Origin of the sequence: Halomonas sp. HP20-15 (assembly GCF_033446685.1) — a bacterium.
Classification (GTDB): Bacteria; Pseudomonadota; Gammaproteobacteria; order Pseudomonadales; family Halomonadaceae; genus Modicisalibacter.
This window is the reverse complement of the sequence record NZ_JAWQLY010000009.1, coordinates 172,036-218,322: the sequence shown is the minus strand read 5'-3', so window position 1 is coordinate 218,322 and position 46,287 is coordinate 172,036. Positions and strand designations below refer to the sequence as shown.

The following is a 46,287-nucleotide window of genomic DNA, read 5'->3' as shown; positions in this document are numbered from 1 at the left end:
GGAACTCGGCGGCCACTTCGCGGATGATGTGGATCGACTCGGCTTCGAGCTGCTTGAGGTGAGTCTGGCGTTCGGGGGAAAGCATCTCGGCTTGCGACCTCTCGTAAGCAATGGGCTCCCGCATCGGCCAGCGTGAAAACGACGCACCAAGCCCGGACGCAGGAAGACGAACGGGGATACGTTACCGAGCGAGTGACGATAACGTCAAAGAATTAAGAAACATTCCTTAATCGCATCAAGGAATATAAAAAGTCAGCTGTCGATGCGCTCTATCCAGGTATTGAGCCCCGACGCATCCAGGTCGACCACGCGCAACCCCGGGCGCGAGGCCTCGTCGATGGCGAACTCCGGCGAGCCGGCGAGAAACTGGTCGGCCGTCGCCGGGCAGCCGTAGATGACGATCTCGCCCTGCATCGAGGCATGGCGCGCGGTGAAGGCCTGGTGGATGTGTCCGAACAGGATCGCCCGCACCTGCGCGTAGGCGGCAAGGGTCTGCCAGAAGGCCTCGCGATCGGTCAGGCCGATGGCATCCATCCACGCCGAGCCCACCTCGACCGGCGGATGATGCAGTGCCAGCAGGGTCGGCCGGTCGTCCTCCTCCAGGGCCAGCGCCAGGGCCTGCAACTGGGCCTGGCCGAGTTCGCCATGGGCCTGGCCATTGACGTGGGAATCGAGCAGCAACAAACGCCACTCGCCCAGGTCGACCTCGTCGAGCAACTCCCGCTCCTCGGCCATGTACTGCGGCCGGTCGTGATTGCCGGGCAGCCAGAACCAGGGACACTCCAGCGCCGAGAACGCCTCGGCGGCGTGGCGATAGGAGGCCGGCGACTCGTCCTGACTGATGTCCCCGGTCACCAGCAGCAGGTCGGGGCGCAGCGAGCGCGCCCGCTCGAGTACCGCGTGGAGCTGGCGATGCGGCACGCCCATTCGCGAACGGGCTGCGGGATCGGCATGCAGGTGGCAATCGGTGACTTGGACCAGCCGCATTCGTACGTTCACTCCATGGCTCGCGAGAGCGTATCGCGCCCTAGGTACGGAATACGCACCGGGCGTTCCGACGAGGGCCAACAACAGGGGAAACCGGCAGCCACGCGACGCTCGCGACCCGCCGAAAGTAACTAGCGCGTCGCCGAAAGGTCGATCGCGCGGCCGTGCGCCAGGCCATGCTCGAGCCATTCGCCGAGAAAACGGTTGAGCTGGAGTTTCTCGTCGGGCTGATGCATTCGCGGGTTGGGATAGCGATAACGCCCGCTGAAGTGGCGCTGGCGCTGGAAGTCGGTGACCTCGGCCATGCGCACGTCGTGATAGAGGTGCACGTTCATGCGCGGCGAATCGATGATGCCGTCGAGCACCCCGGTCTGGGCCACCCGCACGATGGTCGTGTAGGGCGCGCGCTCGGCGACCTCCAGCCACAGCGTACCGAAACAGCCGGCGCCGGCGGTCAGCGGCACCTCGCGCACCTCGCCGGCCTCCAACTCGCCAAGCAGCCGCGTCAGGCGCAGGTAGTTGGCGGTACATTCGCCCTGCAGCGTTTTTAGGTCAGTGACATACGCGGTTCTGGCCACGGCTTATCTCCTTGCTCGCAATGAGGCCCTTTCGCGTGTCAGCCAGAGGAAGGCGATCAGGCACATAGCGTTATCCAGCCGCCCCGCCTCGAGCAACTCCTGGGCGCGGGCGAATGGCAACACATGTACCTGGATGTCTTCGTCCTCCTCCTCCAGGCCATGCACGCCGCCCAGTTCGCGGCTGTCGACGAGCCCGCAGAACAGCGTGACGCGTTCGTCGCTGCCCCCGGGACTGGGATAATAGCTGTACAACTCGATCAGCTCGTCGATGTGACAACCCGCCTCCTCCATGGCTTCACGGCGCGCCACCTCGGCCGGGTCCTCGCCGGCTTCGATCAACCCGGCGACGGGTTCGAGCTTCCAGGGACTGAGCGGATCGTCGAGCGCCCCGGCACGCAGTTGCTCGACGAGGACCACGCTATCGCGCTCGATATCGTAGAGTAGCACGCCCACTGCGTCGCGGCGCACGTGCACCTCGCGGTCGAGCACGCGGCTCCAGCCACCGTGAAACAGGCGATGACGCAGGTGGCGGCGCTCGAGGCTGAAAAAGCCCCGATAGAGCGACTCGGTTTCCAGCTGCTCGACATCGGCACCGGTAAAGCGCGCGACGGCCTGCGAATTGTCGTCGGTCATGGGCTCTCCAATCGGCCGGGGCGTTCTCCGGGCGCGGACACAATGCGCCCCATTATCCCGGGCCGATGGATGGATTCCAAGTCGCGCCTCGATTAAGCCGCCCGTCGCGGACGCAACGGACCGGCCTCGAGCAACGTCAGCCCTGGCGCAACTCGCCCAGCAACCGGCGAATCTCCTCGCGCAGCCCCGCATCGGACGCCTCCCGTCCAGGGCGCCCGGGCGCCGCATCGGCGCGCTGGGCATACTCCAGCGCCGCGGCGTCGCGCCCCTGCTCGTGCAGGAAGTCGGCGTAGAAGTACAGCGTGTCGATGCCCTGCGGACGGATCTCGACGGCTTTCTTGAGCAGTCGCTCGGCCTTCTCCTCGTCGCCGAAGCTGACCGGCCAACCCGGCACCTTGGCGTAAAGCGTGCCCAGGGTGACGTAGGCCGAGCCGTCATCGCCGCGGGGATCGATCTCGATCGCCCTTTCGAGCGCCGCGCGCGCCTGCTTGGCCAGTCCCAGGGCACCCAACCCGCCCTTGGCGCGCGCCTGCGAGGCCAGGATGATGCCCTGCCAGGTCAGCACCCGGGCATCGCCAGCCCGCGCCGTTGCCAGTTGGTCGACATCGCCGGCCAATTGCGCGAAGGCCTTTTCCTGGGCGTCCCCTTGCATGTGGTAGTTGATCTGCGCCCAGCGCTTGATCAGCGGATAGACCGGATCGGGCTGCGCCATGACGCCCCCCGCGATTCCCGACAATATGACGGCCAACACGGCCGCTCCCAACAGACGTTTACACAGCATCGCTCGACTCCTCGACAATCCGCCAGCGGCGGTGACACGAGCCAACCGGCTCGTCGCGCATCCTACTCACCAGCAACATAACGAACGTTTGTATGATTCACTATGCGGTCTTCGTCGAATCCTCGGCACAGCTTGGCCTTCGCGGCCGGGTTGCGTAGGCTGGCCGGATTACCGCAAGCCGCTATGACGACCCGATGCCATGAAAGGCCGCAACATGACGCGCTGGCGCGATCCCGCCAAGGATCCGCGCCAGGAAGCCAAGAGCAACCTGATCACCCCGGAAGGCCACGCCCGCCTCAGCGGCATCCTCGACCACCTGTCGCGGGTGCGCCGTCCCGAGATTTCGGCCAAGGTCGGCGAGGCCGCCGCGCTGGGCGATCGCAGCGAGAACGCCGACTACACCTATAACAAGAAGGAACTCAACCGGGTCATCGCGCGCATCCGCTACCTGGGCAAGCGGCTCGACGAACTGCAGGTCGTCGATCGCCTGCCGGCGGATACCGGTCGGGTGTATTTCGGGGCTTTCGTTACCCTGGAAGACGAAGACGGCGAGGAGCTGGCGATCCGCATCGTTGGTCACGACGAGACCGATACCGCCAAGCGCTGGATCAGCGTCGACGCGCCGCTGGCCCACGCCCTGCTCGGCAAGGCACTCGACGACGAGGTCACGGTCGCCGCGCCGGGCGGCGAGACGAGCTACATCGTCACCGCCATCGACTACCGCGACCCTCAACGCTGAGCGAGCGAGAGTCAGCGGCGTATCGCCCGATAGACCCGAAAGCGCCGGTCGTCGGCGAGAATCGAGAAGCGCCCGAAGGCCGCCTCGAGACGGTCGGGATACGGCAGGAAGGCATTGGCCACCAGCAGCAGGCTACCGCCGCGCTCGAGCCACGCGGGCGCTTCGGCGATCAACCGCGCCACCGGTCCGTAATCGATCGATCGCTCCTGATGAAACGGTGGGTTGCTGACGATCGCCGCGAAGCGTTCCCCATCGGCCAGGCCGTCGTAGACGTCGCTCTGCACCACCGCGCCATTCGGCGTATCGGCCGCCAGGCCGTTGAGAGCCAGCGTGCGCCGGGTCGCCTCCACGGCGAAGGCGCTGACGTCGAGCGCGGTGACCGTAGCGCCGCGTTGCGCCAGGCTCGCGGCGATGACCCCGTCGCCGCAGCCCACATCGAGCACGCGCTCGCCCCGGCGCCCCAGCTCGTGGGGCAGATGCTCGAGCAATAACCGCGTACCGTCGTCGAGCTTGCCGTGGCCGAACACCCCGGGATGGCTGGCCAGCGTAAGTCCGGCCGCCTCGAATTGCTGCCACACCGCATCGGGATCCAGCGCGACCGGCCCGACGCGCGTCTCGAACAGTGTGCAACGGCGCGCGCTGTCGAGCTTGCGGCACCCCAGCCCCAACGCCGCCAGCACCTTGAGCACCCGCTTGATGCCGCCCTGGTTCTCGCCCACCACCTGCAGCGGCGTACCCGCGGGCAACCGGTGACACAGCGCCAGCAGCCACCATTCGCCCAGCGCGTGGGCCTTGGGCCAGAACAGCACGGCTCCGGGCGGCGTGTCGAGCTCGGCGTCCAGCGCGTCATACGCCCTCAAGCCGCCGGCCCGCCACTGTCGGACCAGCGTGAGATCGGCGCTCCACAACGGCCCCGGCGCCTGCGCCGTCAACCAGGAATCGGTCGGCGGTGCCACCCACAGCCAGCCTCGATAGTCGCCGGCTTGGCGCTCGAGCAATTGGCAGACCGGGGTCGTCGCGCTCATTTCACACCTCCGCGGGTTTCATTCGCCGGGACAGGCCGGTCGGGTTTGCGCACGTGGTAGAGCAGGTAGCGCCCCAGCCGCCAGTGCGGGTCGACGTCGCAATAGCGCCGCTCGAGCTCGAACAGCCGGGCCAGCGTCGCGGCGTCCGGGTCGCGCTCGCGCAGGTAATCGTGAAAGACCCGGATACCGGCGACATGCTCGACGACCAAGCCTTCTTCGGCGAGCCAGCCGCTGACCTCGGCATGCGTCAGCGGTGAGATCGGGGTCAAGCGCTGGCGCTGGCCGGTACCCGCCAGCCGATCGTCCAGCGCCTTCTCCAGGTTGCCCTTGACGATGTTCGAGAAGCGCAGCGCGTCGCGGTTGAAGATCATCAGCGAGAGCTGCCCGCCCGGCGCCAGCAGCCGACTCAACGCCGCCAGCGCCTGGCGCGGCTCGGCGAGCCATTCGAATACCGCGTGACAGACGACCAGCGGCCACGGGCCGGGAGCGGCCTCGCCCAGCGCCTGAAGCGGTAACTGCCTGAAATCGATTGGCAGCCCGGCATGCGCCTCGCGCGCCCGCTCGAGCATCTCGCCGGAGGGTTCGGCCAGCGTCACCGGATGGCCGCGCCTCGCCAGCCAGGCGCTCATCTGACCCAATCCGCCGCCGACATCCAGCGCCGGCTGGCCGCACAGCGTCAGGGTGCGGGGCAACAGGTCGTCGAGCAGCGCCAGGCGCAGCTCGCCGCGCGGCTTGCCATACAGGCTATCGGCGAACTTGTCGGCCAGGCCGTCGAATATGCGGTCGTGAGCGCTCACCGTTTGCCTCTTGTCCGAGAAAAGACGCCAGTCTAGCGCCGCCGCCCGCGGGGCTCTACCCACCGGCGAATTCGCGCTCAAGTCTTCGCTGCCACGGCCGATAACCAATCGATTGCCAGAGGATCGCCGGCTGCACAGGAGTATCACCTTGGGCCAATTGCCTCCCCTGCTGGAACCCGTTGTCAAAGTGCTGGAACTGCCCGGCATCGCCATTTCGATCATCGACGGCGAGGCCGCCGATTTTCCGGTGCTGTACGTCAACGCCGGCTTCGAGCAGCTCACCGGCTATTCCCGCCAGGAGGCGCTGGTTCCTGCGCGCAGCGTTTTCGTCACCTGCGACAGCGGAAGCAATATCGAGACCTGGCTGAGCGAGGCGTTGGCCAGCCGCGCGCCGGCGACCCACACGCTGGCGCTGTGTCGTCGCGACGGCGGCCAGCTCTGGGACGAATTGACTCTGTCGGTAACCGAGAGCGCCGATGGGCATCGCTACGTGATCGCTACCCATCGCGACGTCACCGATCAGCGCCGCCAGGGGCTCGCCAAGGCGGTATTCGACAGCACCCACGACGGCATCATCATCACCGACGCCGAGCGGACGATCGTCGACACCAACCCGGCCTTCACCGCACTGACCGGCTACGAGCGCGCCGAGGTAATTGGCAAGAAGCCGCATATCCTGTCATCCGGCAAGCACGACGCCACCTTCTATCAATCGTTGTTCGCCGCGGTGGACAAGCACGGCTTCTGGTCCGGCGACATCTGGAATACCCGCAAGGATGGCAGCCAACTAATCGAGAATTCGACCATTTCGGCCGTGCGCAATGACGCCGGCGAGGTGATCAACTATGTCGGCGTGTTCCGCGACATCACCCAGCAGCGCCTCAACCAGGCGCGCCTCGAGCGAATGGCGATCTACGACCCGTTGACCGGGCTCTACAATCGCGAGCATTTCACCGTGATGCTCGAAAGCCACCTGGCCGGCCTGCAGTTCGTCGAGAGCGGCCTGTCGGTGCTGTTCATGGACCTCGACGACTTCAAGCCGATCAACGACAGCTACGGCCACGCCGCCGGCGACGAGTTGCTGGTCGAGGTCAGCCGGCGACTCAAGCGGCTGATGCGCAGTACCGACATCGTCGCGCGTTTCGGCGGCGACGAGTTCGTCATCGCACTCGGCGGCATGGGCAATAGCGACAAGGCGTTCAAGGTCGGGCAAAAGATCATCGACGACCTGACCCAGCCTTTCCTGCTCACCAACGGCGAGCTGGTCAACGTCTCGGTCTCGATCGGCCTGGCCTTCACCAGCGACTACCGGCAGAGCCCGCCGACCCTGATCGACAGCGCCGACCATGCCATGTACGAGGCCAAACTTGGCGGCAAGAACCGCATCGCCAAGGCGCAACGCTTCATCGAATCGCGCAGCCAGGACGCCTTCCAGCGGATCCGCGACGCCTTCGAGAACGGCGAGCTCGAACTCTACTATCAGCCGATCATCGACCTGGCGAGCAACCAGACGCACAGTTTCGAGGCGCTGGCCCGCTGGCGCCATCCCCAGAAGGGGCTGCTCGGGCCGCAGCATTTCATCGAGGTGATCATGCACTCCTCGCTGAGCCTGCCGTTCGGTCAGTGGCTGGTGCGTGAGGCCGGCTACATGGCCAAGCGCCTCCAGGACGCCGGCCACGCCACCCCGGTCAGCATCAATCTGTCCCAGGATCAGATCGAAACCGGAAGCTTCCTGCGCGCCATCGTCGAGACCCGTGACGCGCTCAAGCTGACGGTGCCCTACCTGACCATCGAGGTGCTGGAATCGAGCCATTTCCACGATCTGGACCTGGCCTGCAGCCAGTTGCTAGAGGCGCGGCTGTTGGGCACTTCGATCGCCCTCGACGACTTCGGCTCCGGCATTTCCTCGATTACCTACGCCAACCACCTGCCGATAGACACGCTCAAGATAGACCGCAGCGCGATCAAGAATCTCGACTCCCGCGAGGACCAGCGGCAATTCGTCGGCGGCATCATCGAAATGGCCCACGCCATGCAGCGCCAGGTGCTGGCCGAGGGCGTGGAGCGCGACAAGCAGCTCGAAAAGCTGCGCGGGCTGGGTTGCGATCTGGCGCAAGGCTTCCTGTTCGGCGAGCCGATGCCGGTGTCGCTGTTGATCGAGCGCTACCTGAGCGCGGACGCACGCCCCGCTTACCCCCTGAAAACCGCCCTTTCCCCCGAGCAGCCCGCCTGAGCGAGAAGGCCTTGGCGGCGCAAAGGTTTATCTCGTGCTGTCAGACGCTTATAATGCGCCTCGTTCGGCGCGTGGACCGATTGCGCTCGGCAAGCCTGCAAGCGAAGCCCCTATAGCTCAGCTGGATAGAGCATCCCCCTCCTAAGGGGAAGGTCTCAGGTTCGAATCCTGATGGGGGCGCCAACAAAATCAACACTTGTCTCGAACGCGGCGCCGAGAAGTAATTATCTTACCGAGCCGACCCAACAAGATGGCTCGATAGAGCCGGACACGTGCGGCATCAACGCTGCACCAAGCCCCACACTCAATTCCCACTCATCCCAAAGGGCCTTAATGCTCTGGCCATTTCATACCATGGCGGTCGCCCAGCACTGCCAGACAATCATCGATGCAGACGATCAAATAGTTCCATCGAGAGGATAACGTCAGTGGCTTGGCTGCGTCACGCCCGCTACCAAGCTTAGTTTAATACATACCGATAATGATAATCTTAATGGCGGGCATCAACTCGAATGCTAATTAGCTAGTGACTCTGCCAGAAGATGGCCGCCCAGAGTTCGAATATACGCTAAGCGCAGTCACTGCAACTAATATCAGCCCCATCCCTAGAATTTGCGGTCCCACCAGGCTTTCATTTAAAGCAACGACGCCGAACAGCGTCGCAGTGACCGGTTCGACCATTGCCACAATTGAGGCCACGGCCGGAGCAGTGTGATTCAGGCCGATAATATAAAGGACGAAAGATAATCCTGCGCCCAGCACACCTAGCACCGCGAACAGCGGCCAATCCTGTGTACCCAGAGCCGCAATCGTCTGGCCGGTATCGCTCGGCCAGATAAGAATAATGGCAAGTACCGCAAACGCTATTGAGAGAATAGCCTGGGGGCTACCGTGCGCCGCCGCATATTTGAAACCGAAAATGAATATCGCATAAGCCAGCCCAGCGAGCAGACCGGCCACTACACCAAGCGCTGTAACACCGCTAGCACCGACGTCGTAGATTTGTGTAAGCAACATGATACCGAGCATTACCACCACAATCGCGGCCCACTTCAGCGGAGTGGGGCTTTCCAGTTTTAGAGCGAAAGACACGAGATACACGAACACCGGTGCGCAGTACATCAACGTAGCCGCAACCGCAACGCTACCGTGCGAAATGCTCAAGAAGTAGAATGAGAAGTTGCCTGCTACGCCGATACCGGCAATGACTGACCAGAACCATAGCCAGCGATTTGCCAGCCCACTACCGTGTGGGCGCAGCATTAGCCAGACGAGGACGCACAGCAGTCCGATCGCGCCCCGGTAGAAAGAAACCACGAACGCGTCCCAGCCATCGGCCATAAGGATTCCGCCAATCCCGCCCGACAAACCCCAAAAAAGAGCCGCCAACGCCACGAAAACCGTACTCGCACCCACCATTTGACCTCGCCTGTTGATGTAGAAATAAAACGGTTGGCGACGGGATCTCAGCACTACCGCGCAAGCCGCTGACCATCTGCCGCCATGAGGGACGGTGTGAAAGCCCTTAAAGCGTTACGCCCCTACCGCCTAGAGGCGTAACGGAAATGGACCCGACCGCCGAGTGCTGCCAAGGGCTTTAGGAGATCCCGCTCCTGGCCGCTGCAAGCAGGGCGTCGGTCACGGCCCGAGTGTCGGCCAGGGCCGCCTGTACGCCAAGCAGAGCCACTGTCGTATTGCTGCCTTCCAATACCACGAAGAGGCGTCGCGCCAGTCCTTCGTGGTGGTCCAGCTCGTCGCTTTTCACTGCGGCCTCGAGGCGTGCCAGCAGGTCGGTCTTGGCCGCCGCCGCCAAGGCATGGATCTCGGTGCCATGCTCGGCGAACTCGCCCATTGCCTTGGCCATGATGCAGCCATGCTGGCTGTAGCGCTCCAACCAGCGGCCATGCGCCTCGACCATGGCCCGTGTCACCTGGCCTGGCGAAGCCGAGGCTGCAGCCGCATCGAGGCTGGCAATGAAACGTTCATGGCGGGCCTTCAGTACCGCCGTTATCAAGGCCTCCTTGGAAGTGAAGTGGTTATAGAGCGTCATGCGTACCACTCCAGCGGCAGCCACGATGCGGTCGACACCAGTGGCATGGAATCCCTGTTCATAAAAAAGTCGCTCGGCTGTGGCGAGCAGCTGGTCGCGCTTGGAGGCTGGCAACGGCGATCGCTCCTATATAGACCGATCTATCTAAATACGAGCCGCCTATAATGTCAAACGAGAGCCGCCTTCGCGAGCAAAAAGAGGGACGGCGCTGCACAACGGGCCGGCCAGCGTGGATGACGGGCGGCCAGTAAGCCTCCTCTTTGTTGCGAACGACACTTTCTACGTGGGCGAGATAGCAGGCAGGGCCCGCCCAAAGCGTCGGTCACCGTTGTCATCGGCGATGCGCCTTCGTACATGACACACTCTTCAATCGGAGGCGGCACGACCCTGCCGATACCCCGGGACAATGCTCAACAGCCGTAGGATTCACTTAGGCCATCCTGGCGCCGCCGGACGATACTCGACTATTTACCGGTCATGACTAGATGCCCGGCGGCCGTGAGCCTGAGAGGGAAAGCACGGAGCATACACAGCGCGAAACGATGAAAGGCAAATTCACTGCCTAGAATGCGGCCACGGGAGCATGTTCGAGGACAGGCAGTCATGATGAGCCGCTGTCTTGCTTGCTCAATGTTCACCTGAGAACATCTTCGCTAGCCACCAGCCCCCCACCATCGCCACTAGCATGGCTACGAGGGGAAAGGTTAACCCGGCGAGAGAGGCGAACGCCGGTCCAGGACAATAGCCGGATAGGCCCCAGCCGATGCCGAACAATGCTGCCCCACTAATCAAGCGTCTATCCACATCACTTCGTGTCGACAATTGGAACATTTCAGCGAACAAGGGGCGAGGGTAACGCAACACCACTCGGTAGCCGATTAATGTCGTAAATACGGCTCCACCCAGCACGAACATTAAGGTCGGGTCCCAATTACCAAATACATCAAGAAAGTTAAGCACCCGAGCCGGATCAGTCATGCCTCCGATCGCTAGGCCCAGCCCAAACAACAACCCCGCGAGATAACCCATCAATGTTTTCATGAGCCTCCCATGAAGACATGACGCACGATAAAGACAGTAACCATTGCTACAGTGAGAAAAACCAATGTCGCGATCAATGAACGAGGCGAGAGCCGCGCTAGGCCGCATACCCCGTGACCGCTAGTACAGCCACTCCCCAGGCTTGTTCCCACACCGACTAGCAACCCTGCAACAAGCATGCGACCGACACCTCCGGCAGGCTGGCCAATCACTTCGCCAGGCGCCCCCGCCACATTGCCCAATCCACCCCACAACATTACAAGCACAATCGGGCCGCTGATTAGGCCTAGTAAAAAGGCAAAGCGCCAGGCGCTATCGCCCTTTGGCCGAGCAGTGACGAGTGTTCCAATAATACCGCTGATGCCTGCTATGCGTCCCAGCGTTGCCATCAGCCATGTGGCGGATAGACCGATGAGAATACCGCCGATCAGCCCATGTACGGCTCCATTCCAGTCCACGTTATCTTCCCCAAGTCATAATCAGGTTGAACCTCAGCCGGTCACCCATACTGGCCGGCTATGCTCGCTATGGATAAGACAATAGAACGCTAGGCCGTCATAATTTATTGATTGGCACCTTAAGGTAGACCTGACCATTGGCTTCTGGCGGCGGCATCTTTCCAGCGCGCATGTTGACCTGTACAGAGGGCAGGATCAGCCGCGGCATGCTGAGGGTGGCATCTCGCTCGGTGCGCATACTGACGAACTCCTCCTCGCTGATGCCCTCGTGCACATGAATGTTGTGGGTCCGCTGTTCCTTCACCGTGGTTGCGTGCCGATACTCCTCTCGCCCCGGTGCCTTGTAGTCATGACACAGGAAGAGCCGGGTCTCGTCCGGCAGCGCCAATACCTTTTGTATGGAGCGGTAGAGCGTCCGCGCATCACCACCGGGGAAATCGCAGCGGGCGGTGCCATAGTCGGGCATGAACAGCGTGTCACCAACGAAAGCGGCATCGCCGATCAGATACGTCAGGCAGGCTGGTGTGTGCCCCGGGGTATGCAGGACCTGACCTTCCAAGCTGCCAATAGAGAAGCTGTCACCCTCTTCAAATAACTGATCGAACTGGCTCCCGTCACGAGCGAAGTCGCTACCGGCATTAAAAACTTTACCAAACATAGCCTGGACATCGACGATCTTCGCGCCGATGCCGGTCCTGCCGCCTAACGTTTCATACAGGTAAGGGGCCGCAGAAAGATGATCAGCGTGAACGTGTGTTTCGAGGATCCACTTCACCTCAAGGCCTTGTCCGCGTACGAAGCCGACTATCTCATCCGCGGAGCGAACATCGGTGCGTCCGGCGGCATAATCGAAATCGAGCACCGAGTCGAGAATGGCGCAGGCCCTACTTTCGGGGTCCTGGACCACATAGCTGAAGGTATTGGTCGGCTCGTCAAAAAAAGGGGTAACGACTGGGTGACCCGCAAGGGCATGCGTTGTGTACTGTGTGGGCATGACGTTAATCTCCCCCGAGCCAAGAGACCGCGCATTGCGCATCGAAGATGCACGGCAACAAATGACCATTTGATATATGCTAATAACTTTATTTGGATACCCAAAGAATAGCCCAATGCGTCAACATTTAGATGCGTCATAGAGTCGCATCTGCTTGGTGTCGTAAAAGTCTTGACCTATTTGGCTAAAACACAATACTGCTCTTGCCTGTCACAAATCGATTCGTTGGCCATATGACGGAATCTCGGCCTCAATACCATTTTTGGCCAAGGCGGCCTTGAGCGCCTGCTGGGCTCCCGCCTCGCCGTGTACGAGGTAGAAGCGTGGGCGATTACGGAAGGTCCCGGCCCAGCCGATCAACTGGCTCTGCCCGGCATGGGCGGAAAACCCGCCAAGGGTATGCACCTTAGCTTTGACGGTGAGTTCATGGCCGAGTACTCGAACTTTCGCGGCTCCATCGACGAGCTGACGCCCTAGGGTGCCAGCTGCCTAAAACCCACCAATAACCAGCCGCGTACGGGATTTCTCCAAATTATAGCGGACGTGATGAAAAATGCGCCGCCGTTACAAATGCTGGCACCGGCGATAATGATTGCCCCGCCATGGATCCGCTTAATAAGCATTGACTCTTCAATTGTACGAGTCATGCACAGGATTGGTAAATACCGACTGGCACCATGGGACTGTCGAGGAAACATTCACCTCACCCTGAAAAGCCAGAGTCGACATAAGTGACGCGCACTCCTTAACAGCTGATGAGCTGCTAATAACAGAAAAAAGAGCAGATATGCATGGAGCTTGCCCTGCTAGCGCCATATCCGGCAGGCATTATCCAAGCAAATGATTACGCAGTTTATTTATTTAGTATTTTTCGGCGATTGGGACATCCCTTCACATCAGCTTTACTTATGATAAGGGTAACGACACTGGCCACAAGCGCCCCTAGAAGCGCCAACAGCATATCCTTCTGTGCGTCCCATATATCCCCTGCACTCCTAGGTATGCTTGATCCAGCTCACCTCCAAAAACTTCAGCTGCAAACCATTCGATAAGTTCATAAAGCGCTGCATGAGACATGATAATCGATACCGGGATGAGCCGAAGCAGTAAAGAGTCGAGGCAAAAAAGCCTTGCCATGAGCTCTGCCACAAGTGGAAGAGCAAGTAACCCATAAAGGAAATGTACACATCGATCATACTGGTTACGTTCGAAGCCAAGTTCATGATCCAGGGAAAAACCGAAAATGGCTTGCCACCATTGGTCGTATGGCACTTCGGAATAGGTGTAGTGGGCGCCGACTTCATGAAAAGTAAGAAAGAGGAAAATACTACTCCATGCGAGGCGTGACACACTTCCTCGGTACCAAACCCAGGCCAGCACAGGGATTGCCGTAAATACCAGCATATTCTCAAGCAACCAGTCGGATCGATAACGAGGCGCAACTGCCAGCCATGTCCAGAAAGCCACGAAGCCGATGAACAAACAAGGTGGATACCAGTCAAGCGTCAGGATCCGGTACCTTGCGCGTCTCCACCAGCTCACAAGGACGATTCTCATGCGCAACGGCTTAACCAACTGACTCGCTGTATTAGCATTTTCTCGCCTTCCAATACGATCAAGAGACCCACACCGATAGCGATGACCATTATTCCGTCCGTGATGCCCAACGGACGGGTATCAAATAAAACATTCATGACCGGCAGGTAAGTGAATGCGAATTGAGCCAGGACAACCACTGCAACAGCTATCAGTACGGCGGGGGTCCCCAACACGCCGCGCCAGTTGAACGAAGTCATGTGCAGGTAGCGCACGTTGAAGAGATAGAAGACTTCCAGTACCACGATCACATTGACCACTAGCGTGCGGGCCATGGCCAACTCGTCTCCTCGCCCCAGCGAGTAAAAGAAAACGCCCAACGCCACAGCCAGGAACAACAGTGACACGAGCATGACGCGCCAGATTAAAAAAGGGGTAAGCAACCCCTGCGCAGCAGGTCTGGGCTGACGCTGCATGACATTGGGCTCGGCGGGCTCGAATGCCAGGGCCAGGCCGAGCGTGGCTGCCGTGACGAGATTGATCCACAGAATCTGAACCGCTGACATCGGCATGGCGAAGTTAAACAGGATCGCGGCAACGACGGCCAATACCTCGCCACCATTGGTCGGCAGTGTCCACGCCGCCACCTTGCGGATATTGTCGTAGACCACCCGGCCTTCATTCACGGCGGCGACAATGGAGGCAAAGTTGTCGTCGAGCAGGACCATCTGGGACGCCTCCTTCGCCGTGTCGGTGCCCTTGTGCCCCATGCCGACCCCGACATCCGCCTGCTTCAACGACGGCGCATCATTGACGCCGTCTCCGGTCATCGCGACGATGGCGCCGGTCGCTTGCAGCGCCTGGACGATGCGCAGCTTATGTTCGGGGCTGGTCCGGGCAAAGACGCTAGTCTCAGCGACGATAGCGGGCAGGTCGCTCTCCGAAATGTCATCGAGATCACGTCCGGTGAGTACGCGAGGATTATCGCCGAGGCCCAACAGACGGGCGATGGCCGCCGCAGTCGCCGCGTGATCGCCGGTGATCATCTTCACCGCAATCCCGGCGGAGCGACACTCGGCGATGGCGGCCACGACCTCCTCACGCGGCGGATCGATGAACCCCACCAAGCCGATGAAGGCCATTCCCTCTTCAAGATCGGGGAAATCTACGTGGTCAGTGTCAGGTTGCACCGACTTGTCGGCGAAGCCAAGTACACGCTCGCCCTGGGAGGCCGCTTCCGCGATCAGTGCGGTCCAGGCGTTCCGATCCAGCGGCACAGTCCCCTCACCCTCCGTCTGGACAGTGCATAGCTGTAGCAGTTCGTCGGGCGCGCCCTTGACGAAGATTCGACGTGCGCCCGAGGCATTACGGTTGAGCGTGGCCATGAAGCGATGCTTGGCATCGAATGGAATCTCATCAAGGCGTGACCACTCCTGGCGTACACGCTCGTGCTCCACCCCAGACTTGATCGCCAACGCCACCAGTGCCCCCTCCATCGGATCGCCGATGACATGCCAATCTCCACCAGTCTGGCTCAACTGGGCATCATTGCAGAGCAACCCCACCCTAATCAGCCTGTCACTGTCCGCCAGCCGCTGAACCACCTCGGCGTTATTCGCCGATTCGATTTCCAGCCGCCCTTCCGGCACATAGCCCGAACCGGTCACCCAGATTCGGCCACTGGGCACGGCCAGGCGTCGCGCTGTCATCTCGTTGCGGGTCAGCGTACCGGTCTTATCGGAGCAGATAACAGAGGTAGCCCCGAGTGTTTCCACAGCGGGTAGCTGCCGGATTGCGGCGTTACGCCGTGCCATGCGCTGCACACCGATGGCCAGCGTGATGGTAATGACCGCCGGCAGGCCTTCCGGGATGGCCCCCACGGCCAACGCCACCACCGCGATCAGGGCCTCCGGCCAGGCATAGCCGCGCACCAGCACCGCAAAGACGAACAAAACGACCGCCGCGGCCAGCGTAATCCAGGTGAACTGCATACCGAAACGATTGATCTGGCGCAGCAGCGGCGTGGTCAATGGCTGGACCTCGCGCAGCAAAGTATTGATTCGCCCGATCTCGGTATCGCTGCCGGTGGCAACGACCACCCCTGTAGCCTGACCGCTGGCAACCAGAGTACCCGAGTACGCCATGCAGTGACGGTCGCCGAGCGCCGCCTCCTTAGGCGCCGGAGTCTCGCGCTTTTCTGCAGCCAACGACTCGCCGGTCAGGATGGCTTCCTCGATCCGCAATGAACTGGCCCGGATGAGGCGCAGATCAGCGGGCACCCGATCCCCTGCCTCCAGCGATACGATGTCACCCGGAACGATCTCATCGACTGGCACCTTAACGCGTCGGCCCTCTCTTACCAGATGGGCATGCGGAGCGATCAGGTTACGGATCGCATTGAGCGCCTTTTCCGCCTTACCCTCCTGAACAAAACCGACCACGGCGTTGACCAGCACCACGATAACGATGACCGATGCATCGACGTAATGCCCCAGCAACAATGCCGCGACCGCCGCCGACAGCAGAAAATAGATCAGCGCGTTATGAAATTGGGCGAGCAAGCGAAACAGTGGATGGCGGCCAGCCACCGCCGGCAACTGGTTGAGCCCGTATATAGCTTGGCGACTAATCGCTTCGTTCTTCGTCAGCCCGGCAGGCGATGTTCCCAAGGTCGCAAGAATCTCGTCGACATGCTTGGCATGGGCATCGCCATGTACGGATGCTGTCGCGGTATCAGCCGGGCGCACGGCAGAGGCTGTCTCCATGCCTACTCCAAAGGTAATCGATACATTGAGCGCAATGGCGTTCTGCCATCAGAGGTCCAGAGTGACCGTTACGATCTCCATCTCGTCTGCAGCAGGTTGGATCGAAAACCCTAGCTCCGCCGCCATCTGACGCATGGCATGGTTTTCTCGCAGTACATCGGCAAATACCTGACGTATGCCGGTAGCACGGGCATAGTCAAGAATCTGCTCCATGAGACGGTAACCGAGTCCGGTTCCCTTCATGTCACTACGCACCATGATCGCGAACTCGGCTTTCTCCTTGTCGGGGTCGGCAGACAGGCGGACAACACCGAAGATTTCCTGCTTGTCTAGCGGCATCGCGACGAAGGCCATTTCGCGGTCATAGTCGATCTGGGTCAAGCGAGCCGCGAAAGCATGATCGAAGCTCCTGATCGCCGCAAAGAAGCGCAGCCGTACATCGTCGGGGGAAGAATGGCGAAGCATTTCGACCAGTGCACCTTCATCTTCTGGGCGAATCGGGCGCACGAAATAGCGCTGCGCATTGCTTGTCTCGATGATCTGCTCGAGCTGCTGAGGGTAAGGACGAATGGCAAATGGTTTCCGCTGGCCACGGTCGGCCCTGATCGCAATACGTGCGTCCAGGGCGATCACCCCGGCAGCGTCGGCAAGTAGTGGATTGATATCGAGTTCAGTCACACGCTCCAGATCGCCGATCAGTTGGGACAACTTGATCAGCGTGAGCGTGACCGATTCGAGATCGGCCGCCGGACGATCCCGATAGCCGTGCAGCAGGCGAGAAATGCGGGTCGACTGGATCATTTCCTGCGCCAGGAGGGGATTGAGCGGTGGGAGGCCAACGACACGGTCGCCGATGACCTCGACCGCCGTACCACCCTGTCCGAACAGAATGACCGGCCCGAAGACACTGTCTTCAGCGATGCCCAGAATCAATTCGTGCGCGGCGGGACGATGAATCATCGGCTGCACGTTGAAGCCATCGACGCGAGCTCCAGGCGCGGCCCGGCGAACCGTGGCGAGCATATCCTCGGCCGCCTTGGCCACGGCACCACACGAAGCTAGATTCAGCTGCACACCTCCCACATCTGACTTGTGAGAGATATCACGCGACAGGATCTTCAACACGACCGGAAACCCCAACTGCAATGCCGCCTCGCTGGCTTCCTCGGGCGTGCGGGCCACGATGGCCTGCACCGTCGGGATATCGTAGGCCGCCAGAACTCCGGCCGCTTCCGTCTCGGTCAGGATGCTGCGACCATCCTCGAGTACGCTATCGATGATAGCGTTCGCCCCGACTCGATCGATATTGATGGCATCGGAGATGGCCGGTGGCGTCTCCATCAGGGCCTGCTGGTTTCGCCAGTAGCTGGACAGATGCCAAAAGGCCCGAATGGCCTGCTCGGGCGTTTCGTAAGACGGTATCCGCTTCGCGGCAAACAGGCGACGTGCCTCGGCGGGTGCCCCGTCACCCAGCCAGCAGGTCAGCACGGCCGGCCGCCGCGATCCGACCGTCTCGACCACGGTTTGGGCAGCTTCGAGACTATCCGCGACCGCTGCGGGACAGTTCATTATGAAGACCGCATCCGCTCCGCGCTCGGCGAGCAGAGCCTCGAGCGCGTCCGCATAGCGCCGGCCCCGCGCATCGCCGAGAATATCGACGGGATTGGCATGCGACCAAGCCTTGGGGAGTACGCCATTGAGGCGCGCCAGCGTCGCCTCGGACAGCTCAGCCAGGCGACCGTGCACGTCAGCCAGCTCGTCGACCGCCAGCACCCCGAGCCCCCCACCATTGGTAAGAATGGCCAGCCGGTCGCCCTTCACCCGAATGCCGGTGGCCAGCGTGCCCGCAGCCTGGAACAGCTCGTCGAGGGTGCCGACCCGCAGCATGCCTGCGCGCCGGAACGCGGCGTCATAGACGACATCGGAACCGGCCAGCGCGCCGGTATGTGACAGCGCCGCCTTGGCGCCGGCATCGCTGCGTCCGGCCTTGACCACCACCACAGGCGTATTGCGCGAGGCCATGCGGGCCGCCGACAGGAACTTGCGGGCCTCGGTAACAGCTTCCATGTAAAGTAGAATGGAGCGCGTCTTGGGGTCCAGGGCCAGGTAGTCGAGCATGTCGCCGAAATCGACATCGCTCATCGCACCCAGAGAGACCACATGTGAAAAGCCGATGCCTCGTGCCGAGGCCCAGTCGAGGATCGATGTTGCCACCGCGCCCGACTGGGTCACGAAGGCCACGTCGCCCTCAAGTGGCGTGAGATGCGCGAAACTGGCGTTGATCCCCCGGTGCGGCACCATTATGCCCAGGCAGTTGGGCCCGACGATGCGCATCAAGTAGGGCCGGGCCGCCTCCAGCATCGCCTGTTTGAGCGCCTTGCCATCCGCGCGTTCCCCCTCACCAAAGCCTGCCGTAATCACCACTGCCGCGCGGCAGCCCCGCTCACCAAGTTCATGGATGAGTTCCGGCACGGTGTCGGGCGGTGTCGCTATGACGGCCAGATCGGGAGCTAGCGGCAGTTCGCTGACGGAGTGGTAATTGAGGGTTGAGCGGATCGCGCGTTCGTGGGGATTCACAGTCATAATGGGTCCCACAAACCCGACTCCAAAGAGATTGCGCGCCAGCACGGCGCCCACTGAACCGGGCCGGTTACTGGCACCGACAAGAGCGATTGCGGTCGGGGCAAATAATGCGCCAAGATTGCGAATCGACATTGATCCTCTCCGATCGAGGTCCCCTCTGTGCGCCGGTTCATCGCGTACGTGCTTGAGACTAGCACGGCCTCTAAACACGAGGTGACGGAGGAATCATTGTAAGGTAGTTCTGATGTCTTTGGAGAAATAACCCACATTAAAAAGTTGACCTGAAACAATACTGGCTCAGATCTTCTGATGTTTTCATGGGGCCATGTCGTTGCTAATTTTTATTCGCACGGCAATTTTAATTTTTGGCTAGCTTTCACCTCGAATGCAGTTAGTTAGCCATAGCTATTAATTCCCGTTCATCGTCAACACAGCAGCACCGGTCAGCTTACCTTCCCTAAGATGTAGAAGAGCATCATTAGCGGCATGCAGTGGATAACATTCTACCTTGGTCCGGACCGCCGCTTTGGAAGCCAGTTTCAGAAATTCATCGCCATCTTTGCGAGTCAGGTTAGCAACAGAACGCAACTGGCGCTCGCCCCATAGCAACGCATAGGGGAAGGAAGGGATATCACTCATATGAATGCCGCCGCAGACTACCACACCGCCTTTGCGCACTGCCCGCAATGCCGCGGGCACAAGCTCACCGATAGGTGCAAAGATAATAGCCGCATCTAGTAGCACATCGGGAAGTTGATCGGAGTTACCCACCCAGGTCGCCCCCATGTGATGAGCAAACAGTTGCGCAGGATCATCTCCCGAACGAGTAAAGGCGTACAGCTCGATACCCTGCCATCGTGCGATTTGGGCTATGATATGGGCCGCAGCGCCAAAGCCGAAGATACCTAGGCGCTGCAGGTCGTCGCCACACATACTTAAAGATCGGTAACCAATCAGGCCAGCGCACATCAATGGTGCTGCTTCTGCTGCACTGTAGTCGGGGCTGATAGAAAAGCAGAACCGATGGTCTACCAAGGTATATTCGGCAAAGCCTCCATCGATCTGGTAACCGGTAAAACGGGCCCGATCACAAAGGTTTTCCTGCCCATTCATGCAATAACGGCAATGTCCACAGCTGTATCCCAGCCATGGGACGCCCAAGCGCATGCCATGCTGTAGCGTAACTCCAGAACCACAACTGACAACGCGACCAATGATCTCGTGGCCGGGAATAATGGGATAATGGATATCTGGCAGCTCTCCATCCAACAAATGCAGGTCAGTGCGGCATACGGCACAGGCTTCCACCTTAAGCAATACCTGCCCTTGGCCAGGAGTGGGAATTGGCCGGTCTCGCTCCTGAAGATATCCGTCCCGTTTCTCAAGTACCATAGCCTTCATGTAGATACCTGGTCATATAAAAGGTGGCGTCGGTTAAACTATTATCACCGACGCCATCGGCTTATTTAACTTCTACTTTACGACGCACATCCTGCTTGACTTTAGGCAAAGTGATCGTAAGTATACCGTCCTTAAATGTAGCTTCAGCGTGATGCTCATCCACATCAACCGGCAAGGCGATGGTTCTAGCGAAAGCCCCTTGCCACATCTCCGAATGGTAATATTTTTCCTTTTCTTCTTTCGCTTCACCTGAACGATGCCCTTTGATCATCAATGAGTGGTCGGTAATCTCGATATCAATTTCCTTGCGATCTACACCAGGCATTTCTGCGCGAACGATGATTTCTTTGTCGCGATCGACAATATCAACCTTGGGATTATGCTGGCCGAAAAATCCTAGGCGCTCCTTTATAAGATCATCCTTGAAGAAGGGCTTCATCCAGCTGCGTTCAAAAAATCCTTCAAGCCTGCGATCAAACTCTTCCAAGGGACTCAAGGACTGGTTAGTCGGTTCTGAGGAGGGCTCTTGGCTAGTTTGTAAAGGCTGGTTGGCGGTCTTGTCCACGGCAGTGCTCCTGTCTCCGCGCATTCGCGAGAACTAATAATATGAGTACATTACGAAACAGGCATCCCGTTATCGAAATGCAGCCTCGATATGAATAGTTATAGCGCCACCACTTGTTGACAAGCTTACTCAAGTAGGTCAAAAGTATGAATTATTAAGAAATTTGATTTAGAGCAAATAATTGATACCGACACTCTCTCGTAATCTATGGCGCTGTTGCTAATTATTGACTGATGAATGGTGATGGCGGCTCGCTCTCATTCAAGACGCCATGCCGCTGCCCCTCGATCCGAAGTCATCGCCCAGCCTCGGCTTCTAGTTAGTGGTTGCCGTTTATTTCAGCAAACTTGATTTAGCGCAAGTTTTATTAGCATTCAATCGCCTATGATGCAGCGTGCAATACCAGTCAAGCTACATTAGTACCCATAAGGTCACCCCTAACTGGATAATTAAACACGCATCCGATAGCCAGGCATGACTACCAAGCAAGTTGCATAAACAGCCAATTTTCCCCAGAGACAAATAATGACGCAGGCTACACAGAAACTGAAACTCGGGGCCCTTATCGCGCTGGTCGTCGGCTCGATGATCGGCGGGGGGATTTTCTCATTGCCACAAAACATGGCCGCAAGTGCCAGCGCCGGCGCGGTACTGATCGGTTGGGCAATAACCGCGATAGGCATGCTGACTCTGGCCTTCGTCTTCCAGACCCTGGCCAACCGCAAGCCTGACCTGGATTCGGGTATTTATGCCTATGCCAAAGCTGGCTTCGGCGACTACATGGGATTCTCGTCCGCCTGGGGCTATTGGATCAGTGCCTGGCTCGGCAACGTCAGTTATTTCGTCCTTTTATTCAGCACCTTGGGTTATTTCTTTCCCGTCTTTGGCGAAGGCAACACACCTGTGGCCATTGCGTGTTCCTCGCTTCTACTGTGGGGCATTCATTTCCTGATACTGAACGGGATCAAGGAAGCCGCCTTCATCAACCTCGTCACGACGGTAGCGAAAGTCGTGCCACTGATCCTTTTCATTATCATTACGCTATTTGCGTTCGATGCCGGTATTTTCCGGACCGACTTCTGGGGTCAAGGGAGTCTAGAGCTTGGCAGCGTTATGGATCAGGTCCGGAACATGATGCTGGTCACTGTCTGGGTATTCATAGGTATCGAAGGTGCCAGCATCTATTCGGCGCGGGCCGAGAAGCGCAGTGATGTGGGCAAGGCCACGGTGGTCGGTTTCCTGGGCGTGCTGCTTTTGCTGGTACTGGTGAACATTCTTTCCTTGGGCATCATGCAACAACCGGAGCTGGCAAACCTACAGAACCCCTCGATGGCTGGCGTGCTGGAGCGGGTCGTGGGGCGCTGGGGGTCCATCCTGATCAGCCTCGGCCTGGTGGTATCTCTGGCGGGAGGCCTGCTGGCCTGGACACTGCTGTGCGCGGAGATCCTGTTCGCCGGTGCGCGCGACCATACCATGCCGAATTTCCTGAAGAAGGAAAATCGCAAGCAGGTACCCAGCAATGCCCTGTGGGTCTCGAACGGACTGATTCAGCTTTTCCTCATACTCACCCTATTCAACGAGTCCACGTATCTAAGCCTATTCTACCTGGCCACCTCGATGATTCTGCTGCCCTACTTCTGGTCGGCGGCGTATGCCCTGCTGGTAAGCTGGAAAGGTGAAACCTACGAATCTCAAAGACGACAACGGAACAAGGACCTGTTCATCGCACTGGTCGCCGTCATCTATAGTGCCTGGCTGGTCTACGCGGGGGGTGTTCAGTACATCCTGCTTTCAGCGCTACTTTATGCACCTGGTGCGCTGTTTTTTGCCAAGGCCAAGCGTGAGCAGAACCAGCCCGTGTTTCGCCCTGTAGAAAAGTTAATCTTCGCTTTCGTCCTGATCGGTGCCAGCCTTTCCGCCTACGGCTTGTACACCGGTTATCTGTCGCTCTGAACTTGGAGTCCCGCCAATTACAGAGCCGGCATTCCGGCCTTGCCCTTAGGAGTACATCATGACTTTTCCACTGCAACTTGGCGTTCATTCGGAAATCGGCAAACTGCGCAAGGTGCTGGTCTGCTCGCCGGGATTGGCCCACCAGCGGCTCACCCCGAGTAATTGCGACGACCTGCTCTTCGACGACGTTATTTGGGTCAACCAGGCCAAGCGCGACCATTTCGACTTCATCACCAAGATGCGCGAACGTGGTATCGAAGTTCTCGAAATGCATAACCTGCTGGCAGAGATCGTCAAGAACCCCGAGGCCCGCAAATGGATTCTCGACCGAAAGGTCACTGCCAACCTGGTAGGCCTGGGCTTACAGCAGGAAGTCCGTGCCTGGATTGAAGAACAGGAGCCGCGTCGACTCGCCGAATTCCTTATCGGAGGCGTCTCGGGGGATGACCTGCCTGGCGATCACGCCAGTGTGATCGCCAGGATGTTCCGCGACTATCTTGGCCACTCGAGCTTCATTCTTCCCCCGCTCCCCAACACGCTGTTCACCCGGGATACCACCTGCTGGATTTACGGTGGCGTGACATTGAATCCCATGCACTGGATGGCACGCCGCCAGGAAACCTTGCTGACCTCCGCGATCTACAAGTTCCATCCCGAATTCGCCAACGCCAGCTTCCAGGTCTGGTACGGCGATCCCGATATCGATCATGGCATGGCCTCGCTGGAAGGCGGCGACGTCATGCCGCTCGGCAAGGGCATCGTGCTGATCGGCATGGGAGAGCGGACCTCGCGCCAGGCGATTGGTCAGCTAGCACAGTCGTTGTTCAACCAGGGGGCGGCCGAGCGGATCATCGTCGCGGGCCTGCCAAAATCCCGTGCCGCCATGCACCTGGATACCGTGTTCAGTTTCTGTGACCACGATCTGGTGACGGTCTTTCCAGAAGCCGTGCAGTCCATCGTCGCATTCAGCCTGCGCCCCGATGAAAACAAGCCGGGTGGCATCGACGTACGCCGCGAAGAGCAGGGTTTTCTCGAAGTCGTGGCCACGGCCCTGGGCCTGAAGAAACTACGCACGGTGCAGACGGGAGGCGACAGCTACGAGGCCGAGCGGGAGCAGTGGGATGACGGCAACAACGTGGTGGCCCTGGAACCCGGCGTAGTCATCGGCTATGACCGCAACACCTACACCAATACGCTGCTGCGCAAGGCCGGGGTCGAGGTCATCACAATCGACGCCAGTGAGCTGGGGCGTGGTCGCGGCGGTGGCCATTGCATGACCTGCCCAATCATTCGGGAACCCGTGAATTACTGATTCATCCCTATCCTATTTGTATCTCCGAGGTGAACCTGCATGGCCTTCAACATTCACAACCGTAGCTTGCTTAGCCTGATGCATCACAGTCCTCGCGAGCTGCGCTACCTGCTTGATCTTTCCCGGGATCTGAAGCGCGCCAGGTACACCGGCAGCGAACGGCAACACCTGAAAGGCAAGAATATCGCGCTTATATTCGAGAAGACCTCGACCCGTACACGCTGCGCCTTCGAAGTGGCCGCTTATCAGCAGGGCGCAAACGTGACCTACATCGACCCCACATCTTCCCAGATCGGCCACAAGGAAACGATGAAGGACACGGCACGGGTCCTGGGCCGCATGTACGATGCCATCGAATATCGGGGGTTCAGTCAGGCCGTTGTCGAAGAGTTGGATACGTATGCCGGCGTTCCCGTCTTCAACGGCTTGACCGATGAATACCATCCAACCCAGATGCTCGCTGACGTATTGACCATGCGCGAACACAGTGACAAGCCATTGCACGAGATCAGCTACGCCTATCTGGGTGATGCACGTAACAACATGGGGAGTTCATTGCTATTGGTCGGCGCCAAACTGGGCATGGACGTTCGCATCGGGGCACCCAAGGAACTCTGGCCGAATTCCGAGCATGTTGAGATATGCCGACGTTTCGCCGAGGAAGCGGGTGGTCGATTGACACTCACCGAAACACCCGCCGAGGCGGTCCAGGGCGTAGACTTCATTCATACCGACGTCTGGGTCTCCATGGGAGAACCCTTGGAAACCTGGGGCGAGCGTATCCGGCTTCTGACCCCCTATCAGGTGAACAAGGCCCTACTGGACGCCAGCGGCAACCCCCGGGTGAAGTTCATGCACTGCCTGCCGGCATTCCATAACGCTGAAACCAAGGTCGGCAAGCAGATCGCCGCGCAATATCCCGAGCTGGCGAGCGGCATCGAGGTCACTGAGGAGGTCTTCGAATCCTCCGCCTGCATCGCCTTCGAACAGGCCGAGAACCGCATGCACACAATCAAGGCCGTACTGGTTGCCACCCTCGGCGATATCTGACACTCACGGCATGGGAGATAAACTCGATGCGCATCGTCACCGCCTTGGGCGGCAATGCACTGCTTCGTCGTGGTGAGCCATTGACGGCGGATAACCAGCGCGAGAATGTACGCATCGCCTGTGCCCAGCTTGCCAAGATCATTTCCGGCAACGAAGTGGTGATCGCCCACGGCAATGGCCCCCAGGTCGGTCTCTTGGCCCTGCAGAGTGCGGCCTACAGCGGGGTCGCCCCCTACCCGCTGGATGTACTCGGTGCTCAGACGGAAGGCATGATCGGCTACATGATCGAGCAGGAATTAGGGAATCTACTACCTGTAGAGGTCCCATTCGCCACTATTCTCACTCAGGTCGAGGTGGACGCCTCCGATCCTGCTTTCCAGCACCCGAGCAAACCCATCGGCCCGGTTTATTCGCAGCAGGAAGCCCAACATTTGGCAAAAGAGAAAGGATGGAGCATCGCTCCCGATGGTGACTGTTTTCGCCGGGTGGTCCCGAGTCCGCGCCCCAAGCGCATCTTCGAGATCCGCCCGGTGAAGTGGCTGCTCGAGAAAGGCAGCGTCGTGATCTGTGCCGGCGGTGGGGGCATACCGACCATCTACGATGAGGGACGCAAACTGCACGGTATCGAAGCGGTCATCGACAAGGATTCATGCTCGGCACTCCTGGCCCAGGAACTCGCCAGTGACCTGCTGGTCATCGCCACCGACGTCGACGCTGCCTATGTCGACTGGGGCCAGCCCAGTCAGCGAGCCATTGCCCGCGCTCATCCGGATGCGCTGGAAAAACTCTCATTTGCGGCAGGTTCCATGGGCCCTAAGGTCGAGGCCGCCTGCGACTTCGCCCGTCGTACTGACAAGGAGGCGGTCATTGGTTCCCTGACGAATATCGAGGCCATTGTCCAAGGCACGGCCGGGACTCGTATCAGCCTGTCGACAGCGGGAATCGAGTATCGCTGAGCAAGTCACGGACGCGGCAAACCTCGCTCGGGAGCAACAGGCATACCTGTGTGCTTCCAGTGACGTCACTTCGCTTTCACAGCCCCTGCCCCATGGCGATCGGAGCCAGTCATGAATCGACCACCTCGCAAGCGACTGATCCAAGCCCTGCTCTTCGTCGTCCTGTTGGCGGCCATCGGGCTGGTCGCCTGGTATGAATTGCGCCCTAGTGGTCTGGGCGACGCCATCGCGAGCGGTAATGGACGCATGGAAGCGACCGAGATCGACATCGCTACCAAGCTGAGCGGCCGCGTGGCGGAGATTCTGGTCGATGAAGGCGATTTCGTGGCCCCCGGCCAACTGCTGGCCCGGATGGACACCCGGACGCTCGACGCACAATTGCGCCAGGCCCAGGCCGAACTGCAGCGCATGCATAACGCCTTGCAAACCGCCCTCGCTCAAGTGGCCCAAAACGAAAGCACAAAGGCCGCGGCGGAAGCCGTCGTGCTTCAACGCCGGGCGGAGTTGACCGCGGCACGCAAGCGCTACGAGCGCTCCAACACCCTCGTCCAGCGCAACGCCATTTCTCGTCAGCAGCTCGACGACGATCGCGCCGCCATGCAAAGCGCCGAAGCCGCGCTGGCCGCCTCGAGAGCCCAGGTCTCGGCGGCCGAGGCGGCCATCGTCGCGGCCCGCTCCCAGGTCGTCGAGGCGCAGTCCGCCATCGACGCCGCCGACGCCAGCGTGGCGAAGGTCCAGGCGGACCTGGATGACAGCCAACTGCATGCCGACCGCCTGGCCCGAGTGCAGTATCGTGTCGCTGAACCCGGTGAGGTCCTGGCCTCGGGGGGCAAGGTCCTCAATCTGATCGACCTGACCGACGTCTACATGACGTTCTTTCTGCCCACCTCCCAGGCCGGCCGCGTGGCGCTGGGCGACGATGTCCATCTGGTGCTGGATGCTGCCCCGGAGTATGTAATTCCCGCTCGCGTCAGCTTCGTCGCCAACGCGGCCCAATTCACTCCCAAGACGGTGGAAACGGCCAGCGAGCGGGAAAAACTTATGTTCCGGATTCGCGCGCGCATCGATCCCCAGCTGCTACTTGAGCACCTCGAGCAGGTCAAGACCGGCTTGCCCGGCATGGCCTATCTCAAGCTCGATTCCAAGGCCGAGTGGCCTGACTTCCTTCAGGTGAACGTTAACTCATGACCGGGGACGACGTCGCGCGGCTGCACAACGTCAGCCTGCAGTATGCCAGGGTCGTGGCTCTTGCCGATGTGAGTCTCGATATCCCGGCCCGGAAAATGGCTGGTCTGATCGGCCCCGATGGGGTCGGCAAATCGAGTCTGCTGGCGTTGATCGCCGGTGCACGGCGACTTCAGAAGGGGCGCATCGAGGTCCTCGGCGGCGACATGGCCTACAGCGAGCATCGCCGTCTCACAGGGCCGCGTATCGCCTATATGCCCCAAGGACTCGGCAAGAACCTCTACGCAACCCTGACCGTGCGCGAGAATCTCAAGTTCTTCGGTCGTCTATTCGCTCAGGATCACGCCGAGCGCGAGCGTCGCATCACCGACCTGACCCGCAGCACCGGCCTGGCCGATTTCACCGAGCGCCCCGCCGGCAAGCTCTCCGGCGGCATGAAACAGAAGTTGGGCTTGTGCTGCGCGCTGATTCACGACCCCGATCTGCTGATCCTCGACGAGCCGACGACCGGAGTCGATCCGCTTTCACGAAGTCAGTTCTGGGAGCTCATCGCCCGCATTCGCCTGCAGCGTCCCCATATGAGTGTGCTCGTGGCCACGGCTTACATGGACGAGGCCCGACGCTTCGATTGGCTCGTGGCGATGAATGACGGCCGGGTACTCGACACCGGTACGCCCCAGGCCCTTCTTGAGCGGACCCATTGCACGACACTGGAAGCAGCTTTCATTGAGCTGTTACCCGAAGACCGTCGCCGCGAGCATCAAGTGCTAAACATTCCGCCGCGACACGCCAATGAAGAGATTGCCATCGAGGCCCATGATCTAACCAAGCAGTTCGGCGATTTCACCGCCGTGGATCATGTCGATTTTCGCATCGAGCGCGGCGAGATATTCGGCTTCCTCGGCTCCAATGGTTGCGGCAAGTCGACCACCATGAAAATGCTGACCGGCCTGCTGCCGTTCGAGCAAGGCCAAGCTCGGCTATTCGGCCAACCGGTCGCCCCCAACAATATCAAGGCCCGGCGGCGGATCGGCTACATGTCGCAGGCATTCTCGCTGTACAGCGAGCTAACCGTGGGACAGAACCTTGATTTGCATGCCCGTCTGTTTAGCCTGCCTGATGCAGACTATCGTCTGCGCCGCCAGGAGCTGCTGACTCGTTTCGGTCTCGCTAACGTCGTCGACAAACTGCCCGACCGCCTGCCATTAGGCATCCGTCAACGCCTGTCGCTGGCGGTCGCGGTACTGCACCGTCCGGAAATCCTGATCCTCGACGAACCGACCTCCGGCGTCGATCCGATCGCCCGCGACAATTTCTGGGTCCAACTGGTGAAGATGTCGCGCGAGGACGGCGTCACCATCTTCATCTCCACGCACTTCATGAACGAAGCCATGCGCTGCGATCGCGTCTCGCTGATGCATGCCGGTCGGGTACTCGCCAGCGATACGCCGCAGGCACTGATGGCGAGTCGTGGCAGCGACACACTGGAACAGGCCTTCATCGCCTATCTGCGCGAAGCCAGTCCATCCCCCCGAGGACCGGTCGACAGTGCCCCGGCAGGCCCCGTCAACATGACGACTGCAACCGCCTCACCCCCGCGCTTCAGTTGGCGGCGGCTGCTTAGCTATGCCCATCGCGAAGGCCTGGAACTACGCCGCGACCCGATACGTGCCACCATGGCACTGATCGGCACTCTCGTGTTGATGTTCATTATGGGCTATGGCATCAACATGGACGTGGAGGATCTTTCCTTCGCGGTGCTCGACCGCGATCAGACCACGACCAGTCAGCACTATATCCTCGACCTCTCCGGCTCGCGTTACTTCCATGAGAAGGCGCCGCTGCAGAACTACGCTGACATGGAGGCACGGCTGCGCAACGGCGACATCAGTCTCGCGGTGGAAATACCGCCCGATTTTGGACGCGACATCAAGCGCGGCGACTCACCACAGGTGTCCTACTGGATTGACGGTGCCATGCCCGCTCGCGCTAGCACCATCCGGGGCTATGTCCAGGGCATCCACAACACCTACCTGCAGGAACTCGCGCGTAGTACGGGAACGAGCGCCGACGATGGACCGGTGGACATAGCCCTGCGCTATCGCTACAACCCCGATGTGCAAAGCCTGCCGGCCATGGTGCCGACGATCATTCCGTTGTTGCTTATGATGATTCCGGCCATGCTGACCGCATTGGGCGTGGTACGCGAGAAGGAGCTCGGTTCGATCATCAACTTCTACGTCACGCCAGTGACCCGGCTGGAGTTTCTGGTTGGCAAGCAACTGCCCTACCTAATCCTGGGCTTGGTTAACTTTCTGCTGTTGGTGTTATTAGCGATCCTGGTGTTCGATGTGCCGCTCAAGGGCAACCCGTTCACCCTGGCCCTAGGCGCCCTGCTCTACGTTATGTGCGCTACCGGGCTGGGCTTTTTATTCTCGGCACTGTTCAACAGTCAGATCGCAGCGATCTTCGGCACCACGATCGGCACGCTGGTCCCGGCACTGCAATTCTCGGGCATGTTCAATCCCGTTTCGTCAATGGAGGGCGCTTCAGCCATGATTGGCCATCTTTATCCCACCAGCCATTTCCTGTTGATCTGCCGCGGCGTGTTCTCCAAGGACCTCGGCCTGGCCGAGCTGTACCCTCATTTTCTGGCCCTGCTGGCTACCATCCCGGTATTAAGCCTGCTTAGCCTAGTCAGCCTCAGGAAACAGGAAAAGTGAAATGCCCAAGTTTGCCAATGTAATGCAGCTTGGCTTCAAGGAACTGCGGGCTTTACTGCGCGATCCAGCAATGATGACGCTGATCGCCTATGCCTTCACGCTCAGCATCTATGCCAGCGCTACCGGCGTACCGGAGACACCGCATCGCGCTGCCATTGCCGTGGTCGATGAGGACCGCTCAGCTGCATCGCAGCGCATCCTGGATGCGTTGCAGGAGCCCTACTTCCTCGAGCCGCAACTGACCGGCCATGACGAGATGGACGAGGGGATGGACGACGGGCGCTATACCTTCACTCTCGACATTCCCCCCAATTTTCAACGCGACCTGCTTGACGGCAATAAAGTCACTCTGCAACTCAACGTCGATGCAACTCAGATCAGCCAGGCGTTTACCGGCGCCGGCTATCTTCAGCAGATCATCAACAGCGAAGTCGCTTCCTTCCTTTACGGGCCAGAGGAGACGGGCACGCCGCTGGTACAGGCGGTGGTACGCATTGCCTACAATCCAAACCTGACCGCGTCCTGGTTCGGCGCGGTGAATGACGTCATTAACCATGTCACCATGCTATCGATCATCCTCACCGGTGCGGCGCTGATCCGCGAGCGCGAACATGGCACTATTGAGCATCTACTAGTCACGCCGGTGACGCCCTTCGAGATCATGCTGGCTAAAGTCTGGTCGATGGGACTGGTGGTACTGGTGGCCGCCACGCTGGCGCTGCGGCTCGTTGTCAATATCTGGTTGGAGGTTCCGCTGGCAGGCTCTTTCATCTTGTTCCTGTTCGGCGCCATGCTGCATTTATTCGCAACCACCTCAATGGGCATTTTCTTCGGCACCGTGGCTCGTTCCATGCCTCAGCTCGGGCTACTGATCATCCTCACGTTGATCCCGTTACAGATGCTATCCGGCGGCACGACACCGCGGGAAAGCATGCCGGAACTCATCCAGAATATCATGCTTGCCGCCCCCACCACCCACTTCGTAATGCTGGGGCAAAGCATTCTATTTCGCGGCGCGGGATTATCCGTCGTCTGGCCACAACTAATGATGCTAGCCGTCATCGGCACGCTCTTCTTCGGCGTAGCTCTGTCACGGCTACGTAAATCACTAGCATGAATATATAGAACATCAGGTGTTGGCTAACACATTGAAACTTCGACTGTAGAGTCGCTTCAATGAGTAGTCCTGTGTTCAGGCTCTAGTATTAATCTATTCGTCAAAAAGTCACCACCTTTACCAAGTTTGATGTCGATCAATTCCTACTGGTGCGTTGCAGCCATACTCTTGGCAATAAGCGGCCTCGTCTCCAGGTCGCAAAAAGGAGTACCAATCGATGAAAGCGCTTGTCTACGAAGGGGTGGGCCAACGAAGCTGGAAGGACAAGCCCCGCCCCGACATCGAAAAATCCACGGATGCCATTGTACGCTTGACGCATACCACCATCTGCGGAACTGACTTGCATATCCTCAAGGGCGACGTGCCCGCGGTGGAAGCCGGCCGTACCCTGGGCCACGAGGGGATTGGCATCGTCGAGGAGATTGGCGATAGCGTCAGCGGCCTCAAGGCGGGCGATCAGGTGCTGATCTCTTGCATCACCTCCTGTGGCCACTGCGACTACTGCAAGCAAGGCATGTACGCGCATTGTCGCGATGGTGGCTGGATTCTTGGGCACAAGATAGACGGTACCCAGGCCGAGTTCGTGCGCATTCCGCATGCCGATAATAGTCTCTACCGGCTACCGCCGGGACTCGATCCCGCCGCTGCCCTGATGCTCAGTGACATCCTGCCCACCGGGCACGAGATCGGCGCGCTCAATGGCGAAGTCAAGCTGGGCGATACAATAGCCATCGTCGGCGCCGGCCCTATCGGTCTGGCGGCCCTGCTCACTTCACGCTTCTATTCGCCGGCCCGCATCATCATGGTCGACCCCGACGAGAACCGGTTAGCCGTGGCCCGTCAGCTAGGCGCGACCGATACCGTCAGTGCCGATGCGGTCGAGGCGATCATGCAGCTCACCAATGGTGAAGGTGTCGATGTGGCCATGGAAGCAGTAGGCATTCCCGAATCGTTCGATACCTGCCAGCGCATCCTGCGGCCTGGCGGAAAGCTCGCCAACATCGGCGTACATGGTCGCAGCGTCGAACTACACATCGAGGAGCTGTGGATCAAGAACGTCACCGTGCGCACGGGGCTGGTAAACACCAATACCATTCCTGTACTGATGCGCTTTCTCGAAGCCGGCGGCATCGACGCGGAAAGCTTGATCACCCACCGGTTCGCCTTGAACGAGATCGATCAGGCTTATCAGGTATTTTCGCGCGCGGCCTCGGAAAAGGCGATCAAGATGCTACTGACAGCCTGATAAACGAACCGGCCTGGCGTTGGCGTTAGGCCGTTCGCGATACGACTATTTGCTCATCAATTGCAGGTTAATACACGCTTCACTTTATAATATTAAATAAAATGATGTCCGTCTAAATAACGTAAGGAAACAGGGAACTTCTATATTTCTTTCTTCCACGGGAGACAAGACGATGACAACAATAGAGCTGCCTAAAATTCCCTTGAAAGCCGCCAGCACCAACAATCTCTTCCTATGGTGGTATCACCCTTGGATGGAGGCTACCGACTCGTCAGCCAAGCTACGGCGCATCTGGCAGGATACGCTTAACGACGCCGTCCGCCACGAACTTGAGTTTTTCTCGGCCATGGCGATTTCCTACAGCAAGCTCACGCATTGCATGTTGGGTCTCGGCGGACTGAAGACACCGACGTCGATGGCGTCCTGTTATCGCGAAATCGCCGATGACATGACCGAAGCCACCTGGAAACGCATGCGCAAGGTCTCGGAGCTCAGCGACGAACTTAGAGAGCGCATCTGGTGCGAAATCTGAGCAGTCGTCGACAGAGTAACGCTTCTGCTAACCAGCGACAGGACAGCTGAATGACGGTCGAAACCATTCAAGACGTGCTGGGACTGACCCGGCAGCTGCATACCAACCTGGCCGATACACTGGAGCGAGCCTCCGGACACGCCCGGCAGGAAAGGCTGCGCATGCTGCTCGACTATCTGTCCCGGCATGAACGCGAGCTTAGTCGGGTCGTGGCGCTGAGCGAGAAAGATGCTCAGGCCGCCGCGCTCCATACCTGGTGCGCGGAGTACGTCGACAAGCATAGCTTCACGCACGAAACGCTGGACAACATCGATTACGCCACCATGAGCACCGCCGAGGTCATGGCCGCGGTGTTGGCAATTCATGAGCGGGTCATCGAGCTCTATCGCTATTTGTCGACGCGGGCCGAAGTGTCGTCGGCCGGGGAGCTGTTGAACAACCTTCTGGAACTGGAACGCCATGAAACCATGCGCATGATGCGTGACGCGGAAGAACTTGAGGATCTCTAGGCTCAGGCTGAAAAATCGACGAGCCATGGCCAGACAATGACAGGCAGCGCCTAACCACCGTCCGCGAGGACATACTATTCATGCTATTCGACGATACTCAGCACGACAGCCTGGACAGGCTTGTGCGTGCCTCGCTGGCGGAGCTGACCCTGGGCATTTCTCCCGCCTCGGCCATACTGACCTATCTGGACTGGCTGTCCAGCCTGATGCTCTCTCCCGGGACCCAGGCCCATCTCGTGCAGAAAGCCATGAAGAAGCAGCTGCGCTTGACGCATTGGGCCAGCCATTCGGCCTTCGACACGGATGCCGCCCCCTGTATAGAGCCGTTGCCTCAGGACCGGCGCTTTCGCGATCCGGCCTGGCGGGCCTTCCCCTACAATATGCTTTATCAAGGTTTCCTGCTGCATCAGCAGTGGTGGCATAACGCCACCACCGGCCTGCGCGGATTGTCGCCGCATCACGAACAGGCGGTGGAATTCGGCGCCCGCCAATGGCTGGATGTGCTGTCGCCATCCAACTACCTGCTGACCAACCCGGTCGTGTTCAAGAAGACCCTGGCCAGCGGCGGGGCGAACCTACTGAAGGGTATGGAATACTGGTGGGAGGATATCCAGAACCAGTGGCTAGGCAATAAGCCGGAGGGCACCGAGGATTATGTAGTGGGCCGCGACGTTGCCATCACTCCGGGCAAGGTCGTCTACCGCAACCATTTGATCGAACTGATCCAGTACACGCCGACCACCCCAGAGGCCCATGCGATGCCGTTGCTGATCGTGCCGGCATGGATCATGAAGTACTACATCCTCGATCTTTCGCCGCATAACTCGCTGGTGAAGTACCTGGTCGATCGCGGGCATACCGTGTTCATGGTCTCCTGGCGCAACCCCACGGAAGCGGATCGCGACATCGGCATGGACGACTATCGGCGGCAAGGCATCCTGGAGAGCCTGGATGTCATCGGCCGCCTCGTGCCCGACCAGAAGATTCATGCCGTCGGCTACTGCCTGGGAGGAACGCTGCTGGCCATTACCGCCGCAGCGATGGCACGCGACGAAGACGATCGCCTGGCGTCGATGACCCTGTTCGCCGCACAGACCGATTTTCGCGAAGCCGGCGAGCTGATGCTGTTCATCGACGACAAGCAGCTCGACTTCCTCGAGGATCTGATGTGGGCCCAGGGCATACTCGATACCAAGCAGATGGCCGGGGTGTTTCAGATTCTGCGCTCGAATGATCTGATTTGGTCACGAATCGTCAATGAATATCTGCTAGGCGCACGGCAGCCCATGAATGACTTGCTGGCCTGGAATACCGATGCGACACGCATGCCCTACCGTATGCATTCAGAATACCTGCGCCAACTCTTTTTGAACAACGATCTAGCCGAGGGCCGTTTCCGGGTGGATGACCGTCCCATAGCGCTCAGCGATATCCAGGTACCGCTGTTCTGTGTCGGCACCGAATGGGACCACGTCGCTCCCTGGCGGTCCACCTATAAGCTGAACCTGCTCTCAGACGCACCGGAAGTCACCTTCCTACTCACCAGCGGGGGACACAACGCGGGTATCGTCAGCCCACCGGAGCACCTGCATCGGCATTACCGCATGGCGACCGCACATCATGGTGACCCTTATATCGACCCGGACACCTGGCTGGCGCGCACGCCTGCCCACCCCGGCTCCTGGTGGCCAGCCTGGCGGGCCTGGCTGGCGGAGCGCTCAGGACCATGCGCCCCAGCGCCAGATGTCGGGTCGCAGGCCTATCCTCCGCTCGAGGACGCCCCGGGCAGCTACGTACGACAAGCGTGAGCAGGGTGTGACCTGCATCAAGAATAACGATTTCCATATGCCGTTTAATGGGACCATATCCCTGATTCGACATCACTGGGTGCATCAATGGACAAGCCAGACAGAAAGGCCCTGCTGGAAGGACTTCGAGCGGAACTCCGAGAGCGTATTCAGCGCTACGAAGATCATCGGCACCGTATCAGTGGCGTCTTGGACAAGGATCTCGAAGACCAAGCAACTCAAGCTCAGAACGACGAAGTGGTCGACGGGCTGGAGGAAGAAGCCACGGAAGAACTGGCCCAGGTCGAACGAGCCCTGGCACGTATCAATGCTCAACTGGGCGAGCGCTGCGAGAAATGCGGTGACCCGATTGAGGCTGGACGCCTGGAGGCGTTGCCTTATACGACCCGTTGTAAGAACTGCGTCGCCTCGTAAGAGCGGCTCAGCATCATCCGCTCCTGCCTTACGAAGCGACCTGTGAGGTCAGCATGGATAAGCGATATCAGGCACATGCCTTGTTTTTCATCATCGGCCTCATCTTCATCCTGATCGCTCAGGATTTCATCGCCGCGGGTCGCTCCTTCAAACCGATTGCCTACTCCGAGTTTCGCCAGCACCTTGAGCAGGGCGATATCGATACTCTGAAAATCGGTACTGAGCGGATCAAGGGGACCTACAAGTCGCCCCTGCCTGACGGTGCTACCGGCTTCACCACTCATCGCGTCGACCCCGATCTGGCCACGGAGCTGGCCCAGTATGCTGTCACATTCGACGGCGAGCCGGATGAGACCTGGCTGACGTCGCTGCTTTCCTGGCTGCTGCCTATCATGTTCGTGCTCGCTATCTGGGGGATATTCCTGCGCCGGATGACCGCCGGCCAGGGCGGCCTTGGCGGCATGATGACGCTCGGCAAGTCCAAGGCCCGCGTCTATGTCGAGACCGAGACCAAGGTGACGTTTGCCGACGTGGCGGGTATCGACGAGGCCAAGGATGAGTTGAAGGAAGTGGTGGCTTTCCTGCGCGATCCGCAACGCTATGGCCGGCTGGGCGCTCATGTCCCCAAGGGCATCCTGCTGGTCGGCCCGCCGGGAACCGGCAAGACGCTGCTGGCCCGGGCCGTGGCCGGAGAAGCCGGCGTACCCTTCTTCTCGATTTCCGGTTCGGAATTCGTGGAAATGTTCGTCGGCGTGGGCGCGGCCCGGGTCAGGGACCTGTTCGCTCAGGCGGCCAAGACTACGCCGTGCATCATCTTCATCGATGAACTGGATGCCCTCGGTGGCGCCCGCGGGCTGGGATTGTCCGGTGGCCATGACGAGAAGGATCAGACACTCAACCAGTTGCTGACCGAGCTCGATGGCTTCGACACTTCATCCGGCATCGTGTTGCTGGCCGCCACCAACCGACCCGAGATTCTCGACCCCGCCCTGCTGCGCGCAGGACGCTTCGACCGCCAGGTGCTGGTCGACCGCCCCGAACGCAAGGGACGCATCGCCATACTCAACGTTCATTTGAAGAAGATCAGCAAGCTGGCGTCCGATATCGATGCTGAGCAGATCGCCGCCCTAACCCCGGGGTTCACCGGCGCCGACCTGGCCAATCTGGTCAACGAGGCCGCCTTGCTGGCCACGCGCCGCGATGCCGATGCGGTGACGCTGGACGATTTCACACGCGCCGTGGAACGCATCGTTGCCGGGCTGGAAAAGAAAAGCCGCGTACTCAACGAACATGAGCGGGGCGTTGTGGCGCATCATGAAATGGGACATGCGCTGGTCGCCGCGTCATTGCCCGGCATGGACCCCGTGCACAAGGTCTCGATCATACCCCGCGGCGTTGGCGCGCTGGGTTACACCATCCAGCGTCCCACCGAGGAGCGTTTCCTGCAGACCGTCGCCGACCTGAAAAGCCGCATGGCGGTACTGATGGGCGGCCGTGCCGCAGAGCGCCTGATCTTCAACGAAATCTCCACCGGGGCGGCCGATGATCTGGCCAAGGTCACCGACATCGCCCGCAGCATGGTCACTCGGTTTGGAATGAGCGACGAAGGTGGCCAAGTCATCTATGAGGAGGACCGCCAGGCCTTCCTCGGTGACAAGTTCGGCCTCGCCAGGCCCAAGAGCTATTCCGAGGCCACGGCCCGCGACATTGATGCCGCCGTGGGTCGGCTGGTCGATGACGCTTTCGACCATGCCACGCAGATACTGACCGGTCGTCGTAACGACTTGGAGAATGGCGCCGCGATGCTGCTGGAGCGCGAAACGCTGACCGTCCAGGACTTTCCACCCATGGGGCAGGTGACGGTATCGCCCACCGCACCGCAACCCCGTCAGCCAAACGGCAACGTCTCCGAGCCCCCCCATGGAGCCGAGTGCCACCATCATGGCTGAAGAACTCCTGGGATGGGTGAGCGCCGTACGCGGCGCGGTAGTCGACGTCGCGTTTCCCCACGGCTTGCCACGCATCAATGAAGCGTTGGCCATTTTGCGCGAGGATGGCTCTGCGCTACTGGTTGAGGTGCAAGCCCATCTGGACGACCACCATGTACGCAGCATTGCCTTGGCGAACACCTCGGGTCTGTCCCGGGGTGTTCGGGTGCAGGGACTCAATGGTCCGCTCAGCGTGCCGGTGGGCGACCTCGTGCTGGGGCGACTGCTCGACGTGACCGGTATCCCTGGCGACGCCGGCCCCGCCTTGCCCGATGACACTGCTCGGCGTTCGATTCATCAGCCACCCCCCGCGCTGGCCGCGCAGCATGCGACCAGCGAGCGCTTCGCCACGGGCCTCAAGGTCCTCGATCTGCTGACGCCCTTGGTTCAGGGTGGCAAGGCGGCCATGTTCGGTGGCGCCGGGGTCGGCAAGACCGTACTGGTCATGGAACTGATCCATGCCATGGTCGAGCGTTATCAAGGCATTTCCGTATTTGCCGGCGTTGGCGAACGCTCTCGCGAAGGGCACGAGATGCTCCTCGACATGCGCCAATCCGGTGTCCTGCCGCATACCGTGCTCGTCTACGGACAAATGAACGAGCCTCCCGGCGCACGCTGGCGTGTTCCACTGACGGCACTGTCCATCGCCGAGTATTTCCGCGATGAACGCCGCAAGAACGTACTGCTGCTGATGGATAATGTCTTTCGCTTCGTCCAGGCCGGCGCCGAGGTATCCGGCCTGCTCGGTCGCCTGCCCTCGCGCGTTGGCTACCAGCCAACGCTGGCCGACGAGGTGGCCGCCCTGCAGGAGCGCATCGTTTCGGTGGAAGGGGTGGCCGTCACCGCGATCGAGGCCGTCTATGTCCCCGCCGACGATTTTACCGACCCCGCGGTCACCGCCCTAGCCAGTCATATGGATAGCATGGTCGTACTGTCCCGAGCCATGGCGGCCCAAGGCATGTACCCGGCCATCGATCCGATTGCCTCGTCATCGGTTCTGCTCGATCCACTGATTGTCGGCGAAACCCACTTCACCCTCGCTACCGAGGTGCGTCGCACCATCGAGCATTATCGCAGCCTGCAGGATGTGATTTCGCTGCTCGGGGTCGAGGAACTGGGTAGCGAGGACCGGCGTATCGTTGCACGCGCTCGGCGCCTGCAACGCTTTCTGACCCAGCCGTTCGCGGTGACGGAAGCCTTCACCGGCATGCCTGGCCGCTCGGTAGCGATCGATGACACCCTGGCGGGTTGTCAGGCCATTCTGGATGGGGAATGCGACGACTGGCAGGAACGCTCGCTGTATATGGTCGGCACACTCGACGAGGCACGCAGCAAGGAACAGGCGACTAGCCAAGGCGAGACCGGAGACCGAATGCCATGAGCCATGCACCGTTTCACCTGGTGATCGCCACGCCACAGCAGATCCTCCTCGAACGCGATGATATCGTGGCCTTGCGCGCCGAGGATGCCAGCGGCAGCTTTGGCCTGTTGCCCGGCCACGTGGATTTCTTGACCGTACTCTCGCCCTCAGTGGTGCGCTGGCGCTGCAGTGAGGATAGCCGCGGCTACTGCGCAGTGCACAGTGGCGTACTGAGCCTGGTGAGGCGCGAATTGCGCATTGCCTGTCGCGAGGGCGTAATCGGCGACGATCTCGAGGCGCTGGAAGCGCACGTTCACCAGGCCCGCGAGCAGCAGCGCGACAATATCCGTCAGGCGCGTGTCGAGCACCTGCGTCTACACACCCAGGCAGTACGCCAGTTGGTGCGCTACCTGCGCCCTGGCCATGAAACGACGATGCATGAAGGGGGCGACAATGAGCCATGAGCCCAATCATGTGCGCGACGCTGCCCGGCGTGCCGCGGAACGCGCCCGACGCGGCCAGGAAGATCCAGAACCGTCACTGGCGAGGCGTCTGGGCCAGATCGGCGTACTGGGATGGGCCATCGTCATTCCCCTGCTGCTGGGCCTGTTGCTGGGGCGCTGGCTCGACCGCCTGCTGGGCACCGGCGTGCTGTTCGCTGCAGCGCTGCTTTTCGTGGGTGCGGGAATCGGCCTGTGGTCGGCCTGGCGCTGGATGCACCGGCAATGATTGAACGAAAGCCATCGCCCTACAAGGAGCCAGCGAGATGAACCCGATCGAACAGGTCATGGCAGGCCTGGCTCTGGGCCTGGCAGGCGGCCTGGTCCACTTCCTGTCGCTGGCCTGGAATCTCAAGCTGTTCCTGGCCGGCAGGACATGGCGGGCCTTGGGCATCCAGATCCTGCGCCTGACGGTCACGGTCGCCGTGCTGGCCGGCCTGGCCCATTGGGGGGCGCTCGCCGTACTGGCTGGCCTGGCCGGGCTACTGGTAGCGCGTCACCTCACATTACGTACGCGAAGGGCGACGACGCCATGAACGACTCCCCGCTGGTCACCTCCGCCCTGTTCCATGTCGGCCCGGTGCCGATCAGTGCCGCCGTCACCGTGACCTGGCTGCTGATCGTCGCAAGTACTGCTGGCAGTTGGGCGCTGACCCGAAGACTCTCGTTGCGTCCCGGAAAGGCCCAGAGTGCCCTTGAGCTATTCGTCGAGACCCTCGATCACCAGTTGCGCGACACCATGCAGGTCTCTCCCGAACCCTACCGGGCACTGATCGGCACGCTGTTTCTGTTCATCCTCGCCGCCAACTGGTCAGCGCTGATTCCCGGCATCGAGCCGCCGACGGCGCATCTGGAGACCGATATCGTGCTTGCCTTGATCGTATTGGCAGCCAGCATCGGCTATGGCGTGGCGACCCGCGGTCTGGCGGGGTATCTGCACACCTTCGCCGAGCCAAGTTGGATGATGGTTCCGCTGAACCTGGTCGAACAGCTTACCCGCACGTTCTCACTGATCGTGCGCCTCTTCGGCAACATCATGAGCGGCGTGTTCGTGCTGGGCATCACCCTATCGTTGGCAGGGCTGCTGGTGCCGATCCCGTTCATGGCGCTGGATCTTTTAACGGGAGCCATCCAGGCCTACATCTTCAGCGTTCTCGCCATGGTTTTCCTGGGCGCCGCCGTGGAAGAGCCCCCGACGCCGCATTCTGTGGAACATAAGGAGTCTTGAGTTGGACAATCTCATTCAGATCGTCAGCATTCTCGCGGCGGCGATTGCCGTCTCCTTCGGAGCCATCGGCCCCGCGCTCGCCGAAGGCCGGGCCGTGGCGGCCGCCATGGACGCCATCGCCCGTCAGCCCGAATCGGCCGGCACGTTATCGCGGACCCTCTTCGTAGGGCTGGCAATGATCGAGACCATGGCCATCTACTGCCTGGTAATTGCCGTGCTGGTGCTGTTTGCCAATCCTTTCATTGGGTAGGCCGATGACCCTCGACTGGTGGACCCTGGGGCTGCAGACCCTTAACGTTCTCGTCCTGCTCTGGCTGCTGTCACGTTTTCTTTTCAAGCCGATAGCGGCAATCATCCTCGAACGCCAGCAAGCAGCCAACCAGCTGCTCGACGAGGCCGCAGCCGCCAAGGACGACGCCCGGCAGGTTCGTGAAGCGGCCGACCAGGCCAGGGCCGAGGCCGACCGCCAGCGTGCCGCTGCCCTGCAAGCGGCTGAACGTGACGCCGACCAGGCCCGGCGCCAGCGCCTGAAGGAAGCCGAGGCCGAGATCGACCATCTCCATCACCAGGCTCAGGAGTCGCTTCGCGCCGAGCGACAGGCCCTGCAATCCGACATCGAGACACGCGCCGGTGAGCTGGCGCTGGCTATCGCCGGCAAGCTGATGCAGCGCCTGCCGGACGGCGCCCGGATCGAGGGTTTCATCGAGGGTCTCGTTGAAGGGCTAGCTTCGCTGCCGGCTGAGACACGTCGTTCGTTGAACCAACCCAACGCCTCCTGGCGTCTCACGGTTCCCCGGCCACTGACCGACAACGAGCATCGCGTCTTGAATGCCGCCCTGCAGCAGGCCGTGGGGGGCGCAACTCTGCCTGAAGTCATTGTCGACCCCGGGCTGATCGCCGGGCTGGAGCTGGAAACCGAGCATAGCGTGGTACGCAACAGTCTGCGTGCCGACCTGGCACGCCTCAAGACGGAAATGTCACTGCATGACATCGAACAGTCCTGACGCCACGGCCAATGCATGGCTAGCCCGCAACCAGGCCACCCTTGAGCGCACGCCCTTTCGGGTCGAGATCGGCGAGATCGGACGCGTCACCCAGATCGCCGACGGCATTGCCCGGGTTTCCGGCCTGCCGAGCGTCAAGCTCAACGAACTGCTGCGCTTCATCGATGGTAGCCTCGGCTTTGCTCTGACCCTCGATGCCAAGCATATCGGTGCCGTGTTGCTGGACGATACCGGGAGCATCGCCGCCGGCAGCGAAGTGCATGCCACGGGCGAGATTCTTCAGGTGCCGGTCGGCGAGGCGCTGCTGGGGCGGGTAATCGACCCCCTCGGTCGCCCGCTGGACCGCGACGAGCCGCTCGAGACCGATACCTCGCTGCCCATCGAACGAGCCGCGCCTGCCATTATTGAGCGCGACCTGGTCAACGAGCCGCTCGACACGGGATTATTGGTAATCGATGCCTTGTTTCCCATCGGCCGCGGTCAACGCGAATTGATCATAGGCGATCACGCCACCGGCAAGACCTCGCTGGCCGTCGATGCCATCATCAATCAGCAGCACAGCGACGTGATCTGCGTGTACGTCGCCGTTGGTCAGCGTGCCCGGGCGGTACAACAGGTCATCGAGTCCGTGCGTCAATATGGCGATCCGAGCCGTTGTATCTTCGTTGTCGCCGCCGCGTCGGCCGCCGCCGGCCTGCAGTGGGTCGCGCCGTTCTCAGGCTTTAGTGTCGCCGAGTACTTCCGTAATCGTGGCCAACATGCCCTGGTGGTCATCGACGATCTCAGCCAGCATGCCGCCACCCATCGCGAGCTGGCCCTGCTGACCCACGAACCGCCGGGACGTGAAGCCTACCCCGGCGATATATTTTATTTGCATGCCCGCCTGCTCGAGCGGGCCGCCAAGCTCAGTCCCGAGCGCGGTGGCGGATCACTGACGGCGCTGCCGATCGCACAGACCGATGCCGGCAATCTCTCGGCCTATATTCCGACCAACCTGATCTCGATTACCGATGGGCAGATCATGCTCGACACCCATCTGGCCGCAGCCAATCAACGGCCTTCGGTGGACGTGGGCCTGTCGGTCAGCCGCGTGGGAGGCAAGGCCCAGCCCCGCGCATTGCGCGACGTGTCGGGCCGGTTGCGACTGGAATATTCGCAGTTTCAGGAACTTGAAATATTCACCCGCTTCGGCGGACTCAGCGACGCCCACGTCAAGCAGCAGATCATGCGTGGACGCGGCATCCGCGCCCTGCTCACCCAACCCCGCTTCGACGCCCTGCGCCGGATCGATCAGATCGCCCTGCTGGCGGCCCTCGCCGAGGGCATCTTCGATAACTTGGCGCCGCCACGCATCGCCCTGCTAAGAAAGCGCCTGCCGGGCTGGCTGGATGCCCGGCTGGGCAATGATATGCCCGCTGCCGAGAGCCTGGCCGTCGATGCACTCGACGACGCCTTGCGCTGTCGACTGATCGAGGAAGTACAGGCCCTGGCAACCGATATCGCAGGGTCATCTCAATGAGCGGTCGACTGAACGACGTCACAGCCCATCTCGGCACGACCCGAGAACTTGGCCTGGTAATCACCGCCATGCGCGGGATCGCTGCAGCCCGTTCGCGCGAGGCTCAGCAACACCTGCAAGGTATTCGCGCCTATGCTGACATAATCGGCACCGCCATCGGCGAAGCCTTGTCACTGGTCAATGTCACGGGACGGGCGGATGTCCTATCGCCGAAGGCTCAGCGGCACCTGCGCATCGTTTTATGTGCTGAGCAGGGTTTTGCCGGCGGCTTCAATGAGCGCATTCTGGAGAAAGCGCTGGAATCCGGAAATTCACTGGATGCCCCCCTGTTCCTGGTGGGTGAGCGCGGCCTGATACTCGCTGCAGAGTGGGCAATGGCACCCACATGGTCGTCCTCCATGGCGGTTCACACGGATGCAATGCCCGCGCTTGCGGGGGACATTACCGAGGCGCTCTATGCGGCACTCGACGACGCCGTTCCCACCCGCGTTACGCTCATACATGGCCTGCCAGGTAAGGCAGAAGCCCAGTCCATTGTCAGCCGCCCTCTGTTACCGTTCGACTATTCGCGCTTTCCCGTGGCTCGCCATGGCCGACCTCCGCGGGTCACGCTGGCTCCCGCCCAGCTGATTGCCAGCTTGGCTGAAGAGTATGTCTATGCCGAACTGCACGAAGCCCTGATGCTGTCGTTTGCCGCCGAGAATGAGGCTCGTCTACAGGCCATGGTGGCTGCCCAAGGCAATATCGAGCAACGCCGCGATGCCCTGCTGGCCGAATTCCGCCGCCTGCGTCAGGAAGAGATTACCGAAGAGATTGTCGAGCTTGCCGCCTCCCGACTGGGAGAGCGAGGGTCGGACGCCCCTCCATGACGGGGCTCGGTAACGTCAACGAAAATGGTAAACCACGCCCACACCGATCGAGTCGAATATGGCTTCCGAGGTATCGGCATAACGCATGTAGTCCGCGTTGATCGCCAGATTCGGCGTGATGCCCAACTCTGCCCCGAACCCACCGGACAGATCGGAAACGTTATCGTCTCCCGGGGTAAAATCACCACCGAGCGTACTGACGCCCAACAATGCGTAAAGATGCAACTTTTGGTCTATAGGAAGAGCCAATTTGCCATAAACGCCCGCCAGATAGTCCAGTTCACCTTCACTGCGCTCTTCTTCGTCGGAGCCTCCCGTTGCCAGATGGCCTTCCACACCCAGGAATTCGTTATATAACTTTCCGGCACGGAACCGTACTCCCATGTCAGACACTGCAGATGCTTCTTCAGGATCATATTCCCAGAAAAGGACATCGACAGCGAAGTACTGCTCGCTATGGCCGCCGTGATACGCTTGAGCGGGTATTGCAAATAGCCCGACACAGAGGACGGTGCTACCGAGCATAACGCGGTTTTTCATGGTCAACTTCTCTCCGGCCAGGCTTTGTCCTTGCCTCTCGGACGAAGCTCAAGCGGCGTGTTCCTTGTTCAGGCGTTTTGCCTGCGCTTCGGCGTTTTCCTGGCTGTCAAAGCGATCCACGACCAGGCGATCCGAGTGCTGGCTGGGCGCGCGGCTGTCGACGATCCAGTACTCCGCTGTCTCGTCAGCGCTCGCTGGTGATACACAAACAGCCTTGTAAACATGATAAATAGTCATGCTTAACCCCACCTTTTATTGAATTAGCAAACGCTTCACCTTAACTATATTGGAGTATAGGCACATCAATTCAATTTCGTAAGCGATATAATTTTCAAAACCTTGCTCAACATCAAGGTTTATTCACCCTTCGCCATGTATGCTTTTGAGAGCTATCAATCTTATCCATTAGGCAGTATTCATTTAGCCATATCACATTCACCATCTAAATCCACAAACCCGGCCTGCAGCGGGGTTAAGGATTTATCAATACTGACCGCCCAATACCTAAATTAGATTATGTCAAGGTTATACCATGCAAAACAACGTTTCCATAATGCCAGTGTCCGACTCTGGCATTCTCCGACAAGCCATCGAGCATGAAGCCAGCGAGAAGGGACGCTATCACATTCTTGCTTTACGTTATCTCACGTTACGAAACAATTTGTCCAAATTGATGAGTGACTTGACCAGCGAATGCCAGGGCCGGCTGGATAGGCTCATCGAAACGGATATAACCCATGAGGTGCCTTACGACGTTTTCTTGACGACGCCTTTATTATTCGACATGTCTCAAAAAGGCAAACACTTCTTCTTCCTGCGCGAAGCGGTAGCTTTCCAGTCACTGGACGAGGCGCATTTTCTCGCCCATAGCTCTTTATGTCGGTATCGGACATGGGTCCGGCACCTCAGCCACGGGAACTTGCGTACCCTGTTAAACGATATTCTTGCCCAGAAAGAGGCCGAATGCAGAATCCTTCACGCCTTTCAGACTCACTGGCCCGAAACGCCTTCCTATCCTGGGTTCGAAGAGCGGTCAAAATCCGAGAGAAATGAAGCCGAAAGAAAGAGGCAAGGCGCAGAATGAGGGGGCTGTTCGCCCCCTGGAGACTGGATGTTCAGGACGGGCAAGGTTATGTCCGGCCCTTGGCTTGCCGAGAAGGCTCCTGCTGTGCGCCGCTTTTTGAAGTCGTTTTGCTTGTCCTGGCTTTGGCTGTATCCACCTCTTCATGCTCGAAATCTTGTACAAAAGTGACAGCCCGCTGACTGGCTTCATCGATCTGGTGGGAAATGTCTTCAACCTGATGGGAT

General features: G+C 60.0%; 45 protein-coding genes and 1 tRNA gene (1 of these 46 only partly in view). 26 read left to right on the top strand and 20 right to left on the bottom strand.

Annotated features, from left to right (window positions below):
* Positions 1-252: 252 nt before the first annotated feature.
* From R6258_RS13580 to R6258_RS13565, 4 genes are all read right to left on the bottom strand, one after another.
* Positions 253-987, bottom strand: a complete 735-nt coding sequence (locus tag R6258_RS13580; RefSeq protein WP_318451144.1) for a metallophosphoesterase — start codon at positions 985-987, stop codon at positions 253-255.
* Positions 988-1,118: 131 nt separating this feature from the next.
* On the bottom strand, positions 1,119-1,565 hold the full coding sequence (locus tag R6258_RS13575; protein WP_318451142.1) for a DUF1249 domain-containing protein: 447 nt from the start codon (positions 1,563-1,565) through the stop codon (positions 1,119-1,121).
* 3 nt (positions 1,566-1,568) lie between these two features.
* Positions 1,569-2,198 carry an NUDIX domain-containing protein gene (locus tag R6258_RS13570; RefSeq protein WP_318451140.1) on the bottom strand — a complete coding sequence of 210 codons (630 nt, stop codon included), beginning with the start codon at positions 2,196-2,198 and terminating at the stop codon, positions 1,569-1,571.
* Positions 2,199-2,334: 136 nt separating this feature from the next.
* A complete protein-coding gene (locus R6258_RS13565; RefSeq protein ID WP_318451138.1) occupies positions 2,335-2,910 on the bottom strand; it encodes a hypothetical protein in 576 nt (191 codons plus the stop codon).
* A 268-nt stretch (positions 2,911-3,178) separates the two neighbouring features.
* On the opposite strand from R6258_RS13565, the gene greB reads away from it, so the two are divergent.
* Positions 3,179-3,718 carry a transcription elongation factor GreB gene (gene greB / locus R6258_RS13560; RefSeq protein WP_318451136.1) on the top strand — a complete coding sequence of 180 codons (540 nt, stop codon included), beginning with the start codon at positions 3,179-3,181 and terminating at the stop codon, positions 3,716-3,718.
* A gap of 11 nt (positions 3,719-3,729) precedes the next feature.
* Here the strand turns inward: greB and R6258_RS13555 are convergent, their stop codons facing one another.
* Together R6258_RS13555 and R6258_RS13550 are read right to left on the bottom strand one after the other, a co-directional pair.
* Positions 3,730-4,743: a class I SAM-dependent methyltransferase gene (locus R6258_RS13555; RefSeq protein WP_318451134.1), complete on the bottom strand. Its 1,014-nt coding sequence runs from the start codon at positions 4,741-4,743 to the stop codon at positions 3,730-3,732.
* Complete coding sequence (locus R6258_RS13550) at positions 4,740-5,540, bottom strand: methyltransferase domain-containing protein (protein ID WP_318451132.1); 801 nt, start codon at positions 5,538-5,540, stop codon at positions 4,740-4,742. Before R6258_RS13550 ends, R6258_RS13555 begins: the two co-directional genes overlap by 4 nt.
* Positions 5,541-5,688: 148 nt before the next feature.
* On the opposite strand from R6258_RS13550, the gene R6258_RS13545 reads away from it, so the two are divergent.
* Entirely contained in the window at positions 5,689-7,773 is a 2,085-nt protein-coding gene (locus tag R6258_RS13545; RefSeq protein WP_318451130.1) for an EAL domain-containing protein, read from the top strand.
* A gap of 106 nt (positions 7,774-7,879) precedes the next feature.
* Positions 7,880-7,956: transfer RNA gene (locus R6258_RS13540), tRNA-Arg, on the top strand.
* Positions 7,957-8,292: 336 nt separating this feature from the next.
* Here R6258_RS13540 and R6258_RS13535 read toward each other — a convergent pair.
* From R6258_RS13535 to R6258_RS13490, 11 genes are all read right to left on the bottom strand, one after another.
* On the bottom strand, positions 8,293-9,192 hold the full coding sequence (locus tag R6258_RS13535) for a DMT family transporter (RefSeq protein WP_318451128.1): 900 nt from the start codon (positions 9,190-9,192) through the stop codon (positions 8,293-8,295).
* 178 nt (positions 9,193-9,370) lie between these two features.
* Positions 9,371-9,937 carry a helix-turn-helix domain-containing protein gene (locus R6258_RS13530; RefSeq protein ID WP_318451126.1) on the bottom strand — a complete coding sequence of 189 codons (567 nt, stop codon included), beginning with the start codon at positions 9,935-9,937 and terminating at the stop codon, positions 9,371-9,373.
* A 513-nt stretch (positions 9,938-10,450) separates the two neighbouring features.
* Positions 10,451-10,864: a DUF6691 family protein gene (locus R6258_RS13525; RefSeq protein ID WP_318451124.1), complete on the bottom strand. Its 414-nt coding sequence runs from the start codon at positions 10,862-10,864 to the stop codon at positions 10,451-10,453.
* Complete coding sequence (locus tag R6258_RS13520) at positions 10,861-11,253, bottom strand: YeeE/YedE family protein (protein ID WP_412176382.1); 393 nt, start codon at positions 11,251-11,253, stop codon at positions 10,861-10,863. Before R6258_RS13520 ends, R6258_RS13525 begins: the two co-directional genes overlap by 4 nt.
* 166 nt (positions 11,254-11,419) lie before the next feature.
* Entirely contained in the window at positions 11,420-12,316 is an 897-nt protein-coding gene (locus tag R6258_RS13515) for an MBL fold metallo-hydrolase (protein WP_318451120.1), read from the bottom strand.
* Between the two features lie 210 nt (positions 12,317-12,526).
* Entirely contained in the window at positions 12,527-12,721 is a 195-nt protein-coding gene (locus tag R6258_RS18900) for an MBL fold metallo-hydrolase RNA specificity domain-containing protein (protein ID WP_412176379.1), read from the bottom strand.
* A 537-nt stretch (positions 12,722-13,258) separates the two neighbouring features.
* A complete protein-coding gene (locus tag R6258_RS13510) occupies positions 13,259-13,873 on the bottom strand; it encodes a DUF2238 domain-containing protein (protein ID WP_318451118.1) in 615 nt (204 codons plus the stop codon).
* On the bottom strand, positions 13,870-16,617 hold the full coding sequence (locus tag R6258_RS13505) for an HAD-IC family P-type ATPase (protein ID WP_318451116.1): 2,748 nt from the start codon (positions 16,615-16,617) through the stop codon (positions 13,870-13,872). The genes R6258_RS13510 and R6258_RS13505 overlap by 4 nt, the downstream gene beginning before the upstream one ends.
* Positions 16,618-16,665: 48 nt before the next feature.
* The gene (locus R6258_RS13500) at positions 16,666-19,332 is read right to left on the bottom strand and encodes a bifunctional acetate--CoA ligase family protein/GNAT family N-acetyltransferase (protein ID WP_318451115.1); all 2,667 of its coding nucleotides are present in this window, start codon (positions 19,330-19,332) and stop codon (positions 16,666-16,668) included.
* Between the two features lie 276 nt (positions 19,333-19,608).
* The gene (locus R6258_RS13495) at positions 19,609-20,601 is read right to left on the bottom strand and encodes a zinc-dependent alcohol dehydrogenase family protein (protein ID WP_318451113.1); all 993 of its coding nucleotides are present in this window, start codon (positions 20,599-20,601) and stop codon (positions 19,609-19,611) included.
* A gap of 61 nt (positions 20,602-20,662) precedes the next feature.
* Positions 20,663-21,166 (bottom strand): Hsp20/alpha crystallin family protein, encoded by a 504-nt coding sequence (locus R6258_RS13490; protein WP_318451111.1) that lies wholly within the window; start codon positions 21,164-21,166, stop codon positions 20,663-20,665.
* A 525-nt stretch (positions 21,167-21,691) separates the two neighbouring features.
* Here R6258_RS13490 and arcD point away from each other — a divergent pair.
* The 22 genes from arcD to R6258_RS13380 all read left to right on the top strand — a co-directional run bounded on the left by arcD (position 21,692) and on the right by R6258_RS13380 (position 44,439).
* The gene (gene arcD, locus R6258_RS13485) at positions 21,692-23,119 is read left to right on the top strand and encodes an arginine-ornithine antiporter (RefSeq protein WP_318451109.1); all 1,428 of its coding nucleotides are present in this window, start codon (positions 21,692-21,694) and stop codon (positions 23,117-23,119) included.
* Positions 23,120-23,177: 58 nt separating this feature from the next.
* On the top strand, positions 23,178-24,431 hold the full coding sequence (gene arcA, locus R6258_RS13480; RefSeq protein ID WP_318451107.1) for an arginine deiminase: 1,254 nt from the start codon (positions 23,178-23,180) through the stop codon (positions 24,429-24,431).
* A 39-nt stretch (positions 24,432-24,470) separates the two neighbouring features.
* Positions 24,471-25,481 (top strand): ornithine carbamoyltransferase, encoded by a 1,011-nt coding sequence (locus R6258_RS13475; protein WP_318451106.1) that lies wholly within the window; start codon positions 24,471-24,473, stop codon positions 25,479-25,481.
* Between the two features lie 26 nt (positions 25,482-25,507).
* Entirely contained in the window at positions 25,508-26,437 is a 930-nt protein-coding gene (gene arcC / locus R6258_RS13470; RefSeq protein WP_318451104.1) for a carbamate kinase, read from the top strand.
* A gap of 111 nt (positions 26,438-26,548) precedes the next feature.
* Entirely contained in the window at positions 26,549-27,625 is a 1,077-nt protein-coding gene (locus R6258_RS13465; RefSeq protein WP_318451102.1) for an HlyD family secretion protein, read from the top strand.
* Entirely contained in the window at positions 27,622-30,345 is a 2,724-nt protein-coding gene (gene rbbA, locus R6258_RS13460; protein ID WP_318451100.1) for a ribosome-associated ATPase/putative transporter RbbA, read from the top strand. Before R6258_RS13465 ends, rbbA begins: the two co-directional genes overlap by 4 nt.
* A 1-nt stretch (position 30,346) precedes the next feature.
* The gene (locus R6258_RS13455; protein WP_318451099.1) at positions 30,347-31,462 is read left to right on the top strand and encodes an ABC transporter permease; all 1,116 of its coding nucleotides are present in this window, start codon (positions 30,347-30,349) and stop codon (positions 31,460-31,462) included.
* Positions 31,463-31,679: 217 nt separating this feature from the next.
* Entirely contained in the window at positions 31,680-32,708 is a 1,029-nt protein-coding gene (locus R6258_RS13450; protein ID WP_318451097.1) for a zinc-dependent alcohol dehydrogenase family protein, read from the top strand.
* 172 nt (positions 32,709-32,880) lie between these two features.
* The gene (locus R6258_RS13445) at positions 32,881-33,240 is read left to right on the top strand and encodes a hypothetical protein (protein WP_318451095.1); all 360 of its coding nucleotides are present in this window, start codon (positions 32,881-32,883) and stop codon (positions 33,238-33,240) included.
* Between the two features lie 50 nt (positions 33,241-33,290).
* The gene (locus R6258_RS13440) at positions 33,291-33,749 is read left to right on the top strand and encodes a hypothetical protein (protein WP_318451094.1); all 459 of its coding nucleotides are present in this window, start codon (positions 33,291-33,293) and stop codon (positions 33,747-33,749) included.
* An 80-nt stretch (positions 33,750-33,829) separates the two neighbouring features.
* Positions 33,830-35,557 (top strand): PHA/PHB synthase family protein, encoded by a 1,728-nt coding sequence (locus tag R6258_RS13435; RefSeq protein ID WP_318451092.1) that lies wholly within the window; start codon positions 33,830-33,832, stop codon positions 35,555-35,557.
* Positions 35,558-35,644: 87 nt separating this feature from the next.
* The gene (locus R6258_RS13430; RefSeq protein WP_318451091.1) at positions 35,645-35,971 is read left to right on the top strand and encodes a TraR/DksA C4-type zinc finger protein; all 327 of its coding nucleotides are present in this window, start codon (positions 35,645-35,647) and stop codon (positions 35,969-35,971) included.
* A 53-nt stretch (positions 35,972-36,024) separates the two neighbouring features.
* Complete coding sequence (gene ftsH / locus R6258_RS13425) at positions 36,025-37,920, top strand: ATP-dependent zinc metalloprotease FtsH (protein WP_318451090.1); 1,896 nt, start codon at positions 36,025-36,027, stop codon at positions 37,918-37,920.
* On the top strand, positions 37,892-39,340 hold the full coding sequence (gene atpD / locus R6258_RS13420; RefSeq protein WP_412176378.1) for a F0F1 ATP synthase subunit beta: 1,449 nt from the start codon (positions 37,892-37,894) through the stop codon (positions 39,338-39,340). The genes ftsH and atpD overlap by 29 nt, the downstream gene beginning before the upstream one ends.
* On the top strand, positions 39,337-39,783 hold the full coding sequence (locus R6258_RS13415) for a F0F1 ATP synthase subunit epsilon (RefSeq protein WP_318451087.1): 447 nt from the start codon (positions 39,337-39,339) through the stop codon (positions 39,781-39,783). The genes atpD and R6258_RS13415 overlap by 4 nt, the downstream gene beginning before the upstream one ends.
* The gene (locus R6258_RS13410) at positions 39,773-40,048 is read left to right on the top strand and encodes an AtpZ/AtpI family protein (RefSeq protein ID WP_318451085.1); all 276 of its coding nucleotides are present in this window, start codon (positions 39,773-39,775) and stop codon (positions 40,046-40,048) included. Before R6258_RS13415 ends, R6258_RS13410 begins: the two co-directional genes overlap by 11 nt.
* Before the next feature lie 37 nt (positions 40,049-40,085).
* Positions 40,086-40,355 carry an ATP synthase subunit I gene (locus tag R6258_RS13405; protein ID WP_318451083.1) on the top strand — a complete coding sequence of 90 codons (270 nt, stop codon included), beginning with the start codon at positions 40,086-40,088 and terminating at the stop codon, positions 40,353-40,355.
* A complete protein-coding gene (locus R6258_RS13400) occupies positions 40,352-41,047 on the top strand; it encodes a F0F1 ATP synthase subunit A (RefSeq protein ID WP_318451081.1) in 696 nt (231 codons plus the stop codon). Before R6258_RS13405 ends, R6258_RS13400 begins: the two co-directional genes overlap by 4 nt.
* Position 41,048: 1 nt before the next feature.
* Complete coding sequence (locus tag R6258_RS13395; protein ID WP_318451079.1) at positions 41,049-41,297, top strand: F0F1 ATP synthase subunit C; 249 nt, start codon at positions 41,049-41,051, stop codon at positions 41,295-41,297.
* Positions 41,298-41,301: 4 nt separating this feature from the next.
* Entirely contained in the window at positions 41,302-42,051 is a 750-nt protein-coding gene (locus tag R6258_RS13390; protein WP_318451077.1) for a F0F1 ATP synthase subunit delta, read from the top strand.
* Positions 42,032-43,570 carry a F0F1 ATP synthase subunit alpha gene (locus tag R6258_RS13385; RefSeq protein ID WP_318451075.1) on the top strand — a complete coding sequence of 513 codons (1,539 nt, stop codon included), beginning with the start codon at positions 42,032-42,034 and terminating at the stop codon, positions 43,568-43,570. The genes R6258_RS13390 and R6258_RS13385 overlap by 20 nt, the downstream gene beginning before the upstream one ends.
* On the top strand, positions 43,567-44,439 hold the full coding sequence (locus tag R6258_RS13380) for a FoF1 ATP synthase subunit gamma (protein WP_318451073.1): 873 nt from the start codon (positions 43,567-43,569) through the stop codon (positions 44,437-44,439). The genes R6258_RS13385 and R6258_RS13380 overlap by 4 nt, the downstream gene beginning before the upstream one ends.
* Positions 44,440-44,454: 15 nt before the next feature.
* Here the strand turns inward: R6258_RS13380 and R6258_RS13375 are convergent, their stop codons facing one another.
* Entirely contained in the window at positions 44,455-44,979 is a 525-nt protein-coding gene (locus R6258_RS13375) for an outer membrane beta-barrel protein (RefSeq protein ID WP_318451070.1), read from the bottom strand.
* Positions 44,980-45,027: 48 nt separating this feature from the next.
* Positions 45,028-45,216 carry a hypothetical protein gene (locus R6258_RS13370; protein ID WP_318451068.1) on the bottom strand — a complete coding sequence of 63 codons (189 nt, stop codon included), beginning with the start codon at positions 45,214-45,216 and terminating at the stop codon, positions 45,028-45,030.
* A 295-nt stretch (positions 45,217-45,511) separates the two neighbouring features.
* Here R6258_RS13370 and R6258_RS13365 point away from each other — a divergent pair, with 295 nt between their 5' ends.
* Positions 45,512-46,063 (top strand): hypothetical protein, encoded by a 552-nt coding sequence (locus tag R6258_RS13365; protein WP_318451066.1) that lies wholly within the window; start codon positions 45,512-45,514, stop codon positions 46,061-46,063.
* A gap of 46 nt (positions 46,064-46,109) precedes the next feature.
* Here the strand turns inward: R6258_RS13365 and R6258_RS13360 are convergent, their stop codons facing one another.
* Positions 46,110-46,287, bottom strand: partial view of a phasin family protein gene (locus R6258_RS13360; RefSeq protein WP_318451064.1) — the final stretch only. It continues 320 nt past the right edge of the window; the window shows 178 of its 498 coding nt (coding positions 321-498); its start codon lies beyond the right edge, outside the window; its stop codon occupies positions 46,110-46,112.

What these genes read in the sequence shown, in the direction of transcription:
- R6258_RS13505 (WP_318451116.1), bottom strand. Translation starts at nt 16,617, where the DNA reads ATGGAGACAGCCTCTGCCGTGCGCCCGGCTGATACCGCGACAGCATCC.
- R6258_RS13580 (WP_318451144.1), bottom strand. Translation starts at nt 987, where the DNA reads ATGCGGCTGGTCCAAGTCACCGATTGCCACCTGCATGCCGATCCCGCA.
- R6258_RS13535 (WP_318451128.1), bottom strand. Translation starts at nt 9,192, where the DNA reads ATGGTGGGTGCGAGTACGGTTTTCGTGGCGTTGGCGGCTCTTTTTTGG.
- R6258_RS13440 (WP_318451094.1), top strand. Translation starts at nt 33,291, where the DNA reads ATGACGGTCGAAACCATTCAAGACGTGCTGGGACTGACCCGGCAGCTG.
- R6258_RS13405 (WP_318451083.1), top strand. Translation starts at nt 40,086, where the DNA reads ATGAACCCGATCGAACAGGTCATGGCAGGCCTGGCTCTGGGCCTGGCA.
- R6258_RS13380 (WP_318451073.1), top strand. Translation starts at nt 43,567, where the DNA reads ATGAGCGGTCGACTGAACGACGTCACAGCCCATCTCGGCACGACCCGA.
- R6258_RS13450 (WP_318451097.1), top strand. Translation starts at nt 31,680, where the DNA reads ATGAAAGCGCTTGTCTACGAAGGGGTGGGCCAACGAAGCTGGAAGGAC.
- R6258_RS13390 (WP_318451077.1), top strand. Translation starts at nt 41,302, where the DNA reads ATGACCCTCGACTGGTGGACCCTGGGGCTGCAGACCCTTAACGTTCTC.
- R6258_RS13435 (WP_318451092.1), top strand. Translation starts at nt 33,830, where the DNA reads ATGCTATTCGACGATACTCAGCACGACAGCCTGGACAGGCTTGTGCGT.
- rbbA (WP_318451100.1), top strand. Translation starts at nt 27,622, where the DNA reads ATGACCGGGGACGACGTCGCGCGGCTGCACAACGTCAGCCTGCAGTAT.
- arcA (WP_318451107.1), top strand. Translation starts at nt 23,178, where the DNA reads ATGACTTTTCCACTGCAACTTGGCGTTCATTCGGAAATCGGCAAACTG.
- R6258_RS13365 (WP_318451066.1), top strand. Translation starts at nt 45,512, where the DNA reads ATGCAAAACAACGTTTCCATAATGCCAGTGTCCGACTCTGGCATTCTC.
- R6258_RS13515 (WP_318451120.1), bottom strand. Translation starts at nt 12,316, where the DNA reads ATGCCCACACAGTACACAACGCATGCCCTTGCGGGTCACCCAGTCGTT.
- R6258_RS13410 (WP_318451085.1), top strand. Translation starts at nt 39,773, where the DNA reads ATGAGCCATGAGCCCAATCATGTGCGCGACGCTGCCCGGCGTGCCGCG.
- arcC (WP_318451104.1), top strand. Translation starts at nt 25,508, where the DNA reads ATGCGCATCGTCACCGCCTTGGGCGGCAATGCACTGCTTCGTCGTGGT.
- R6258_RS13510 (WP_318451118.1), bottom strand. Translation starts at nt 13,873, where the DNA reads ATGAGAATCGTCCTTGTGAGCTGGTGGAGACGCGCAAGGTACCGGATC.
- R6258_RS13370 (WP_318451068.1), bottom strand. Translation starts at nt 45,216, where the DNA reads ATGACTATTTATCATGTTTACAAGGCTGTTTGTGTATCACCAGCGAGC.
- R6258_RS13445 (WP_318451095.1), top strand. Translation starts at nt 32,881, where the DNA reads ATGACAACAATAGAGCTGCCTAAAATTCCCTTGAAAGCCGCCAGCACC.
- R6258_RS13555 (WP_318451134.1), bottom strand. Translation starts at nt 4,743, where the DNA reads ATGAGCGCGACGACCCCGGTCTGCCAATTGCTCGAGCGCCAAGCCGGC.
- R6258_RS13375 (WP_318451070.1), bottom strand. Translation starts at nt 44,979, where the DNA reads ATGAAAAACCGCGTTATGCTCGGTAGCACCGTCCTCTGTGTCGGGCTA.
- R6258_RS13570 (WP_318451140.1), bottom strand. Translation starts at nt 2,198, where the DNA reads ATGACCGACGACAATTCGCAGGCCGTCGCGCGCTTTACCGGTGCCGAT.
- arcD (WP_318451109.1), top strand. Translation starts at nt 21,692, where the DNA reads ATGACGCAGGCTACACAGAAACTGAAACTCGGGGCCCTTATCGCGCTG.
- R6258_RS13565 (WP_318451138.1), bottom strand. Translation starts at nt 2,910, where the DNA reads ATGGCGCAGCCCGATCCGGTCTATCCGCTGATCAAGCGCTGGGCGCAG.
- R6258_RS13520 (WP_412176382.1), bottom strand. Translation starts at nt 11,253, where the DNA reads ATGGCAACGCTGGGACGCATAGCAGGCATCAGCGGTATTATTGGAACA.
- R6258_RS13475 (WP_318451106.1), top strand. Translation starts at nt 24,471, where the DNA reads ATGGCCTTCAACATTCACAACCGTAGCTTGCTTAGCCTGATGCATCAC.
- R6258_RS13500 (WP_318451115.1), bottom strand. Translation starts at nt 19,332, where the DNA reads ATGTCGATTCGCAATCTTGGCGCATTATTTGCCCCGACCGCAATCGCT.
- R6258_RS13465 (WP_318451102.1), top strand. Translation starts at nt 26,549, where the DNA reads ATGAATCGACCACCTCGCAAGCGACTGATCCAAGCCCTGCTCTTCGTC.
- greB (WP_318451136.1), top strand. Translation starts at nt 3,179, where the DNA reads ATGAAAGGCCGCAACATGACGCGCTGGCGCGATCCCGCCAAGGATCCG.
- R6258_RS13455 (WP_318451099.1), top strand. Translation starts at nt 30,347, where the DNA reads ATGCCCAAGTTTGCCAATGTAATGCAGCTTGGCTTCAAGGAACTGCGG.
- R6258_RS13400 (WP_318451081.1), top strand. Translation starts at nt 40,352, where the DNA reads ATGAACGACTCCCCGCTGGTCACCTCCGCCCTGTTCCATGTCGGCCCG.
- R6258_RS13430 (WP_318451091.1), top strand. Translation starts at nt 35,645, where the DNA reads ATGGACAAGCCAGACAGAAAGGCCCTGCTGGAAGGACTTCGAGCGGAA.
- R6258_RS13415 (WP_318451087.1), top strand. Translation starts at nt 39,337, where the DNA reads ATGAGCCATGCACCGTTTCACCTGGTGATCGCCACGCCACAGCAGATC.
- R6258_RS13495 (WP_318451113.1), bottom strand. Translation starts at nt 20,601, where the DNA reads ATGAAGGCTATGGTACTTGAGAAACGGGACGGATATCTTCAGGAGCGA.
- R6258_RS13525 (WP_318451124.1), bottom strand. Translation starts at nt 10,864, where the DNA reads ATGAAAACATTGATGGGTTATCTCGCGGGGTTGTTGTTTGGGCTGGGC.
- ftsH (WP_318451090.1), top strand. Translation starts at nt 36,025, where the DNA reads ATGGATAAGCGATATCAGGCACATGCCTTGTTTTTCATCATCGGCCTC.
- atpD (WP_412176378.1), top strand. Translation starts at nt 37,892, where the DNA reads ATGGAGCCGAGTGCCACCATCATGGCTGAAGAACTCCTGGGATGGGTG.
- R6258_RS13385 (WP_318451075.1), top strand. Translation starts at nt 42,032, where the DNA reads ATGACATCGAACAGTCCTGACGCCACGGCCAATGCATGGCTAGCCCGC.